This window comes from Prauserella muralis, from assembly GCF_003202285.1.
Classification (GTDB): domain Bacteria; phylum Actinomycetota; class Actinomycetes; order Mycobacteriales; family Pseudonocardiaceae; genus Prauserella_B; species Prauserella_B muralis.
This window is the reverse complement of record NZ_MASW01000001.1, coordinates 780,146-836,249: the sequence shown is the minus strand read 5'-3', so window position 1 is coordinate 836,249 and position 56,104 is coordinate 780,146. Positions and strand designations below refer to the sequence as shown.

Below are 56,104 nucleotides of genomic sequence, written 5' to 3'. Positions count from 1 at the left end.
CAGTGGAGACCCGGCTCTGGCACCCGTTCGCCAACATGGCGGAGGTCAAGGACAAGCCGTTCCTGGTGGACCGCGCGGAGGGCGTGTGGATCTACGACACCGACGGCACCCGCTACCTGGACGGCACCGCGGGGCTCTGGTACTGCAACGCGGGCCACGGCAGGGCCGAGATCGTCGACGCCACCGCCGCGCAGATGCGCCGCCTGGACAGCTACTTCACCTTCGGCGACTTCAGCAACGAGCCCGCCGAGCGGCTCGCGACGCGGCTGTCGGAGCTGGCGCCGATGGAGCAGGCGCGGATCTTCTTCACCACGGGCGGCGGCGAGTCGGTGGACACCGCGGCCAAGCTGGCGCGGCTGTACTGGGCGCGGCGGGGTGAGCCGCAGCGCGTGCACATCGTCAGCAGGCGGCACTCCTACCACGGCACCAACGGCTTCGGCACCAGCCTGGCCGGCATCGAGGTGAACCGCGACGGCTTCGGGCCACTGCTGTCCGACGCCACGCGCGTCGCCCACGACGACGCCGAGGACCTGAGGGCGGCGATCGAGCGGATCGGCGCCGAGAACATCGCGGCGTTCTTCGCCGAGCCCGTGATCGGCGCGGGCGGCGCCCGGCCGCCGGAACCCGGCTACCTGGAGGCAGCCGCGAAGATCTGTGCCGAACACGGCATTCTCTTCGTCGCCGACTCGGTGATCTGCGGGTTCGGCCGGGTCGGCGGCTGGTTCGGCGTCGAACGCTGGGGCCTGCGGCCCGACCTCATCACCTTCGCCAAGGGCGTCACCAGCGGCTACCTGCCGCTGGGCGGAGTGGCCGCCGCCGGGCACGTCGCCGACGTCTTCTGGGAGGCGCCCGGCAGCCTCGTCGCGCACGGGCCCACCTACTCGGGACACCCGACGGTCGCGGCGGCGGCGCTGGCCAACCTCGACATCCTCGAACGCGAGGACCTGCCCGGGCGGGCGGTGGAGCTGGAGCGGCCGCTGCTGGAGGCGCTGCTGCCGCTGCGCGAGCATCCCGCGGTGGCCGACGTCCGTGGTGGCGTCGGCCTGATCGCCGCCGTCGAACTGGACGGCGAGCTGCTGGCCGAGCACAAGGGCATCGCCGCGCGCATGCAGCTGGCCATCCGCGAGCGCGGGCTGATCGTGCGCGTGCTCGGCGGCTCCACGCTCGTGGTCTCGCCGCCGCTGATCATCACCGAGGACGAGATCGGTGTGCTCGGCAAGACGATGGCCGAGGGCATCGACGCCGTCCTCGCCGGCTGAGCGGGCAGCGGGCGCCGCGACCGGGTGGCCGCGGCGCCCGCTGTGCCCGTTGTGCCCATCGTGTCCGCTGTGCCCGCCGCGGCCTACGGGTTGGCCTTGGTGAACTCGAAGGCCTGCGCCGCATCGGAGCTGAAGTTGTACTTCAGCGTGGCCAGCCCGAACGGCTTGCCGGGGTCGACGCGGAACAGCGTGGTCGAACGCGGCGGGTTGCGCTTGTCGGCGGGCCCGTAGGTGTAGTCGCCGGTCAGCCCGTCGAACGACACCGTGCCCAGCTCCTGGCTCGCCTGCAGGATGCCCTCGCGGGAGAGGTCGCCGCGCTCGACGGCCTTCTCCAGCAACGCCGTCATCGCGCGCGCCTGGTTGTAGCCGAACGCGAAGTAGTAGTCCGGCTGCTGCTGCGGCGCGTACTTCTCCACGCGCTCGATCATGTCGCGCATGCCGGGCACGGAGTCGTCGCCCCACTCGGTGCCCTCGGACGCGATCGTGACGTACTGGCGCATGTACGGCGCGACCGCCGACTGTGCCAGGGCCCCCACGTAGCTCGGTGACTGCGCGTACCACTGGGGCGCGAACCGCGCCTGCGCGGCGGTGCCCCAGATCTTGCCCGCGTCGGTGGGCGTCGCGGTGAGGAACACCATCTCGCAGCCCGCCCCGGCGAGCGCGCCGATCTGGCCGGAGTAGTTCTCGGTGCCCACCTTGAACTTCTGGGTGCTGGCGACGGTGAAGCCCATCCGCTCGGCGGCGAAGTCGATGCCCTGCTGGCCCGCCTCGCCGTACACGTCGTCCTGGATCATCGTGCAGATCCTCGACCGCGGGGAGCCGCCACCCTCGCCGAGATAGTGGTCCATCGCGTTGATCGCCTGGATCTGGTACGGCGCGCCCACGGGCAGCAGGTTCTGCTCCCGCACCCAGAACGCGTCGAGCGACGCGGGCGCGGCGACCATCTTGTCCGACTTCAGCAGCGGCAGCACCGCGAGCGTCGGCGCCGTGCCCAGGATCTGCGTGAACGCCACGACGTCGTTCTTGACCTTGTTGTACTGCTGCACCGTGACATCGGGCTGGTACTGGGTGTCCTCCTGGACGAGTTCCACCTTGTACTTGCCGGCGACGCCGCCCTGCGAGTTCAGGTGGTCGAACCACACCTTGTTGCCCTCGGTGAGCGGCTGCCCGATCACCGCGATGGGCCCGGACAGCGGGCTCAGCACGCCAAGCCGGATGGTGGTGCCGTCGAAGCCGGCGCTGCTGGCCGGTGCGCCCGCCTCGCCGCCGCCCGAGCCGGCCTCGTCGCCCGCGCCGCCGCACGCCGCGGCGAGTAACACCGTCGCGGCGAGTGCCGCGCCGAATCTGAACCGCCTGCCATTCATGACGACGCTCCCTTGCGTTAGTAGGAGAATGGCCACGCCTTGAAGTAGGCCTTGACCCGCAGCCAGATCCCGGCGAGCCCACGCGGCTCGAACACCAGGAACAGCACGATGAGCACCCCGAACAGGGCCTGGTTGAGCGCGAAAACGCTGATGAACCCTTCGCTGCCGACACCGGTGCGCACCCCGGGGATGGCATCGCTGTAGCGGTCGATCAGCGCGGGCAGCGCGCCCACGAAGATCGCGCCGAGCACGGAGCCGAAGATCGTGCCGAGCCCGCCGACGATCACGATCGCGATGTACTGGATCGACAGCAGCAGGTTCCACTCGTCGGGGCTGACGAACTGCTGGTAGGCACCGAACAGCGCGCCCGCCGTGGCCGCGATGGCACTGGAGAGCATGAACGCGCCGATCTTGTACCGGCCCGCGCGCACGCCGATCACCTCGGCGGCCTGGTCGCGGTCGCGCACCGCCTGCAGCGCCCGGCCCGGCCGCGTGCGCACCAGGTTCTTCGCCAGCAGCGCGACGAGCGCCACCAGGCCCCACACGAGCCAGAACCAGCCCTGGTTGCGGGAGTAGACCTCGCCGAAGAGGTTCAGCGCACCGAAGTCCACCGGGCCGAGCGACGCGCCCGCCGTGACAGGCGTGCCCGAGTTGCCGCCGGTGATCCCGGTGAGGTTGCGCCAGAGATGTTCGCCGATGAACACCAGCCCGAGCGTGACGATCGCGAGGTAATGGCCGCGCAGCCGCAACGCGAACGGCCCGACCAGCCCGCCGAGCGCCGCGCCGAGCACCGCCGCGGCCAGCAGCCACACCGGCAGCGGAAGGCCCAGCTCTCCTCCGATGCGCGCCGCCACGTACGCTCCCGCGCCGATGAAGAACGCGTGCCCCAGCGAGATCTGTCCACAGTAGCCGGTGAGCAGGTTCAGGCCGATCGCGCCGAACGCCGTGATGCCCACGTAGATGAGCACCGAGAGCCAGAAGTCGTCCTGCACCACCGTGGGCAGCACGAGAAACACCACGACCATCGCGACGAGCCCGGCGCGGGCGGCCGGGGTGCCGAACAGCCGGAGCTCGTCGGCGTAGCCGCGGACGACGTTGCGGTGCGCTCCCATCAGACCCGCCTCACTTCCTTCGTGCCCAGCAGCCCGTAGGGGCGGATCAGCAGGATGAGGATCATCAGCAGGTACGGCACGATCACCGACACGTTGTCCCCGGCCCACGAGAACAGCTCGTCCTGGTAGCCGCGGGCCAGCGCCTCGGCGAGACCGATCACCAGCCCGCCGAGCACGGCGCCCGCCGGAGAGTCCATGCCGCCGAGGATCATCGCGGGAAACGCGGCGAGCGCGATGAACCCGATCGACGGCGTCAGCCCGCCCGGACCCGCCGCCATGAGGATGCCCGCCAGCGCGGCGAGCGCGGCGGCGATGGCCCACGACGTCGCGTACACCCTGCGGGCGCTGATGCCCTGCGCCAGCGCGGCCTCCGGGTCGAACGCGGTCACCCGCATCGCCAGACCCAGCGACGAGTACCGGAAGAACAGGAAGAAGGCGAGCACGACCGCCGCGGTGAGCCCGATCGTCCACAGGTCCCGCACGCCGAAGACGAGCCCGCCCGCCTCGACGGTGCGGATGTTCCACGGGTTGTTCACCTGCTTGTGCTCGAACCCCCAGATGGCGGTGACGAGCGGTTCGAGGACGAACAGCAGGCCGATGGTGATCATGATGACCGCGAACGGCGGCTGCCCCACCATGCGGCGCAGCACGATGCGCTCGAAGGTCGCGCCCACCAGCGCCGCCGACACGCAGCACAGCAGCACGGCGACGCCGAACGCGACGGCGAGGTTGTTGGAGAACGTGTAGCCGAGGTAGGCGCCGAGCGCGAGCAGCCCGCCCTGCGCGAAGTTGATGACGCCGGTCGACTTGTAGATCACCACGAAGCCCAGTGCCACGAGCGCGTAGGTGGAGCCGAGCGAGAGGCCGGCGAAGCAGTTCTGCAGGAACGCTGTCATCTCGCCGCCTCCGCGGGAAGAAGTACGTCGGCGGTCATCTCGCCGCCTCCGCGGGAAGAAGTACGTCGGCGGTCATCTCGCCGCCTCCGCGGGAAGAAGTACGTCGGCGGTCACCGGTACATCGCCTCGATCTCCGGCTCGAAGCTGCGCTCGATGGCCCTGCGCTTGACCTTCTGCGTCGCCGTGAGCTCGCCGCCCTCGTGGTCGAGCTCCTTGCCGATCAGGGTGAACCGCTTGATCTGCTCCACGGCGGCGAGCCGGTGGTTGGCCTCGGCCACCACGGTCTCCACGAGCGCCCGCACCTCGGGCTTGGCGGACAGGTCGGCGTAGGTCGTGTAGGCGACGCCGCGCCGCCGTGCCCAGTCGCCCACCGTGTCGTACTCGATGCCGATCAGCGCCGTGAGGTACCTGCGCCGGTCGCCGACCACCACGGCCTCCCGGATGTACGGCGAGACCTTGAGCAGGTTCTCGATCTCCGACGGCGAGACGTTCTTGCCGCCGGCCGTGATGATGATGTCCTTCTTGCGGTCGGTGATGCGCAGGAAGCCGTCCTCGTCCAGCTCGCCGACGTCGCCGGTGTGCAGCCAGCCGTCCGGGTCCACGGTGGCGGCCGTCGCCTCGGGGTTGTGCAGGTAGCCGAGGAACACACCCGCCGAGCGGGTGAGGATCTCGCCGTCCTCGGCGATGCGCAGTTCCACGCCGGGCAGCGCGGTGCCGACCGAGCCGAGCCGCACGTCGCCGTGCGGGGTGAGCGTGCAGATGGCGGTGTTCTCCGTCTGGCCGTAGCCCTCCCGTACCGCGACACCGATGGCCCACAGGAACTCCAGCACCTGCGGCGCGATGGGCGCCGCGCCCGACAACGCCACCCGCACGCGCACCAGGCCCAGCTTCTCGCGCAGCGGCCGGAACATCAGCACCTCGCACAGCGCGAGCACGAGCCGGTCGGCGAGCGTGGTGGTGCCGCGCATCCGGCGGGGCGCGATCCGCCTGCCCTGCCGCAGGCACGCCCGGTAGAGCCTGCGCTTGAGCCGCGACGCGTCGGACATCCGCAGCTCGACGCCGGCGAGCATCTTCTCCCACACCCTTGGCACGCCGAGGAACACCGTGGGCTGGATGTCGCGCATGTCGTGGGCGAACGACGGCCCGCCCTCGCCGAAGTTGACCACCGACCCCGCCCACACCGAGTCGATCACCGACGTCAGCCGCTCGGCGATGTGGCACAGCGGCAGGTAGCTGAGCACCTCGTCGTCGGCGGTGCCGCCGAGCGCGCCGGTGAACGTGCGTGCCGAGGCCACCAGGTTGGCGTGCGACAGCAACGCGCCCTTCGGCGGGCCGGTGGTGCCGGAGGTGTAGACGATGATCGCGGGCGCCGAGGAGTCGAGCGCGGCCACCGACTCGGCGAACGCCCCCAGCGGGTCACCCTGCTGCGCGCCACGTCGTTCCAGCTCGGCGAAGGTCAGCACGTCCTCGCGCCGCACGCCGCGCGGGTCGATGAGCACGATGTGCTCCAGCCCGGGCAGCCGATCGCGGACGGCGAGCGCCTTGTCGAGCTGTTCCTCGTCCTCGGCGACGAGCACGCGGGCCGCGCAGTGGCCGAGCAGGTACTCCACCTCGGCGGCGGGTGAGGTCGGGTAGACGCCGACGCACTGCCCGCCGAGGCCCTGCACGGCCAGGTCGGCGACGACCCACTCCGGCCGGTTCTCGGCGTGGATCGCCACGCGGACCCCTGGCCCGACGCCGAGCTCGCGCAGCCCGGCTGCCACGGCTGCGACCCGGCCGGCGTACTCGGCCCACGTCCACTGCCGCCACAGCCCTCTGTGCTTCTCGCGCATGGCGGTGGCGGCGGGACGCTCACGGGCGTTGTCCAGCAGCTTGCCGGGCAGGGTCGCACCGGTGCTCGTCACCGGGTCGGCGACGGCGCTGCGGCCGGGTGCGCTGCTCACGCCGCACCTCCCAGGTAGGCCTCGACGACGCGCGGGTCGTCCTGGATCTCGCTGGGCTCGCCGGTGGCGATGACGACGCCGAAGTCGAGCACCACCACCCGGTCGGCCAGATCCATCACCAGGCTCATGTCGTGCTCGACGAGGATCATCGCCAGCCCCAGCTCGCGGCGGACCTCCAGCAGGTAGCGCGCGGTGTCCTCGGTCTCCTCCAGGTTCATGCCCGCCACCGGCTCGTCGAGCAGCAGCAGCCGTGGCTCCATCGCGAGCGCCCTGCCGAGCTCGGCGCGCTTGGCCACGCCGTAGGGCAGCATCCCGGCAGGCATGCGCCGGTAGGGCTCCAGCTCCAGCAGCTCGATGATCTCCTCCACCGCCGCGCGGTGCGTGATCTCCTCGCGCTTGGCCCTGCCCCACCAGAACATCCCCGAGAAGAACCCCGTACGCATGAGGTGATGGCGGCCCAGCAGCAGGTTCTCCACCAGCGTCAGGTGGCCGAACAGGCCGAGGTTCTGGAACGTCCTGGCCACGCCGCGCGCGGCGATGGCGGCGGGCTGGCGGCCGAGCAGCGGCTCGCCGTCGAGCGTGGCCGTGCCCCGCTGCGGCCGGTACACCCCGCACAGGCAGTTGAAGATCGACGTCTTGCCCGCGCCGTTGGGGCCGATCACCGCCAGCAGTTCGCCGGGGCCGACCTCGAAGCCGACCGCGTCGAGCGCGGTGACGCCGCCGAAGCGCAGCGTCAGGTCCCGCACCTCCAGCAGCGGCGTGCTGCTCACGCGCTCCATCGCTTCTTCCTCCGGTACGTCTTGACCTCGGTGAAGGAGCGCCGTTGCCCGCCTGCCGCCCCGAGGTAGAACTCGCGGATGTCGGCGTCGGCGAGCAGATCCGCCGCGGGGCCGTCCTTGACGACCTTCCCGGTCTCCAGCACGTAGCCGTATCCGGCGATCGACAGCGCCATCGCGGCGTTCTGCTCCACCAGCAGCACGCTGGTGCCCTGCTGGTTGATCTGGGCGATGATGTCGCGCACCTGCTCGACCAGCCGCGGCGCCAGCCCCAGCGACGGCTCGTCGAGCAGCAGCAGCCGGGGCCGCGCCATGAGCGCTCTGCCGATGGCGAGCATCTGCTGCTCGCCGCCCGAGAGGTAACCGGCCACCGACTTCCGCCGCTGGGCCAGCACCGGGAACAGGTCGAGCACGCGCGCGTAGGACTCGCGGACCTCGGTGCGGGAGCGGCGCGTGTAGCCGCCCGCGCGCAGGTTCTCGTCGACGGTGATCTCGGCGAAGATCCGCCTGCCCTCCATCACCTGCGCGATGCCCCTGCGCACCACGTCGGCGGCGTCGGCGCCGGTGATGTCCTCGCCGTCGACGTGCACGGTGCCCTTGGTGATCCGGCCCCGGTGTGGCACGAGCAGGCCGGTGACCGCGCGCAGCAACGTCGTCTTGCCCGCGCCGTTGGCGCCGAGCAGCGCGACGATGCCTCCCGCGGGAACCTCCAGGCTCAGCCCGCGGAGCACGAGCACCACGTCGTCGTAGACGACCTCGAGGTTGCTCACGGACAGCATCGGTTGTGGCAACGATCCACCCCTCGCCAGTGAAGTGATGTGGATCACAGTGAATACGGACGTTATGCGCCTACTGAGCGCTCGCACAAGGCCCGAGCCGAACTGTGACCTTCGGCCGCCGGGGTGTGGCGCGGTGGCAGGATGGCCGTGTGGAACAGCGAACCGTGAGCGACACCGTCCAGCAGGTCTGGCAGGCCGACATCCTGCCCAGCCTGTCCCGTCTCGTGGAGATCCCCGCCCTCTCGCCCGCCTTCGACCGGGACTGGGCGAAGACCGGCCAGCTCGACGCCGCCGTCGACCACGTGCGCGCGTGGCTGGCCGCCCGGCGGCTGCCCGGGGCAGGCGTCGAGGTCGTGCGGCTCGAAGGCCGCAGCCCCGTGCTGCTGCTCGACGTGCCCGCCACCCCCGGCGCCGAGGACAGGGGCACGGTGCTGCTCTACGGCCACCTCGACAAGCAGCCTCCGGTCGGCGGCTGGTCCGACGGCCTCGGCCCGTGGAAGCCGGTGATCGAGGACGGCAGGCTCTACGGCCGCGGCTCCGCCGACGACGGCTACGCCGGATACGCCGCCACCGCCGCACTCGAAGCGGTCCGCACCGCCGGTGGCGCCCACGCCCGCGCCGTGGTGCTGCTGGAGACCGGCGAGGAGTCCGGAAGCCCCGACCTGCCCGCCTACCTGGAACACCTGTCGGAACGCCTCGGCGAGGTGACGTTCGTGGTGTGCCTCGACTCGGGCGGCAACGACTACGAGCGGCTCTGGCTGACCACCAGCCTGCGCGGCCTCGCCCAGGTCCACGTCACCGCGCGCGTGCTCGACTCCGCGCAGCACTCCGGCCTGGCCACCGGCATCGTGCCGAGCACGGTCCGCGTGCTGCGGCGCCTGCTCGAGCGCATCGAGGACTCCGCGACCGGCAAGATCCTGCTCGCCGAGTGCAACGTCGAGATCCCCGCCAACCGCGTCGCCGAGGCCAGGGCCACCGCCGAGGTGGCGCCCGGCGCGTCGGCCGGGGCGTACCCGCTGCACGGCGCGACCACGCCCGTCTCCGGCGACGAGGTGGAGCTGCTGCTGAACAACAGCTGGCGGCCGACGCTGGAGGTCATCGGCGCCTCCGGCTTCCCCGAGCCCGCCGAGGCGGGCAACGTGCTGCGTGACGCCACGACGCTGGCGCTGAGCTTCCGGCTCCCGCCCACCGCCGACTCCGCCGCCGCGCTGAACGCCATCGAGAAGGCGCTCACCACCGACGTGCCGTACTCGGCGACCATCGAGATCACCGGCACCGAAGCCGCCGACGGCTGGAACGCGCCGGACCTGGCGCCCTGGCTGTCCGGCGCGCTGGAAACGGTCAGCGACGGCGTGTTCGGCAAGCCGTGGCGCGGCGTCGGGCTCGGCGGGTCCATCCCGTTCATGGGACTGCTCGGCCAGAAGTACCCGCGCGCGCAGTTCCTCGTCACCGGCGCGCTCGGGCCGGACTCGAACGCCCACGTGCCCGACGAGTGGCTGCACCTCGGCCACGCCCAGCGGGTGACCGAGGCGGTCGCACACATCCTGGACGCCCACGCCAGGGGCTGAGCCCGTCCGGCCGCCCGCGGGTCACTCGCCGCGGGCGGCCAGCGCCTCGCCCAGCTCGTCGGCGTGCCGCAGGGTCCGTACCAGCAGCGGCACCGCGAACGCCGTCACCGAGCGGGACGCGCCCCTGGCCTTCGCGGCCTCGCGCACCTCGCCCGCGATGCCCGAAAGGACCGCGACGGCCTGGACCGTCAGCCCGACGAGCAGGCCGACACGCTCCGGCCGCACGCCCACGCGGCGCAGCGGCCGCAGGCCGCGTTCCACCGCGGAGACGACGTCGCTCACCCGCGTGGTGAGCGTGAACAGGTTCGCGGCGGCCAGCGCGGCCACCAGCCGCAGGCACATCACCACCGCGCCGGTGAGCCCGAGCAGCCACCACTGCAGCAGAAAGACGAACACCACCAGCACGAGCAGCGCCCTGGCGAGCTGCCCGCAGCGCCGGGCGGGGATGCGCGCGAGCACGTAGCCGAGTGCGACGGCGACGCACAGCGCGCCGAGCGGCGCAGGAGTCCGCAGCACGAACACGGCCGTGGCGAGTGCCAGCAGCCCGAGGAACTTCCACCCGGCGGGCAACCGGTGCAGCACGCTCGTGCCGGGCTGGTACAGGCCGAGGGGGTTCATCCGGCCAGCTTCCGGTAGTACGCCAGCGCGGGCTCCGGCTCGTCGTCGGCCACGACGCGGCCCTCGTCGAGCACCACGACGCGGTCGAACCCGCCCAGCAGGTCCAGATCGTGGGTCACCAGCAGCACCTGCTGGTCCAGTCGCCCGAGCAGCTCGACGAACCGGCGTTTGTTGCGCAGGTCCAGCAGTGTCGTCGGCTCGTCGCACACGAGCACGTCCGGCTTTAGCACGAGCATCGCGCACAGCGCGAGCAGCTGCTTCTGGCCCCCCGAGAGCTGGTGCGCGGGATGCTCGGCGTAGCCGCCGAGCCCGTACTCGGCGAGCACCTCCTCCGCGCGCCGGGCACGCTCGCGTGTGGACAGTCCGCTGCGGCGAAGCGAGAACGCCACGTCCTCGCCCGCCGTGGGCATCACGATCTGGCTGTCCGGGTTGGTGAACACGAAGCCCACCCTGCGGCGCACCGCGTTGCCCTGCTTCGCCGGGTCGAGCCCCAGCACCCGCACGCGGCCCTCGGCGGGCAGCACGAGCCCGTTGACCATGCGGGCGAGCGTGGACTTGCCGGAGCCGTTGGCCCCGACGAACGCGACCCTGCGCTCGGCGAGCGTGAGGTCCACATCGGACAGCACGGTGCGGTCGCCGTAGTGGTGGCCGACGCCCTCGAACTCGATCACCGCACCGCCTCCCACAGCGCCGCCACACCCACGCCGCCGCCGGAGGACAGCGCCGCGAGCCCCGTGCCTCCGGTGCCCGAGCGCACGAGCCGGGAGAACAGGCGCACCACCAGCACCGCGCCCGAGGCACCCCACGGGTGGCCGAGCGCGATCGCGCCGCCGTCCGGGCTCGCCGTGTGCTCGTCGAGGCCTGCCGCGTCCAGGCACGCCAGCGCCTGGCCCGCGAAGGCCTCGGTGAACTCCACGACGTCGGGCGTGCGGTCGAGCACCCGCTTCATCGCGGGCACCGCCCCGAGCCCGAGCCGGTTCGGGTCGACCGCCGCCGTCGCCGAGGCGACCAGCCGCAGCCCGGCCAGCCCGCGCTCCCGCCGCCACCGCTCGCTCACCACGAGCACCGCGGCGGCACCGTCGTTGACGCCGCACGAGTTCGCGGCCGTCGCCGTGCCGCCGGGGGTGAACGCGGGCCGGAACCGGGCCAGCCGTTCGACGGTGAAGCCGGGCCGGGGCCGTTCGTCGGCGGCGACGCCGCCCAGCGGCACCAGTTCGGCGGCGAAGCGCCCCTCCCGCTGCGCCGCCACCGCACGGGCGTGGCTGCGCGCGGCGAAGGCGTCCTGCCGCTCCCGCGAGATCCCCGCCTCGGCGGCGACCACGTCGGCGGCCGGGCCCATGTCCGGGTCGCCGATCTCGGGCGGGGCGAACGGTGCCCGCGTGTACCAGGAGGGCGGCTCGCTCCGCCATGCCCGGTACGGCGCGGTGGACGCGCTCTCCACGCCGCCCGCGAGGTAGGCCTCGCCCTCTCCCGCCCTGACCAGCGCGGCGGCCGTGACGATGGCGGCGAGCCCGCTCGCGCACTGCCGGTCGACGGTCATGCCCGGCACCGTGTCGCCCAGCCCGGCGCGCAACGCGGCCACCCGGGCCGGGTTGCCGCCGGGGCCGAACACGTTGCCGAGCACCACATCGTCCACAGTGTCCACCCCGGCGTCGCCGAGCGCCGCGCGCAGCACGGGCGCGGCCAGCTCGTCGGCGGCGTACCGGCGCAGGGTGCCACCGGCCGTGCCGATCGGCGTGCGCCGTGCGGCGACGACCACCGGGGTGCGCTCGGGCGCGGTCACGGCAGCGGCTCCGCGTCCAGGGTGCCCTCCCGCAGCCGCTCGGCGACCTCGGCCCGTGCGGGCTTGCCGGACGGCGTGCGCGGCAGCCGCTTGGTGTGCAGCCAGCGCCGTGGCCGTTTCGCCGGGGCCAGCCCGGCGCGGGCGGCGCTGCGCAGCGTGGCGAGCGGCGGCGGGTCCTCGGCCTGCACCACGGCGGTGACCACGGCACCGAGCGTGGCGTGCGGGGTGCCCGCCACCAGCACGTCCTCCACGCCGGGCACCGCCCGCACCACGGCCTCCACCTCCTCGGCGGGCACGAGCGCGCCGCCGCTGGAGATGGTCGCGGAGTCCCTGCCGTGCACGGTCAGCGCCCCCGAGGCCGACAGCGCGGCCCGGTCGCCGACGCTCGACCAGCCCGAGACCCGCCGCAGCTCACCGTCGCGCAGGTAGCCGGAGAAGGCCAGCGGCGAGCGGACCCAGAGCACACCGTCACGCACGTCCACCTCGACGCCGGGAACGGGCCGCAGGTCACCGTCGCCGCGCCGGATCGCGATCAGCGAGTGCTCGGCGGAGCCGTAGTACTCCACCAGCCGGGCCCGCGGCAGCAGGCGGGCGAAGCGGGCCCGCAGCTCCGGGCCGACGTGCGCGCCGCCGCACACGACCGTCCGCAGCGCGCACGGTCCGGGACTGCGTTCCAGGTCGGCGAGCAGCGTGGCCAGCATCGCGGGCACCAGATGCACGGTCGCGGCCCCGCGCGCGTCCTGCGGTCGCCAGCGGCCCGGCAGCACCGGATCCGCGCCGCACCACAGTGCGTGCAGCGCGCCGAAGAGGAACAGCGACGAGCTGAGCGGACCCGGAACGAGCACGGGTCCCGGCAGCGGGCCGAGCGCGGCGAAGCTGTCCAGCCAGGAGGCGCGGCTGCGGGCGAGCACCTTCGGCCGCCCGCTGCTGCCCGAGGTGGTGGGCAGGTAGAAGAACTGTCCGGTGGCGGGTGCCACGCCCGCTCCGGTGACGCCGGGGCCGCCGGTCATGACGACGGCGGGGGCGGCGTCGGCCAGCACGGCGTCGCGCTCGCGCGGCGACCACGACGGCTCCACCACGAGCGTGGCCGCGCCGAGCAGGTCGGCTCCGAGCAGCCAGGCGAGCACGTCCGCGGGGTCGCCGCTGTCGACGGCGACGCGGGAGTGCGGTCCGGCACCCCGGGCGGCGAGGTCGCGGGCCGCGCCGTGGGCACGGGCGAGCAGACCCGCGGGCGGTGTCGCGGTGCCGAGGACGGGCGGTGCCGCGAACGTCACTCGCTGCGTACCGCCGGGCCCGTGGCCGTGCCGGGCAGCGCCCGGTGCACGAGCGCGGCCACCACGGCGGCGGCCACCACCTTGCCCGCGTCGCCGGGCACGAACACCAACGACTGCACGGCGGCCGCGCCGAGGTCGCCGGTGTAGGCGCCGAGGAACGGGATGCCGATGGCGTAGTCGACGAGCAGCCCGGCCGTGGTGGCGAGCAGCAGGGTCGGCAGGCCAGGCCGCTCGGCACGCTGCACGATCAGGCCCGCGACGAGCGCGGAGAGGATCCAGCCGAGCAGGAAGCCGCCGCTGGGCCCCGCGAACGGCGCGAGGCCGCCTCTGCCGCCGGACAGCAGCGGAAGGCCGATCGCGGTCAGCGCGAGGAGCAGCACGACCGAGGCCGTGCCCCTGCGCGCGCCCAGGATCGCGCCCGCGAGCAGCGGGCCCATGTTCTGGAGAACGATGGGCACGCCCGAGCCGCCGACGTAGAAGCCGGGGAAGATCCCGAGCACGGCGATGAACGCCGCGAACACGACGATCCGCGCCAGATCGGCGGTGGGTAGCGAGGCACGTGGTGCTGACACGCGTCGCACGGTAACCCTCCTCACCCGCGAACGGGCAAGACGTACGTCACACGGTGCGCAGCGACGACCCGAGCCGGTCGAGCTGTTCGGTGGCCGCCTCGTAGTAGAACGGCGTCTCCGGGTTCCACGCGAACACGTTGCCCGCCCGCACGGCGGGCAGTTGCCGCCACGTCGGGTAGGAGGCCTTGAGCTGCTCGGACTGCAGGTTCCCGTGCCGGTTGTCCAGCAGGATGATGTCCGAGCGGTACTTGCCCGCGTTCTCCCAGCTCAGCTGCTCCCAGTAGTTGCCGTCGCCGGGCGCCTTGGGCTCGAGGAACGTCAGCCCCGCCTCCGCCATCTGCTTGCTGGAGGGAAAGCCCTGCGCGTTGCCCGCCCACATGCCCTCCTTGGTGGCCGAGACCAGCAGCGCCGTCTTGCCGTTCACCGTCTTGGCCGCGTCGGCGAAGTTCTGCCCCGCGCGCTCGAAGGTGGCCTTGGCCTCGTTGATCCGCGGGGTGTTCACGTCCGCACCGAGCGCCTTGGCCAGCGTGCGGAACTTCTCGATCCCGTCCGGCATCGACACGCCCGCGAGGTCGACGCCCAGTGTCGGCGCGGCCTTCTCCACCGCCTCGGCCTGCTCGGCGGGCACGTACCACAGCTCGTCGCGCAGGTACATGACGCTGATCAGCAGGTCCGGTTCGAGCGAGACGTACCGGTCGTAGTTGAACTCGCCCCACACGTTGCCCAGCGACTGCACCTTGCCGAGGTCGATGGGGCCCGCGAGCGGGTCCTTCTCGCCGTTGGGCAGCTTCGAGGGGCCGAAGATGCCGACGGGCCGGATGCCGAACTCCCACAGCGCCGCCGCCGCGGTCACCTGCGCGACGATGCGCTTCGGCCGGTCGCCGCCGAGCTTGCGTCCGCGGTCGTCGGTGTAGGACCATGCCTGGCTCGTGCCGGAGCCGCCGGTGTCCTCCTGGTAGCCGCACGCCGCCAGCGTCGCCGTGGCGCCGAGGGCGAGTGCGCCGCCGAGGAACCGCCTCCGGGAAAGATCACTGCGTATCTGCACGCGATGAGGTTAGCCTTCCCTTAGCCTTATGGCCATGGTGACGACCGTCTCGGCCAGGGAAACCGGCCGCCCGGCCAGAGTGCTCGCGCTGGCCGGGGTACTCGCCGCGCTGGCCGTCGTGGTCGTGCTGTCGATCGCGCTCGGGTCCAACCAGCTCTCCGTGGGGCAGGTGCTGCACGCCCTGTTCGCCTACGACGGCACCTACGCCGACGTGGTGGTGCGCGACACCCGGCTGCCGAGGACGGTGCTCGGCATCGCCGCCGGGATGGCCCTCGGGCTGGCCGGGGCGCTGCTGCAGTCGGTCACGCGCAACCCCATCGCCGACCCCGGCCTGCTCGGCATCAACCACGGCGCCGCGGTGATGATCGTGTTCGCCTCGGCCGTCTTCGGCGTGACCAGCCCGGCGGTGGCGGTGTGGTTCGCCTTCGCGGGCTCACTGGGCGCGACGGCGCTGGTGTACGCGATCGGCGGCGGCCGTGGCGCCGCCAGCCCGATGCGGCTGGCCCTGGCGGGCATCGCCGTGCAGGCGACGTTCGTCGGGCTCAACCAGGCGATGCAGGTGATCGACACCCACGCGCTCGACCAGATGCGGTTCTGGCTGGTCGGCTCGCTCGCCAACCGCGACCTCGGCACGCTCACCGGGCTGGTGCCGTTCTTCGTCGCCGGCGTCGTCATGGCGCTGCTGCTGGGGCGGGCGCTCAACGCGATCGCGCTCGGCGACGACGCCGCGCACGGTCTCGGCGCCAACCCCGCCCTGATCCGGCTGGCCAGCGTCGTCGCGGTGGGGCTGCTGGCGGGCTCGGCGACGGCCGCGTGCGGGCCCATCGCGTTCGTCGGGCTGATGGTGCCGCACCTGGTGCGGTTCGTCGCCGGTCAGGACGAGCGCTGGGTGCTGGGCCTGTCGGTGCTGGCCGCGCCGGTGGTGCTGCTCGGCTGCGACGTGCTCGGCAGGCTGCTGGCCAGCCCGGCCGAGCTGCAGGTCGGCATCGTCACCGACGTGATCGGCGGCATCGTGTTCGTGCTGCTGATCCGCAGCCTGAAGGCGGTGAGCAAGTGACGAGACGTGTCGTCGCCGTCGTGGCGTGCCTGGTGCTGGTGGCGTTCGGGTTCGCGGTCCTGTCGATCGGCACGGGCGACTACGCGCTGGCGCCCGGCGAGGTGCTGGCCACGCTGGCCGGGCAGGGCAGCAAGGCCGACTACCTGATCGTCACCGAGCAGCGCCTGCCGCGCGTGCTGGTGGCGGCGCTGGTCGGCGTGGCGCTGGCGCTGTCCGGTGCGGTGTTCCAGACGCTGAGCCGCAATCCACTGGGCAGCCCCGACATCATCGGCTTCACGGCGGGGTCGGCGACCGGCGGCGTCGCGACGATCATCGTCTTCGGCGCGGGCACGGTGACCGTCGCGCTCGGTGCCGTGGTCGGTGGCCTGCTCACGGCACTGCTGGTGGCGGCGCTGTGCGGGCCAAGGGGCCTGCGCAGCGACCGGCTCGTGCTCATCGGCGTCGGCGTGGGCACCGTGCTCGTCGGCGTCAACTCCTACCTGCTGACGCGCTCGACGCTGGAGGCCGCGTCGCAGGCGGTGACGTGGCAGGTCGGCAGTCTCGCCGGGCGCGACTGGGGCTATGTGTGGCCGGTCGCCGCCGTGGTCTGCCTGCTCGCCCCGGTGCTGTTCGGCTACGCGCGGCCGCTGCGGATGCTGGAGATGGGCGACGAGACAGCCATCGGCATCGGGGTGGACGTCGACCGGGTACGGCGGGTGCTGTTCGTGCTGGCGGTGGCGCTGACCGCGGTGGCGGTGGCCGCCGCGGGGCCGATCCCGTTCGTGGCGCTCGCGGCCCCGCAACTGGTGAAGCGGCTGACCCGCCAGCCCGGGCCCAACCTGCTGGCCTCGGCGGTGATGGGGGCGCTGCTGGTGCTGGCCGCCGACTACCTCGGCCAGCGCCTGCTGGACGCGTCCCTGCTGCCGGTCGGCGTGGTCACCTCCGCGCTCGGCGGCGCCTACCTGGCGTGGTTCCTGCTCCTCGGCCGCCGCAGGCCCGCCGCGCTCGCGAGCCGGTGAGCCCCTGGACCCGGTCCGCGACCTCGGAACCGGCGCCGACCAGCGCAGAGCGGCAGGTCAACGGGCGGGTGGTGGAGGCGGGTCCTCGGCGGCTCGGCTGTCGAAACTGGTCCGTAACGTGTCCGGTGCTGCGCACTGGCTCCAAAGAGTGGCAGGATGCGCTCTACTCGACCAGTAGGAACTACTAGGAGTGAACATCGTGGCGCGTCGACTCAACCTCAGAGCGCTCGTTCTGCTGCCCGCGCTGGCCCTGGCCGCCACCGTGGCGGGGTGCGCGGAGGAGGTCAACCCCGGCAGTGACTCGCAGGCCGGCGGGGAGATCCAGCTCGTCAAGGAGGGGCAGCTGACGACCTGCACCCACCTGCCCTACCCGCCGTTCCAGTTCACCCAGAACGGCAAGACGGTGGGCTTCGACGTCGACCTCGTGGACCTCGTGGCCGAGGACATGGGCGTCAAGCAGGAGATCTTCGACACCTCCTTCGAGGGCATCGAGTCGGGCCAGTCCTTCGAGACCGGCCAGTGCGACCTCGCCGCCGCCGCCATCACCATCAACGACAAGCGCGATCGGGTGATGGACTTCTCGGACGGCTACTTCGACGCCAACCAGGCGCTGCTGGTCAAGAAGGGCTCCGGGATCGACGGGCTGGAGAAGCTGCGCGGCAAGACGCTGGGCGTGCAGCTGAGCACCACCGGCGAGGACTACGCCGAGGAGAACAAGGACAAGTACGGCTACAAGGTCCGCCAGTTCGAGGACCTGGCCCTGCTGCAGACCGCGGTCAAGACCGGCCAGGTCCAGGCCGCGATCAACGACAACTCGGTGCTTTACGACTTCGTCAAGAAGAACCCCGACACCGAGGTGACGGCGGAGTTCGAGACCGGCGAGGAGTACGGCATCGCCGTGGCCAGCGGCAACGGCGCGCTTCGCTCGAAGATCAACGAGGTGCTCGCGGCGGCCAAGCAGGACGGCCGCTACGACGCCATCTACGAGAAGTGGTTCGGCAAGAAGCCGGAGAGCAAGTAACCACCCAGCCGTCGTGAGTGCCCGGCAGGGACGTCTACCCTGCCGGGCACTCATGAGTCCTGTCTCGAGGAGTTCTTCCATGGCGATGTCGCGTCGTCAGCGCGCGCGAGCCGTCCGCGGCGTCCAGTACGCCGTCCTCGTGGTCGCCGTCGTGCTGCTGGTGGTGCTCGCCGACTGGGGCACCATCCGGCACGCGTTCTTCAACATGGAGGCCGCGTCCACGCAGTTCCCCGAGGTGTTCACCTCGGCACTGGTCAACACCGTCATCTACACGGCACTGGGCTTCGGGCTCGGCCTCGGCATCGGCCTGGTGCTGGCACTGATGAAGCTGTCCTCCGTCGGCCCGTACCGCTGGCTGGCGACGCTCTACATCGAGTTCTTCCGGGGCATCCCGGCGCTGCTCGTGTTCATCGCGCTCGGCTTCGGCGTGCCGCTCGCGTTCAACCTGCGGTTCGACATCTACTCCACCGCCGCGATCGCGCTCGGCCTCGTCGGCTCCGCCTACATCGCGGAGACGCTGCGGGCGGGCATCCAGGCGGTGCCGCCCGGCCAGATCGAGGCCGCGCGGTCGCTCGGGATGTCGCAGACCCGCACGACGATCACCGTGGTGATCCCGCAGGCGTTCCGGATCATCCTGCCGCCGCTGACCAACGAGCTGATCCTGCTCACCAAGGACTCGTCGCTGATATATCTGCTCGGCCTCACCCGCGACGAGTTCGAGCTGGCCAAGTTCGGCCGCGAGGGACTCAACACCACCAACTCGCTGACCCCGATCCTGCTCGCCGGGCTGGCCTACCTGATCATCACGGTGCCGCTCGGCTACCTGTCGCGTTACCTGGAACGCAGGACCGGGCGCAAGCAGGACGAAGGGCTCAAGGTGACGGCGTGAGTGACGTGATCGTCGAGGTGACCGGGATGCACAAGGCGTTCGGCAGTCTCGAGGTGCTCAAGGGCATCGACCTCAGCGTGCGGCGCGGCGAGGTGGTCTGCATCATCGGACCCTCCGGCTCGGGCAAGTCCACGCTGCTGCGCTGCGTGAACCTGCTCGAGGAGCCCAACGCCGGGAAGGTCGTGGTCAACGGCTTCGAGCTGACCGATCCGGACGTCGACATCGACAAGGCGCGGCGCACGATCGGGATGGTGTTCCAGAGCTTCAACCTGTTCGGCCACCTTTCGGTGCTGGAGAACCTCACCGTCGCCCAGCGCAAGGTGCTCAAGCGCGACGCGGCCGAGGCCGACCGCATCGCGAGGGACAACCTGAAGCGGGTCGGCCTCCTGGACAAGGTCGCCGCGATGCCCTCGCAGCTCTCCGGCGGGCAGCAGCAGCGGGCCGCCATCGCGCGGGCACTGTCCATGCAGCCTGCCGTGATGCTGTTCGACGAGCCGACGTCCGCGCTCGACCCGGAGCTGGTCGGCGACGTGCTGGCCGTCATGCGGCAGCTCGCCGACGAGGGCATGACCATGCTCGTCGTGACGCACGAGATGCAGTTCGCCCGCGAGGTGGCCGATCGCGTGCTGTTCATGGACGACGGCACGGTGGTCGAGGAGGGCCCCGCCGCCAACGTGATCGGGCAGCCCCGGCACGAGCGCACCCGCAGCTTCCTGCATCGCGTCCTCAACCCCGTGCACGCCACCGAGGCCTGAGGCGGCCGGAACCGGCCACGTCCCTGGCGGCGTCCGAATACGCGGAGTACTCCATTGAGCCGATTGCGTAACACGCTCATGATCAGCTTCGCTGAGGCTCTGGGGCGGACACGAGCACGAGGAGGCGGGGATGCCGGGCTTTCGCCGGATCGGGACGCGGGAGCCCGGTGAGCCGGAGGAGGCCTCGCAGGACAACGCCGAGCCGGCGCGCCCCCGGCTGAACCCGTTCGATCCCGACCCCGGCAAGGAGTACGAGGTCAAGGCCGCCGACCTGCTGCGGCCGTTCATCGAGCCGGGCAACGGTGGCCTGCTGCGCTGGCGCAAGCAGGCCACCAACGCCCCGATCGTGCAGGTCGAGGACGCCTACATCACGGGAAAGCTCGACCTGCGCGCCGCCGACCTGCAGTACCTGTTCCGCTTCGAGCGGTGCCGGTTCGAGCAGCCACCCGACGTGCGCGAGGCCAACCTGCTCGGCCTGGTGTTCCGGCGGTGCTGGCTGCCCGGGCTCAAGGCCCGCAACCTCCGCAGCCGCAACGACGTGCGCCTCATCCGCAGCGTGGTGGAGGTCGACTCGGGCAGCGCCGACAGCGAGACCACCGTGCGCAGGGCCGAGGACGCCGAGCGCGGCGTGCCCGACGCGGCGGTGAACCTCACCGACGCGGTGATCGAGGGCTCGGTGGTGCTCACCCGCAGCAGCCTCAAGCATCCGCGCGGCAAGGCAATGCAGGCCGACCGGCTCGTCATCACCGGTGCGTTGCTCGCCTACCGGCTGGAGGCCAGCGGCGAGGTGCGCGTGCCCGGTCTGCGCACCGGCGGCAACGTGAACTTCTCCGGCGCCACCCTCAACAACCCCGACGGCTTCGCGCTCAACGGCAACGGCCTGCAGGTCGGCGGCAGCCTGCTGTGCGAGGTGGACAGCTACGGGCCGCGCACCGAGCGCCGCCGCTTCAGCGCCAACGGCATGCTGTTCATGCCCAGTCTGAAGGTGTCGGGCGACATCGTCTTCCGGGGCGCGAAGCTGGCCGTCGACCAGACCGGCGACATCGTCGTCGACGCGTGGAAGACCGGCGACTGGTACGTCGATCCACGGCCGGCGCTCATCGCCGACCGCATGCACGTCGACGGCAACGTGGAGCTGTCCGACCAGCTCGACGTCACCGGCACCATCCGCATGGTCAACGCGCACCTCGGCGGCTCGCTGCGGCTGGCGGGCGCGCGCGTGCACGTGCTGCGCGGGCAGACCCCGCCGTTCCACGACCGTGCGGTGCACCTCGACGGCAGCGAGATCAACGGCGACATCGACGCCACCGGCCTGTGGTCGGAGGGCCAGGTCCGGCTCGCCGACGTCGCCGTGCGCGGCAACCTGTTCGTCCGCGCCGCCACGTTCTTCCATCCCGAGCGCGACGTGTTCTCCGCCCGGCGCAGCACCGTCTCCGGCAACCTGCTGCTCGCCGACTGCGCCGTGGCGGGCACGGTCCGGCTGCAGGGCATGACCGTCGGCGGCAGCATCGACCTGCGCGGCACCGAGCTCACCCAGCCCGAGGTCAGCGAGGCGAGCAGCTGGTCGCTGGATCTGCGCTCGGTGGACGTGGCCCGCAGCGTCCTGCTCACCGCCAACCGCGACCGGCCGTTCCGGGCGGGCGGCGGCGTCACGATGGACGGCGCCGTCGTCAAGCGCAAGATCGACCTCACCGGAGCCGAGCTGCGCTCGACGCCACGGGACAAGGTGGCGCTCGACGCGGGCGACGCCGTCGCCGACGAGTTCGTGCTGGCCCTGCCCGCGCCACCCGAGGGCGGGGTCGTGCTGCGTCGTGCCCGCTGCGGCACGCTCAGCGACACGCCCGAGCTGTGGCAGGCCACCGGCGGCCTGGAGCTGGAGGACTTCCGGTACGACGCGCTGGACACGCCGATCGCGCTGCGCGACGACGCCACGGTGGCGCGACGGCTGGCGATGCTGCACGACGCCATGGGCGGCTACCGGCCTGGACCCTACGACCAGTTCGCCGCGATGCTGCGCTCCAGCGGCAACGAGGAACACGCCGACACCGTGCTGCTCAAGAAGCAGCAGTACCGCTACGAGTCGCTGGCCCGCGGTTACCGCTACCTCGGCGCGAGCGTGCGGCTGTGGAGCTGGCTGCAACGCTGGATGGTCGGCTACGGCTACCGCCCGGTCCGCGCGCTGGGCTGGCTGCTGATGCTGCTCGTCGCGGGCAGCCTGTGGTTCGGCCTGCGCGGCGACGACTGCACCACCAACACCCAGCGGTTCGAGGTCGTGGGCGAGCGGTGCGTGATCAACAGGGACGACACCGGCCTCGAGTGGAATCCCGTGCTCTACACCGTGGACCTGCTGGTGCCCATTGCCGACTTCGGCAACAAGAACCGCTGGTACATGGCCGACGAGGACAAGTGGGTGGCCACGGGGTTCACCGCGATGGGCTGGGTGCTGGCCACCACGGTCGCCGCGGGCATGACCAGGACCCTGCGGCGCAACGGCGGCTAGGATCTGCGCGCATGCCGACAGAGCCGTCCCCGTCCTCCCCGTCCACCGCGCCCACGGCCAGTGGTGAGATCGAGATCGATGCGCCCGCCGAGCGGGTCTACGCGCTGGTGAGCGACCCGGGCGTGCTCGCCGAGCTGGCCGGGGAGTACGCGGGCCACCGCTGGCTCGGCGGCGCCACCGCCGCGCGCCCCGGCGCCCGGTTCCGGGGCCGCAACCGCAACGGGCTGCGGCGGTGGAGCACGGTCGCCACCATCACCGAGGCCGAGGAGGGCAGGCGGTTCGCCTTCGACGTGACGTTCGGGCCGATCCCGGTGTCGCGCTGGCAGTACGACCTCGAGCCGTCCGGCGACGGCTGCCGTGTCCGCGAGGTCACCTGGAACCGCTCGCCACGCTGGTTCCGGGTGCTGACGTCTCCGTTCGTCGGCGTACGGCCCGACGGCAGGGACGAGCGCAACCAGCGCAACATCGCCGCGACGCTGGAGCGCCTCAAGGCTCGCGCAGAGCGGTAACGCGACGCCGCTGGGTGACGATGCAGGAATGTCGTCACATCCCCGACCGAATTCAGGCATCCGAGATGCGCGTTGTCGCCGCGATCGTCGCCGCGCTCGCCGTCGCCGCACTGACGGCGAGCTGCGCGGAGAAACCACAACCGCAGAACACCTCCACGGCCAAGCTGTGGCAGACCGGGACGCGGGCGCCCACCGTGACCCTCACCGAGCCGGCGGGAGGTCCTGCCAAGGGCTGAACACCGTCGCCGTGACATCGCCCTCACGGGGGGATTCCGGGCCCCGCGCGGAAGCCGCGCCCGGCGCGTCGCGTTCACTACAGGTGTGAGTGCAACGAATCGAGGCAGGCATGTGCGCGCGCCGGAGCTGACCGGCGACAGGTGGCTGAACACGGGCGGCAAGCGGCTGTCGCTGGCCGGGCTGCGCGGCAAGATCGTGTTGCTCGACTTCTGGACGTCCGGCTGCGTCAACTGCCTGCACGTGCTCGACGAGCTCCGGCCGCTGGAGCGGGAGTTCGCCGACGTCCTCGTCACGATCGGTGTCCACTCGCCCAAGTTCCTGCACGAGGGCGAGGCCGCGGCCATCGAGGCCGCCGTCGAGCGCTACGGCGTGCACCACCCGGTGCTCAACGACCCGGACCTGAGGACCTGGAGCGCCTACGCGGTCAAGGCGTGGCCGACGCTCGTGGTGGTCGACCCCGAGGGCTACGTGGTGCACGTCGCCGCGGGTGAGGGGCACGCCGAGGCCCTGCGGAGGGTGCTCACCGAGGTCGTCGCCACCCACGAGGAGAAGGGGACGCTGCGCCAGGGCGGCAGCGTGTACGTGGCTCCCGAGGTCGAGGAGACGGAGCTGCGGTTTCCGAGCAAGGCCGTCGTCACCGCCGAGGGCAGGGTGCTCGTCGCCGACACCGGCAACCACTCGATCGCCGAGTTCGCCTCCGACGCCGAGACCCTCGTCCGGCGGTTCGGCCGGGGCGAGCGCGGCCGTGCGGACGGCGCGTTCGACGTCGCGACCTTCGCCGAGCCGTCCGGGCTCGCCCTGCTGCCCGACCGGGTCGCCGAGCAGGTCGGCTACCACCTCGTCGTCGCCGACACCGCCAACCACCTGCTGCGCGGTGTCGACCTGCGCACCGGCGGCGTCACCACCGTCGCGGGCACCGGGCGCCAGTGGCGCGACGGCGAGCCGGGGGGCAAGGCGCTCGACGTGGACCTGACCAGCCCGTGGGACGTGCGCTGGTGGGATGCGGTCGAGGGCGTGGTCGTCGCCATGGCAGGCAACCACACGCTCAGCGTGTTCGACCCGGTGGAGGGCACCGTCCGGCGGCTCGCGGGCACCACCGTGGAGGGGCTGCGCGACGGCCCCGCGGGCGAGGCGTTCTTCGCGCAGACCTCGGGGCTGGCCGTGGGCAGGGACCGGCTGTGGCTCGTGGACGCCGAGACGTCCTCGCTGCGCTGGATCGAGCCCGCCGGCGACGGCTTCACCGTCTACACCGCCGTGGGCACGGACCTGTTCTCCTTCGGCCACCGCGACGGCAAGGCCGCGTCCGCGCTGCTGCAGCACCCGCTCGGGGTGAGCGTGCTCGGCGACGGCACGCTGGCCGTGGCCGACACCTACAACGGCGCCATCCGCCGGTACGACCCGGCGACCGGCGAGGTGTCCACGCTCGCGACCGGCCTTGCCGAGCCGTCCGGGCTGGTGCGCACCGACACCGACGTCCTGGTCGTGGAGTCGGCCGCCCACCGGCTGCGTCCGCTCGACAGCCGGACCGAACCGGACCGCGTCGAGGGCGAGGCGCACGCCGTGCGCAGGCCGCCGACCGTGCTCGCGCCGGGCAGGCTGGACTTCGCCGTCGCGTTCGTCCCCCCGCCTGGAGAGAAGCTCGACGACCGGTTCGGCCCGTCCACCAGGCTGGAGGTCAGCGCGTCCCCGCCGGGCCTGCTCGCCGAGGGCGCGGGTAGCGGCACGGACCTGACCCGCACGCTGCAGCTCGCCGACGACTACGCCGAGGGCGTGCTGCAGATCGTGGCGCAGGCCGCGAGCTGTGACACCGACGCCGAGCACCCGGCGTGCCGCGTCACCCGGCAGGACTGGGGCGTGCCGGTGCGGATCGACCGGAACGGCGAGGCGACCCTCCGCCTTGTCATGGCGGGAGATCCGGCGTGACGGCCACGTAGCATGAGGCGCGTGTCAGACCGCAACAGCTCACTCGACCCGGACGCGAAGCTCGAGATCCAGATGCTCCACGACCGGGTACTCGTCCGGGTCCCCGCCGAGGACGGAGAGCGCCGCAGCAGCAGCGGCATCGTGATTCCGGCGACGGCTCAGGTGGCGCGCCGCCTCACCTGGGGCAATGTACTGGGAGTGGGCAATAATGTACGCAACGTGAAGGTCGGCGACCGCGTGCTGTTCAACCCGGAGGACCAGCTGGAGGTCGAGATCCAGGGCGACGCCTACCGCGTGATGCGCGAGCGTGACATCCACGCGGTGGCCAGCGAGCGTACGGAGCACGGCACGGGCCTGTACTTGTAGGCGGAACCGGTGGAGGGGCCGAATGCGGGAGGAACACTACTGGCCGGAGTGGGACTCCGACCCCGCTGAGCGCAAGGCCGCCCCGCAGGCCTTCTCCGCCTTCCCGCGCACCGACGACGACGAGCTGGTCGACGAGCTGCTGCGACCCGACGTCGTCCGGACCCCGCCGCCGACGTCCTCCACGCGGATGCGCCGTGGCATCGGCAGGGCGTTCCTGCTCGCCGGAGTGGCCGCCGTGCTGTTCGTGGTGCTCTACGTGACCGACCTGATGGTCAGCCTCGGCGACGTGCCCCGTGGCGTCTCCGTGGCCGGGGTCGAGGTCGGCGGTCTTTCGCACAGCGAGGCCGAGTCGAGGCTGCGCGCCGAGCTCGGCCCGCGCCTTTCCGAGCCGATCGCGGTGCGCGCGGGTGACGTGCGGGCCCAGCTGTCTCCGGAGGACGCCGGTCTCGGTCTCGACTGGGACGGCACGCTGGCGCAGGCAGGCAACCAGCCACTGAACCCGCTCACCAGGGTGACGTCGTTCTTCACCAGCCGGGAGGTCGGTGTGGTGACCACCAGCGACGACCAGCAGTTGCGGGAGACGCTGACCGGCCTCGCCGACGACGAGATCAACCACGACGTGACCGAGGGCGACATCGGCTTCCACACGCTGGCGGGCAGCGGCGGCACCGTGCGCCCGTACGCGGTGCAGCCGAGGCAGGGCCAGCGGCTCACCGATCTCGACGCGGCGATGGCGATCGTCAAGGACGGCTGGCTGGGCAACGGCGCGCTCGAGCTGCCGGTGGACGTCACCCCCGCCAGGGCAACCGCCGAGGGCGTGCGCCGCACGCTGGAGGGCACCGTGCGGCCGATGGTGTCCGGCCCCATCCAGGTTCGCGGCAAGGACAGGGACGTGGTGCTGCGTCCGGCCGACATCGCCGACGCGCTGCGGTTCACCCCGCGTGACGACGGCGCACTGCGGGTGACGCTGGAGCGCGGCCGGCTGCAGGACGTGCTGCGGCCCGCGCTGTCGAGCACGGAGCAGGATCCGGTCAGCGCGCGGATCACGTTCGCAGGAGGCAGGCCCTCGATCGAGCCGTCCAAGCCGGGAAGGCAGATCGACTGGGAACGCACGTTCGCGCCGTTCGTGGAGATCGCCGGCCGCACGGAGGACCGCGAACTGCCGGTCGTGTACAGCACGCGAACACCGGACGTCACCACGAAACAGGCGCGCGACCTCGGCATCAGGGAGGTCATCGGCGAGTTCACCACGGGCGGGCTCTCCGGGGCCGCGGCGCACAACGTGGCCACGATGGCCGCCGCCGTCAACGGCGCGCTCGTCAGGCCGGGCGAGACGTTCAGCCTCGACGGCCACACGGGCGCCCGCACGTCGTCGCAGGGGTACGTGGAGGCGCCGGTCGGCGAGGACGGCAGCGGGCGCTCCGTGATCGGCGGCGGGGTCTCGCAGTTCACCACGACGCTGTACAACGCCGCCTACTTCGCCGGGCTGAAGGACGCCGGGCACACTCCGCACCGGCACTACGTGGACCGCTACCCGCTCGGCCGGGACGCCATCTCGCTGCGCGAGGACGGCTCCAGCGTCGACCTGGCCTTCACCAACGACCTGCCCAAGGGCGTCGCCGTGCAGGCGAGCGCCGAGGGTTCCACGGTGACGGTGCGGATCTGGGGCACGAAGCGCTACCGCGTGGAGAGCAGCACGGGCAGGCGGTCGGACCTGCGCCCGGCGCCGGTCGAGCTGGAGCGGGGACCGGGCTGCACACCGTCGCAGGGTGCGCTCGGCTTCACGGTCGCCGACACCAGGACGCTCTACGACGTCCGCACGGGCAGGCAGGTGCGCACCGAGACGCGCGAGGTGACCTACGAACCCAGGCCGGCGGTTCTCTGCAGGCCAGGGCCACCCCGAGACTGACGCCCCACGCTGCCCGACGGGCTCCCTGACGGAACGAATGCGGCATTCGATCCAGCCAGTGGAACGAATGCCGCATTCGGGAGATCGGGTCGGCTAGAGCTTCAGACGCTTACGGCTCTTCGGGTAGGTACCCGCCACGAGCGAGACACCGAGGGCCGCGACGCCGAGCTGGGTCAGGAACTCCAGCCAGTCCCACCCTGAGGTGTCGGCGTAGCCGATGCCACGCGCGATGGCCGTGCCGATGAACGCGGCGACGATCCCGACCAGGATGGTCAGCCAGACCGGGATGTTCTGCTTGCCCGGCAACACCAGCCTTGCCAGCACGCCGAGCACGAGTCCCACCAGTATCGCGGAGATGATTCCGGATACAGCCATGGTCTTCGCTCCTGTTCTGAGTCAACAAAATGACTCGAAAGAGTTACCCGCACCGGCCGGTTTCCAACCGCACGAAACCCCCACGGCCGCGCGGGCCGTGGGGGTTCCGTGGCGAAAAGCGCAGGTCAGAAGGCTGCTTCCGGAACCTCCATGAGGTCGTTGTCGGCAGCCTCGACGATCGCGCGGCGCGCCGTCAGCTCGGGCAGCACCGTCTTGGCGAAGAACGAGGCGACCGCCACCTTGCCCTGGTAGAAGGCGGCGTCCTTGCCCGCGGCGTCACCGTCGAGCTTGCCGAGCGCGATCTCGGCCTGCTTCAGCAGCTGCCAGCCGACCAGCAGGTCGCCCGCCGACATCAGCAACCGCACGGTGTGCTGGCCGACCTTGTAGCTGTTCCTCGGATCCTCCTGGGAGGCCGTCAGGTTGCCGATCATCGCGCCGAGCATGCCCTGCACGTCGTCGAGCGCCTGCTTGAGCAGCGCGCGCTCGTTCTTGAGCCTGCCGTTGCCCGCCTCGGACTCGATGAACCTGGTGATCTCGCCCGCGATGTGGGTCAGCGCCTTGCCCTTGTCCCGGACGATCTTGCGGAAGAAGAAGTCCATGGACTGGATGGCGGTGGTGCCCTCGTACAGCGAGTCGATCTTGGCGTCGCGGATGTACTGCTCGATCGGGTAGTCCTGCAGGAAGCCGGACCCGCCGAGGGTCTGCAGCGACTGCACGAGCTGCTCGGTGGCCCGCTCGGAGCCGACGCCCTTGACGATGGGCAGCAGCAGGTCGTTGACGCGCTCGGCGAGGTCGAGCGCGTCGGCGTCGCCGTCCTGGCACCAGATCTGGTCCTGGTACGACGCCGTGTACAGGTACACCGCACGCAGGCCTTCCGCGTAGGCCTTCTGCAGCATCAGCGACCGGCGCACGTCCGGGTGGTGCGTGATGGTGACGCGGGGCGCGGTCTTGTCGAGCATCTGCGTCAGGTCCGGGCCCTGCACGCGCTCCTTGGCGTACTCGAGCGCGTTGAGGTAGCCGGTGGACAGCGTCGCGATGGCCTTGGTGCCGACCATCATGCGGGCGTACTCGATGACCTGGAACATCTGGGCGATGCCGTCGTGGACCTCGCCGAGCAGCCAGCCCTTGGCGGGCGTGCCGTGCTGGCCGAAGGTCAGCTCGCAGGTCGTGGAGACCTTGAGACCCATCTTGTGCTCGACGCCGGTCACGAAGGCGCCGTTGCGCTCGCCAAGCTCACCGGTGTTGGTGTCGAAGTGGTACTTGGGCACCAGGAACAGCGACAGGCCCTTGGTGCCGGGCTTGGCCTCGATGCCGGGGCCCTCGGGACGGGCCAGCACCAGGTGCATGATGTTCTCGGTCATGTCCTGGTCGCCCGAGGTGATGAAGCGCTTCACGCCCTCGAGGTGCCAGGAGCCGTCCTCCTGCAGCACGGCCTTCGTCCGCCCCGCGCCGACGTCGGAGCCTGCGTCCGGCTCGGTGAGCACCATCGTGGCGCCCCACGCGCGCTCGATCATGATGCGCGCCCAGCGCTTCTGCTCCTCGGTGCCGTTCTTGTCGACGATCATCGCGAAGTTCGGCCCCGCCATGTACATGAACAGCGCGGGGTTCGCGCCGAGGATGAGCTCGGAGGCGGCCCACTGCACGGTCGGGGGCAGGCCGAAGCCGCCGAGGTCGTTGGTGAGGCCGATGCGCCACCACTCGCCGTCCCACAGTGCCTGGTAGCTCTTCTTGAACGACTCGGGCAGCGTGGCGGAGAAGGTCTTCGGGTCGTAGACCGGCGGGTTGCGGTCGGCGTCGGCGAAGGACTCGGCGAGTGGGCCGACGGCGAGGTTGTTCAGCTCGGTCAGCACACCCCGCGCGGTCTCCTCGTCCGACTCCTCCAGGACGCCCTTGCCGAGGCGCTCTTGGACGCCGAGGACCTCGAAGAGGTTGAACTCCAGGTCTCGGACGTTGCTCTTGTAGTGGCCCATGTCGTCTCTCCGTACGGGTTGTTCGGTTTCCGGCTGGGCACTCCTGGGTCGGACATCGCTGCCCTACTCGCCGGTAACTTCAGGATATTACCTGCTGGTAACCGACGGCAAGGACGACGCCCCGTTTGTGAGGAAGAGATCGCCCGGACAGGCCTCAGCCGAGGCCGTCCTGGCCGCCGGGCGGAGCCGCGTCGGGCTGCTTGGCCGCGGAGTCGTCGGGCCTGGCGATGAGGATGCCGGTGCGGAAGGCGGTGGTCACCGCGTGGGTGCGGTCGCGGGCCGACAGCTTGCGCAGGATGCTCTTGACGTGGGTGCGCACCGTCTCGACGGAGAGGAAAAGCACCTTCGCGATGGCCGAGTTCTCCAGCCCCTCGGCCACCAGCTGCAGCACCTGGTACTCGCGCCGGGACAGTGGCAGCTGCGGGCGGTAGCCGGAGCCGGAGGCGGCGACCTGGCCGTTGGCGGTCTGCCGCTTCGGCCGCGCGGTGAGCCCGGCGAGCGCGGGGTCGGTGTAGCGGCGGTCGACGTGTGCCCTGCGGATGGCCTCCGCGAGCCGCCTCGGGTCGGCGGTCCTCGGCACCATGCCGTGCGCTCCCGCCGCCACCGCGGTGGCGAGGAACCGGGCGGTGCGCTGGGCGTCGCGGACCAGCACCACGACAACGAGGGTCGGGTCGCCGTCGCACAGCAGGCGGACGAGGTGGCCGTTCGGGTCGAACCCGGAGTCGACGATGACGATGTTGGGCCGCAACTGCTCGCACAGCTGCAGCGACGCATGGTGGGTCGCGGCGTGGCCGACCCAGCGCAGGCCGGGGGTACGGCTGATGAGCGCGTTGAGCCCCTCACGGTAGATCGGCACCGGATCCAGCGCCGCGACGGTGAGAGCCCGCGTGCCCGCCGCGCCGAGTCCGGGTGCCGCCCGGCCCTTGTCCATGCTGTGCGTCATTCGTTCTCCGTCTCCCACCGTCCTGCTCGCAGGACGCGTTCGCTCGCCGCTGCACACGGCCCCCCATGTGCGAGGCCGGCTCCCGGTCCCTCCCCTGCTGGGACTCGCGACATCGGGCCTCGTGACGCTTTGGACGAGCATTCATTTAATCCATGACGGAGAGTCCCCCGGGAGGGGGGCCGCATTGCGGTTGAGCTGCGATTATGTGGCGTAGCCGCAGTGACACCGTGTGCTACGACGCGGCCTCGCGCAGCGCCGCGAACTCGGCGGCGAGCTGGTCGGGCGTCCAGTGCGCGTTGAGTCCGCTGGGGTTCGGCAGTAGCCACACGTCGACGCCGCTGACCTGCTCGTCCTGCGGTCCGACCGCGGCCCTTGGCCTGCCGAAGGCCGCGCGGAACGCGGTGATCCCGACCATCGCGAGCCAGCGCGGGCGGTACTCGGCGAGCTTGCGGGTGAGATTCCGGCCACCCTCGCGCAGTTCGTCGGCCGTGAGCTCGTCGGCACGTGCGGTGGTCCTCGCCACAAGGTTGGTGATGCCGAGCCCGTAGTCCAGGAGTTCGTGCTGCTCGCTGGGCGCGAGCCTGCGCGGAGTGAATCCGCTGCGGTGCAGGGCCGGCCAGAACCGGTTGCCCGGATGGGCGAAGTGGTGGCCGGTCGCTCCGGATCGGACGCCGGGGTTGATCCCGCAGAACAGCACACGCAACCCGGGTGCGATCACGTCCTCGACGTCCTGCCCGCCCATGACTGCCCAGTGTGCCTGCTGCCGGCGTGGTATGCAGAGTGCATGACCGCACATGTGCTCGCCGTCGCCGTCGACTGTGCCGATCCGGAGCGGCTCGCCTCCTTCTGGCGGGAGGTGCTCGGCTGTCCGGAGCCCCGGCGCTGGCACGACGCCGACGGTGCCTGCTACGTCGAACTCGACGGTGAGCCGTCGCTGGTGTTTCAGCCGGTTCCGGAGGCGAAGGCATGCAAGAACCGGCTGCATCTGGATCTCGCGCCCGTCGGCGGTGACCAGTACGCGGAGGTCGGCCGGCTGGTCGGCCTCGGCGCGCGGGTCCTCTCGGACGAGCAGCGGCATCCGTGGGTGGTGCTCGCGGATCCGGAGGGCAACGAGTTCTGCGTCCTGCCCCCGCGCTGACGAGCCGGGCGGGGTGGCGGGACCGTGGTCGTATCCCCTACGCTTTTGTGATCTGCCACACAAGCCGGCATCAAGGGGGATGCGTGGAACTGGCCCTGGTCGTCGCCCTCGCCTCGCTGCTCCTCATCGCTGCCGCGCTGACGGTCCTGCTCGAAGACCGGCGTGCGGCGCGACGGGACGCCCGGCAAAGGCAGGCCCGGCTGGCACGGCTGGGCGAGGCCGACCCACTGGCACCGGCACGGTTGCAGGCTCGGCTGGAGCAGCAGCCACGGCGCTAGCCCTGCGCAGTGCCACGAACAGGGCCGCGACGACCCAGCCGAGCAGTGCGCCCGCGGTGTTGTTCAGCAGGTCGTCGACGTCGAAGATCCGGTAGACGAACGGCGCGGTGCCGAAGTTGGCGGTGACCTGCGTGATCTCGATCGCCAGCGACGCGCCGAAGCCGAGCAGCACCGTCCCGGCGAGCCCGCGCCGCCACAGCAGGCGGGCGAACAGGCCCAGCGGGACGAACAGCAGCACGTTCATCGCCACCTGCTGGAAGGCCAGCGTGAACAGCGCGTGCGAGGAGGGCTCGCCGTGCCGGGCGAGCTCGGTGCCGACGTCGCTGACCCACTGCAACGGCACCAGCTGGACCGTCTGGGAGAGCCGGTTCGTGCCGGGCCCCGGCAGCGGAAGCAGCACCACGGCCACGGCGAGGCAGCCGTAGAGCGTCACCGCCGCGGTGGCGGCGACCCGCCTTCCCAGCACGCGGCCGAACCGGGCGTAGTGGCTGATCAGCTGCGGGACGAGCACGATGCCCCACACCACGCAGAACCCGAGCAGCCCGTAGACCAGTGCTGTTTGCTGTGCCGTCGTCATGATCTCGACGCTAGGACCGGCGAGGGTGCGCTGACCTCGGTCGAAGGGCCGCGAGCGCGCACGCGCATCGGCCGGACGGCCGATGGCCGGATGGTTCCCATTTCGCCAAGACCGGCGGGCTCGCAGGCGGGAGAATGGCGCCATGCCGACATGGGAGGACGTGGTGGCGATCGCCGCGGAGCTGCCGGAGGTCGAGGAGTCGACCTGGTTCCGGAGCCCGTCGCTGAAGGTCGCGGGCAAGGGCTTCGCCCGGCTGCGCACGGAGGCCGAGGGAGGGCTCGTGCTCATGTGCGGGCTGGACGAGAAGGCGGCGCTGCTGGACTCGGGCGATCCGGCGTTCTACACGACGCCGCACTACGACGGCTACGGGGCGATCCTGCTGAACCTCGACCTCGTCGACCGCGAGCAGCTGGCGGAGCTGATCGAGGAGGCGTGGCGGATCAAGGCGCCCGCCCGGCTCCGCAAGGCGGTGGACGGCTGAGGGGCGGGGCGTTGGGTCAGAGCCGGCGGCCGAGCCGTTGCCGGCGGGCGAACCACGCCACCCAGGCCCGTTGCCAGGGCAGCTCGGCGGCGTGGCGGTGGTAGTTGCGGCGGGCCCAGCGCAAGGCGTCCCGGGGTGGCAGTCCCGCGAGCGTGACGAGGCAGGCCAGCGCGGTGCCGGTGCGTCCGACTCCGCCGTGGCAGGCCAGCTCGACGCGCTCGCCAGCCCTGGCTCGCTCGCGCAGGCGGACGATGGCGTCCGCTGCCGCCTCCCAGTCCGAGGGCACCCAGCCGTCGGGCCAGTGCACCCACTCGTGCGGCCAGTCCAGCGACGGCTCGTGGCGGCGATGCAGGATGGCGGCGCCGAGGTAGAGCCCGAAGTCGGGCCGCGGCTCGCCCGGATCGGGCCTGCGCAGGCCCCGGCCGCGTACCCAGGTGCCGTCGGGCAGCTCGATCGCGCCGGGCAGCGCCGCGTCGGTCATGTCGCCGATTATCCGGAGCACCGGCGCCAGACGCGTGCGCGCCGAAGCGCTCGCCGAAATCGAGGTGATCGCCGTCACGTGGATGCGGTAGGAACGATGGTGATGTCCGAGCGGCTTACCGACGACGCGCTCGCGGCCAAACTGGTGGGCGGCCTGCGGCCCACCCGGGTCGAGCTGCGCGAATACGACCCGGCCTGGCCTGCCCGCTACGAGGCGTGTGCTGCCCAACTGCGCACGATTCTGGGTGATCGGGCGAGACTTATCGAGCACATCGGTTCCACCTCCGTGCCCGGCCTGGTGGCCAAACCGGTGATCGACATCGTCGCCGGAATCGACGCCCCGGATGACGAGCCCGCCTACGTGCCAGAGCTGGAGGCCGCGGGCTACGTCGTGCGCGTGCGGGAGCCGGAGCACAGGTGCCTTCGCCTCGAACGGACGGACGGGCCGGTGAACCTGCACTGCTACCCACCGGATCACCTGGAGGTGCGCCGCTACCTGGTGTTCCGTGATCGGCTGCGAGCCGATGCTGCCGATCGCGCCCGCTACGCCGCGGTGAAGCGCGAGCTGGCGCGTCACGAGTGGCGGGACATCAACTACTACGCCGAGGCGAAGTGGCCGGTGATTCGCGAGATCCTCGGCAACGCGGGCTGGACGGAGTGATGCGGGACTCCGGACGCGACCTCGACTGGCCGCGCTGCTACAACGTCCGCGATCTCGGCGGCCTGCCCACAGTGGACGGCTGCGCGACGTGCCCGCGTGCCGTGGTCCGCGCGGATTCCGTCGACCGGTTGATCGCGGAGGGCTGGGCGGCCCTCGGCTCGTACGGATCCGGACGGTGGTGGATCTTCGCAGTCCGGACGAGCGCGGTGATGGCGGCGCGAGACGTCCGGCCGAGCTGGCGACCGTGCACATCCCTCTGGACGATCCGGCCGACACCGAGTTCTGGGATCAATGGGGCGGCGGGCTGGACTGCACGCCGCTGTACTACGGCGCTTTCCTGCACCGGTTTCCGGCAACGGTGGCGCGCGTGATCGGTGCGGTGGCCGACGCCCGTCCCGGCGGGGTGCTGGTGCACTGCTCCGGCGGGAGAGACCGCACGGGCCTGGTCACCATGTTGTTGCTCGCGCTGGCCGGTGTGCCCGGCGAAACCATCGCTGACGACTACCTACGCAGCGCGCAGCGGTTGGCGCCGGCCTGGAAGGAGCTGGGTTTCGGTGACCAGAACGGCAGGATCGACGCGCTTGTCGCTTCCCACGGCACGTCTGTCCGCGACTCGGTACTCGCCACACTCGCGGCCGTGGAGACCGGCAGCTACCTGCGCCGGGCCGGGGTCACCGAGCGGCAACTCGCCGCACTCCGCGGCAGGTTGCTCGGCCGGTCGGGTGGAGCGGCTGCCTAGACTCGGCGGTCGTGACGATCGTGGACGAGCAGGGCCGTGCGGAGCCGCCCGTGGCTTCCGGGGAGACCGACACGTTGCTGGGCTTCCTGGAGTTCCACCGGGCCACGCTGGAGTGGAAATGCGCCGGGCTGGACGCGGATAGCCTGCGGGCGACGGTTGGCGCATCCTCGATGACGCTGGGCGGGATGCTCAAGCATCTGGCCTATGTGGAGGCCCACTGGTTCTCGCGAGCACTGCACGACCGAGGGCTCGGTGATCCGTGGGACGCGGTCGACTGGAAGTCCGATCCGGACTGGGACTGGCACTCGGCCGCGCGTGACAGCCCTGACGAGTTGTTCCGCGTGTGGCGGGATGCGGTGTTGCGTTCCCGGGAGCTCACCAGCGAAGCGCTGGCCGACGGCGGTCTGGACCGGCTGGCCACGCGAGGCTGGCCGGACGGGCGGAGGCCCAGCCTGCGATGGATCGTGGTGCACATGATCGAGGAGTACGCGCGCCACAACGGGCATGCCGATCTCATCCGGGAGTCGATCGACGGCGTCACCGGGGAGTAGCCACGGCGCCGGACACACTCAGCCGAGTAGGGAGTCGAGCCGGGCGGCCCTGGCCGCCAGGTCGTTGACGGCGATGGGGGTCGGCCAGGTCCGGCGCCGGCCACGGTCGCTGGAACCCCCTCGCCCGCCGACGATCGTCCAGCCACCAGCACGCGTCGCACGCGGCTGCCGGCAGCCAGGCCATCCGCGATCCGCTCGCCCATGTCGCCGGTGCCAACGATCAGTACCGCGGTCACCGGGCGAGCCCCAGCCACCTGGCCGGGGCGACTGGGAGAGGACTCAGTGGCCGAAGTCGTCTGACCATAGGCCACCCGATCGTGTACGAACATGTGTTCGAGTATCGCGCTACCATGATGGGGTGTTCGAGACATCGACTACCTCCAGCGACAGCGCCGCCTCGGTTGAGGGGTGGCGTGTGTCCGATGGGGAGCTGGCGGCGGCCTTGGTCGGGCAGGAGGTGGTGCTGCGGCAGGCCTATGCCGAGATGCTCGGGTTGTTGGGTGAGGCGCGGCGGCGGGGGTTGTCGGGTGGGTATGCCGATGTGCGGGGGTTTCTGGCCGAGGAGCTGCGCCTGTCGGCCCGGGAGATCCAGGCCCGGCTGGCGGATGCGACGGCCACCCAGGATGGGGTGACGCTGCGGGGAGACACCGTACCGGCGCCGTTGGCGGCGACCGGTGCCGCGCTGGCCGCCGGGCGGGTTGGGGTGGAGCAGGCGCGGGAGATCGGGCGGGTGTTCACCCGCTGCCCGGAATCCCTGTCGCACCAGGAGCGGGTCGAGGCGGAGCGGATTCTGCTGGAGCTGGCGGTGCAGGCGCGGCCGGAGGCGGTCCGGGCCGCGGGGCGGAGGCTGATCGCCTGCTGGCAGACCGACGATCGGCCGCCGGCCGATCCGCCGGAGCCGCAGCGGGCGTTTCGCTACCGCCGCAACCGCCGCGGGGAGATGGTGTTCTCCGGCTTCCTCGACCCGGAGACCGCCACCACCCTGGAGGGGCTGTTCGGGCCGCTCGCGACACCCCGCCCGGCCGATGCCGAGGGCCACCCGGACTGGCGCACCCGCGAACAACGCCAAGGCGACGCCCTGGCGGAGGTGATCGACTCCGCCGCGCGCGCGGACGAGCTGACGGTGCAGGGCGGACAGCGGGCGGTGCTGACCGTGACCATCCCCCTGACCGAGCTCGAATCCCGGGTCAACCGGCGCCTGCTGGACATACCCGGCTGCACCAGCCTCGACCAACTCCGCCGCCTGGCGTGTGAGGCGGAGGTGGTGCCCGCGATCTTCGGCCACCCCGGCCAGCCGCTGTACCTGGGACGGGGGGAACGCCACGCCAGCAAGGCCCAACGGCGGGCGCTGGCGCTGCGGGACCGTGGCTGCGCCTTCCCCGGCTGCGACCGGCCACCCAAGTGGACCGTGCCCCACCACATCCGGTACTGGATCAACCACGGTGGTACCGACATCGACAACCTGGTGCTGGTCTGCACCCGCCACCACCGGATCCTGCACCACACCGAGTGGGAGGTGCGGATCAACCCGGCCGACCGGCTGCCGGAGTTCCTGCCCCCCGCCCGGCTCGACCCCCCACGAAGACCCCTGCGCAACAGCGCCCACGGGGTGGTCGGGGCATGGCAGCACCGCGACCGGCCCCCACCCCCGCCCTCACCCTGGCGCGACGCCGGGAAACTGCGGTGTGAGCGACCGAGGGACCCTTCCGTCAACTCGCTGTGAGTTGAACGCCAAGGGGCGGGAGGTGTTTGCTCGCGCCGTGACGGCTCTGCTTGGCTGCGTGCTGTGTCGAGGTTCGAGGATCCGGCCAGCTATGGCGAGGCTTGGGCGTCGGTGTACGACGATCTGTTCGACGGGTCGGACGTATCGCCCGCGATCGAGCTACTGGCGGGCCTGGCCCACGACGGGCGGGCGCTGGAACTGGCGATCGGAACGGGCCGCGTGGCCCTGCCGCTCGCCGAGCGCGGCGTCGAGGTTGTGGGCATCGACTCGTCCGAGTCGATGGTGGCCCGGCTGCGCGAGAAGGCGGGAGGGCAGAGCATTCCCGTCACCATCGGCGACATGGCCGACGTCGCCGTCGAAGGGCCGTTCGACCTCGTTTACCTGGTCGCCAACAGCTTCTTCGCGTTGCTCACGCAGGCCAGGCAGGTCGATTGCTTCCGTGCGGTCGCAGGTGCCCTGGCGCCCGGCGGGTCGTTCGTCCTCGAATGTTTCGTCCCCGACCCCGGGCGCTTCGATCGCCGAGTTCAGACGCTTGCCGTGGGCGAAGACTCGGCCACCTACGAGGTCGCACTGCACGATGCCGTGCACCAGCGAGTCGATGCTCAGCACATCACCGTGGACAGCGAAGGGCACCGGCTCCGGCCCGTGGCCCTCCGCTACGCTTGGCCGGCCGAACTCGACCTGATGGCACAACTGGCCGGGCTCCAGCTGGGAGAACGATACGGAGACTGGGACCGCCGACCGTTCGACGCCACGAGCACGAAACACGTGTCGGTGTACCACTCGGCCGACAAGTGAACCTCGGGTCCACATCAGACGGTTGTGAATCGGGTCCGCGTGCCAACCTGGGATCTACAGGCAGCGATCGCAGCCACCGATTGGTCCGCGCTCGATGTCTGAGGCTGCTGCCCCGCCACGACGACATGCGGGGCCGCGTTGAGCTTCCAGCGGCCACGAGTGAGGCGGTCCGGATGGTCGCGACCGGGCTCTCGGGCCTGGTGGACAAGCACCGTTCCGGGCAGCTGCACGGCGCCGTAACGGCCGAATGATGTTGCCGGCGGGTTGGTGGAAGTGATCAACACAAGCGGAAGGCCCGCTTCCCAGGATCGGGAGGCGGGCCTTCTGATCTGCGGAAACAAGTCTGGAGCGGATGACGGGAATCGAACCCGCGTTCTCAGCTTGGGAACCAGCGTGATCACGCTGGAAAGTGGCCCTGACCTGCGGACGAGTATGTGCGCGGGGTGCCGCTGTTGGCCGTGGTTGACCGCCCTGAATGGCCCGCTAATGGCCCGTTCTAGACGGCTGCTGCTGCACTTAGTACTGTCGGTGCGGCCGTCAAGATCGAGCCAACGCCCACCATGAGCAGTCCTACGATCTGGAGGCGAACGCTGCTCGTTGCGAGTGATGCGATGCGGGTGTCGACCGAGCGATCAACACGCTGGACCTCAGCATTGAGGTCAGCCTTAACCTTGGATGTCTCGTCGCGAACTCTCCTTAGGTCGTTATCTAGGCGCCTTCGGTCCTCGACTACTTCTTCCTCGATGGTGGTGATACGCCTAACGAGTAACCGGAGCTGCTCTTCTACCGGTGCGTCTTCTGGGATAGGCAAGCCGAAACGGGTACCGCTAGCCGAAGCACTCAAGTTGATCGCGATTGTTGCGCTCGCGGAGTGCACGCGGACATCTCGGGGACGACGCAGAATGTGTTGGCGGATCCAGGCTGCTGATCTGGTGAGTGCTGGCCACAATGGCTCCTTTGAATGGTCTCTGAACTAAATTGCGTACGCCCGCCAAGCACAGCCAATGCCGACCAGGGTGAAAAGCACGCCGACGCTTGTGACGATCAGGGTCCACATGCGTGAAGTGTCGGTCACCTCGTCTTCGGTCAGCTTCGGTACCCCGCCCACAGCCTCCCCGTTCCCTTCGCCCCTGCCGATCCGTTGCGCCGTGGTGGTCGGGTCAAGGGTGAGCGCAGCTCATCGCGTCAGCGACGCCGGAGGCGCCCTTGATGCGGCCAGTGCGGCGTAAGACGATCACCGGGCGAGAAGGGGGCTCCGCAGGGTGCCGCGCGGCTGCCGTGTCGCCTCGTGCAGGAAAGCGCGGATCGCAACGCGAGCGCAGGGCCGCCCGGCCGGAGCGCCAGCGAGAGGCCGGGGCGTGCCCGGCGGCGGTGCGCGGAGCGCGCCGCTCTTGACCAGCGGGCCACGAGCGATGCCGACGAGCGGATCGCCGACCGGTTGTCGGAACTGGTGGACAAGCATCGCCAGGGCGCGGACGCGTCCACCTCGCAGGACGATGACGACCCGGACGATGGTGCGGCTGGCGCGCCAGTGCCGGTTCGCTAATGGCCCATTAATGGCCCAGCCGACGAGTTGATCTCGAAAGCAGAAACCCCCAGGTCCACATTCGACGGTGTGTGACCTGGGGGTTTCGGTCTGGAGCGGATGACGGGAATCGAACCCGCGTTCTCAGCTTGGGAAGCTGATGTTCTACCATTGAACTACATCCGCAGCGCCCCAGAGCATACACGGTGCTGATCTGTCCCCCGCACGCGGGTTTCCCCCAGGAGTCCCTTCTTGACGGCGCCGCCCTGAAGTGACAACACTTGTTGTCTACGTGGTGTACGGGCAGGTGAGCGCGATGGGCGACGACGAGCGGTTGCCGGATCCGGACCTCCTGCGGCAGGGCGGCTTCCGGCTCGCGGTCCGGCTGTTCGCGCCGGGCGACCTGCGTGCGACCGAGCGCCAGGTCCGGCGGCTGCGCGCGTTCGCACAGGCCGAGGATCCGCCGGCCGACGCGCTCGCCGCCGCGATGCGCGCCCGCGGCTCCGGCGAGCTGCGAGCGGGGTTCGAGCGGGCGCTGCAGCACGGCATCGACGCGGTCGAGGATCCGCCCGCCGAGCTGGCCGACTTCTTCCGCGCCGTCGAGGCGACGCCGTACTGGGTCGACACGGCCCGGCTCGAGCGCGGTGCCCGCGCCATCGCCCGCACCGGCATCCTCGGCCTCTTCCCGCTCGGCGACATGTCCCTCATGGGCGGGTATCTCGCATCGCGCGCCACGAAATCCCTGGTCGGCACCGGGGCCATCGAGCAGGCCGCCAGCCGCAGGCTCGTCGAGACGGCCGTGTGGTGGATCGACGTGACCACCCCCGGGGCGCTGCGCATCGGCGGCCACGGCTATGCCTCCGCCTTGCGCGTACGGCTCGTGCACGCGCACGTCCGCGCCGCGATGAACCGCCGCGCCGACTGGGACTACGCCGCATGGGACCGGCCGGTCAACCAGGTCCAGACGGTCGGCACACTGCTGCTCTTCTCCCTGGTCTACGTACTCGGCATGCAGCTGCTCGGCGTCCGCTACACCGACCGTGAGCGCGCCGACATGCTGCACCTGTGGCGCTACGTCGGCTGGCTGATGGGCATCCCGGAGCAACTGCTGCCCGCCACCGAGGACGACGCGTGGCGGCTGCTGTGGCTGCTCGCCACCACCGAGTTCGTCCCCGACGACGACTCGCGGCGCCTGGCGGCCGCGCTGCTGAGGTCGCACGCCGACGTCGGCCGGGGCCGCGGAGCCGTCGGCAAGGTGCTCTCCCACGTCTCCGTGCGCGTCCATTCCTCGATCAGCAGGCTCGTCCTCGGCAAGACCAACGCCGACTTCCTCGGCCTGCCCAACGACCCCGTCGCGCAGGGCCTCGTCGTGGCCGCGGCGGCCGCCAACTTCGCCGCCGAGACCGTCCGCCAGTGGGTGCCCGGCGCGACGCTGCTGCAGGAGCGCCTCGGGGACCTCGGCAGACGCCAGTACGCCCGCAGGCTCGGCGCCCTCTTCCGCACCGACCCCACCTACGCGCGCCACACACCCACCGAGGACCAGCCCGCCGCATGATCCCCGCTAGGGTGTGCGGGTGCTACTGAGTGACCGTGACCTCCGCAAGGAGCTCGATGCCGGGCGGCTCGGGGTCGACCCGTTCACCCCGCAGATGCTGCAGCCGTCCAGCATCGACGTGCGTCTCGATCGCTTCTTCCGCGTCTTCGACAACACGAAGTACACCCACATCGACCCGGCGCTGCAGCAGGACGAGCTCACCTCCCTCGTGGAGAAGGACGGCGAGGACCCGTTCGTGCTGCACCCCGGCGAGTTCGTGCTCGGCTCCACCTACGAGATCTTCACCCTGCCCGACGACCTCGCCGGGCGGCTGGAGGGCAAGTCGTCGCTGGGCAGGCTGGGCCTGCTGACCCACTCCACGGCCGGGTTCATCGACCCCGGCTTCACGGGGCACATCACCCTCGAACTCTCGAATGTGGCGAATCTCCCCATCACCCTGTGGCCGGGGATGAAGATCGGCCAGCTATGCCTGTTCCGGCTCACCAGCGCCGCCGAGCACCCCTACGGTTCGGCCCAGGCAGGCTCCCGCTACCAGGGACAACGCGGCCCGACGCCGAGCAAGGCGTACCGCAACTTCGATCGCATCGACACCCGCCGCTGACGCAGCGTGATAAACAAAAAGTAACGGTTCAATAACTCACGCTTTGGTGGTAGCTTCCGCTCTTGTGTCTGCCCCGAACTCGCGAATTCGCTCACTGTTAGTGATGTTCAGTGTGCTTGTGGGTGTCGCGGCGGCGGCCGGCGGGCACCTGCTCTGGCTGAACCCGCCGGGCCCCGACACCACCGTCGCCCTGCCTGACGACGCGGATGGCACCACCTACGACACCCCGCTCCGGCGCGCGGAGCCCGGCTCCGCCTCGCCGTCGGCCAGCACTGCCGCATCCCCGACCGCCAGCTCCCCGCCCCCCGAACGCACCACCACCGGCGGCGCCGCTCCCCCCGAACCGGCGCCCACCAGCAGCACCGAGTCCACCGAGACGACCACCGAGCGCACCACCACCGGCACCAGCTCGCGCCACCCCGGACCCACGAGCGAGCGCCCCGGCAACACCGCAAGGTCGGAAACCAGCGCCCCCACCAGCACCAGTGGCGGCCCGCTGACCACGCAGGTCGTCACGCTCGTCAACGCCGAGCGCGCCGATGCGGGCTGCGCACCCGTCACGGTCGACAGCAGGCTCACCACCGCCGCGCAGGCGCACAGCGACGACATGGCCCGCCGCGGCTACCTGGAGCACACCACGCCCGAGGGCGTGACGTTCGACCAGCGCATCCGCCGGGCCGGCTACCCGCGTCCCGCGGCCGAGAACATCGCGATGGGCCTGTCGAGCGCCGACGCGGTCATGGACGCGTGGATGTCGTCCGAAGGGCACCGCCGCAACATCCTCAACTGCGACATCTCGGCCATCGGCGTGGGCGTGAACTCGTCGGGCTGGTACTGGACGCAGAACTTCGGCTACTGAGGTCCCTGCTCGAAGCGGCCGTGGCGCCCGGCTCCCGAGGCGAACCGCTGGGCGCCCGCGAGCGCGTCGGCGCCCAGCGACGCCAGCCCGTGCCGCAGCTCGGCGGCCAGCGCTTCGGGCTCGGGGAGGCCCTCCTGCTCCAGCATGGAGAGCCGGTCCTCGCGCAGGCACGTCTGCGGGAACGCGGCGATCTCGGCGGCCAGCCGCTCGGCGGCCTCGCGCGCCGTCCCGGTCGGCACGACCCGGTTGACCAGCCCCATCGACAGCGCCTCGTCCGCCTGCACGCCCCTCCCGGTCAGCACCAGGTCCATCGCCCGGCTCTGCCCGATCAGCCGGGGCAGCCGCACGGTGCCGCCGTCGATCAGCGGCACGCCCCAGCGGCGGCAGAACACGCCCAGCACCGCGTCCTCCTCGGCCACCCGCAGGTCACACCACAGCGCGAGCTCAAGCCCACCGGCCACGGCGTAACCGGACACGGCCGCGATCACCGGCTTGGAGAGCCGCAGCCGGGTGGGTCCCATCGGCCCGTCCCCGTCCTCGGCGACCCGGTTGCCGTTCTCGGTCCCGATGGCCTTGAGGTCGGCGCCCGCGCAGAAGGTGCCGCCCTCGCCCCACAGCACGGCGACGCTCGCGTCGTCGTCGGCATCGAACGCGCGGAACGCGTCGGCCAGCGCCGCCGCGGTCGGCCCGTCGACGGCGTTGCGCTGCGCCGGGCGGCTCAACACCACCGTGGTGACCGGGCCGCGCCGTTCCACTCGCACCGGCAGATCCGCCCCCTGCGACGTGCTCACGGCAGGATCCTTCCCGTGATGGCGCCGGTGTCGACGCCGGTGGGCAGGGTGCCGAAGGCGACGCCCCAGTCGCCGCCGAGCCGCGAGGCGCAGAACGCGTCGGCGACGGCCTTGTCGCCGTAGCGCACCAGCAGCGACCCCTGCAGCACCAGCGCCAGCAGCTCCACCAGCCTGCGTGCGCGGAACTCGATGTCGGCGAGGTCGGCAAGCTCCTTGCGCACGCGGGCGATGGCGTCGTCGAGCCTGGCGTCGGCGCCCGCCGCCCGCTCGACCTCGGTGAAGAACGCCTCGACCGCATCGGGTTGCCTGCCCATCGCCCGCAGCGTGTCCAGGGCGGCGACGTTGCCGGAGCCCTCCCAGATCGACGACAGCGGGGACTCCCGGAACAGGCGCGGCATGCCCGACTCCTCCACGTAGCCGTTGCCGCCGAGGCATTCCAGCGCCTCCGCCGCGTGGGCGGGCGCCCGTTTGCACACCCAGTACTTGGTCACCGCGAGGCCCAGCCTCCGAAACGCCGCCTCAGCGGCATCGCCCGCGACGGCACGGTCACTGGCTCCCGCCAGCCGCAGCGCGACGACGGTGGCGGCCTCGGCCTCCACGGCCAGATCGGCGAGCACGTTGGCCATGAGCGGCTGCCGCTCCAGTGGCGCGCCGAACGCCGAGCGGTGCCGCGCGTGGTGCGCGGCCCGCAGCGCGCCGTAGTGCATCCCGGCCGCGCCGCCGATCACGCAGTCGAGCCGCGTGTTGTTGACCATCTCGATGATCGTGCGGACTCCGCGCCCCTCCTCGCCGACCAGCCAGCCGACGGCCTGGTCGTACTCGATCTCGGCGGAGGCGTTGGAGCGGTTGCCCAGCTTGTCCTTGAGCCGCTGCAGCAGGATGCGGTTGCGGGTGCCGTCCGGCAGTACGCGGGGCAGCAGGAAGCACGACAGCCCGCCCGGCGCCTGCGCCAGGGTCAGAAACATGTCGGACATGGGTGCCGAGGTGAACCACTTGTGCCCGACCAGCACGTAGCTGCCGTCGCCCGCGGGCGTGGCCCGGGTGGTGTTGGCCCGCACGTCCGAGCCGCCCTGCTTCTCGGTCATCGACATGCCGGCGATGAGGCCGCGCTTGGTGCCCGGCTCGCGCAGGCCGTAGTCGTAGTCCCGGGCGGCCAGCAGCGGCTCGTAGGCACTCGCGAGCCCGGCGTTGTGCCGGAGCGCGGGCACGGCCGAGTAGGTCATCGAGATCGGGCAGGTGTGCCCGGCCTCCACCTGGCTCCAGACGTAGAACTTGGCGGCGCGGGCCACGTGGGCACCGGGTCGCTCGTCCTGCCACGGCGTCGCGTGCAGGCCATGGGACACGGCCACGTCCATCAGGTCGTGCCAGTGCGGGTGGAACTCGACCTCGTCGATGCGGGTGCCGACCCGGTCGTGGGTCCGCAGCTTCGGCGGGTTCTCGTTGACGAGCCTGCCCCATTCCTGCGCCTGCTCACCGCCCGCGAGCCTGCCCAGTTCGCGCAGCTCGTCCTCGGCCCAGGCCGCGCCCTCGCGGCGAAGGCCCTCCAGCAGCGCGGGGTCCTCGGCGGCGTCGTACCCGGCGAGCGGCGGCACCTGGTTGGTCACGTCATGGGTGGGTGGCATCGTGGGCTCCTAACGCACGGAGGGTGAAGGTGGAGAGTTCGCCGACGGCGCCGGGGTCCTGCGAGGTGAGCGGTCCGATCATCACCTCGGCGACGGCCCCGACGATGGCGGCGGCGGTGAGCTGGGCATCCTGCGGTGGCAGCACCCCGGCGCGGATGCCCTCGCCCACCCAGCGTGCGACGACGTCCCGGAACGCCCTGCGGAACACCAGCCGCTCGGCCTCCACGGGCGCGTCGACGGGTTCGGCGAGCAGGGCGTAGGCCAGCCGGGGAGTCTTGAGGGCGCGGCTCGCGAACGTCTCGACGACGGCGACCACGCGTTCGGCGACGTCGCCGGGCTCGTTCGCCGCCCGCTCCACCGCGCCGACCTCGCGGGTGACGAGCAGCCCGAACAGCTCGGCGACCAGTTCGGCCTTGCCGGGGAAGTGCCGGTACACGCTGCCGGTGGCCACGCCGGCCTTGGCGGCGACGGCGGCCATCGAGCAGCCCGCGTAGCCGGAGTCGGCCAGCACTTCCACGGCGGCGTCGAGAATCGCGGCCCGTTGCGAGTCCATGCGGGCCTGGATCTTGGGGGTGCGGCGGTACACCACCCAAGAAGTGAAGCACTGATTCACTTCTTCAGGCAAGCCTCAGAGCCGGTGCAGCCCCTCCAGCACCCGCTGCATGAGCACGTAGTCGGGCCTGCCGCCCTCGGTGGCCATGCTGCTGTGGACGTGCACGTAACCAGCCTCGGCGAGGTCGCTGATGAGCACCCTCGCCACGCCGAGCGGGACCGAGAGCAGGGCGGCGACCTCGGCCACCGACCGGGGTTGCCTGCACAGCCTGCCGACCGCCATGTACTCCGAGCTCAGCTGCTCCCGGTTCCACGGAGCCTGCTGGTCGGTGGAGATCAGCGTCTCGACGTGCAGGTCGTCCCTGGCCCGCGTGCGGCCCTTGGTCAGCACGTACGGGCGCACCCGCAGCCGATGCTGCTCCGCGGCGTCGTCCTCGGCATCCGCGTGCCGGTCGGCTGCGGCGAGCACCCGCTCCGTGCGGGGCGGAGGATCACCCGTCCGTGCGGGCGGGGCCGGCTCCGGGTCGGGATCCGGGGGCAGTGCGGCCTGCTCCTCCGGCTCCAGGCGTTCCAGCTGCCGCGCGGAGGGAAACCGGGCGCCGGACCGGCCCACGCGGCGCTGGCGGGGCCCGTCGTCCGGCGGCAGGGACTGGTCCTCCTGGGCCTCGGGCTGCTGCTCCTCGTAGCCCAGCCGCTCCCGCTGTCTGGCGGAGGGAAAGCGCGCACCAGAACGGCCGACGGGTCGCCCGTCCGCCCGTTTGCGCTGCTCATCCGAGGTGCCCACGCTTCGTCCGCCTCGCCTGGTGCTGACCTGACCCCGCGGGCTGCGTTGACTGCGAGGATGGACCATGTTACCCGGTCTGTCCAGCTCCCGCCCGGTCTACAATGGACCGCCGAGTTCCTCCCTTCGAACCGGTTTCCCATGCGTGCGCAGCGGCAACCCGCATAGCTCACCCGGATCACGAAGGAAGGTGACTGCGATGGCCGGCTTCGCAGCGCTCGGTGACCTGCCCTCCCGCACCTACGTCGTCGTGCTCGCCGCCGGGGACCCGGCGATGAGCACGCTCCGCTCGTTCGCGAACCAGCAGCGGCTCCAGGCCGCGTCACTGACCGCCATCGGCGGTTTCAGCCAGGCCACGCTGGCCTTCTTCGACGTGGAGGAGAAGCAGTACCAGGACATCCCTGTCGACGAGCAGGCCGAGGTGCTGTCGCTGGTCGGCGACATCGTGCGGGCCCCGGACGGCGACTGGCAGGTGCACGCCCACGCCGTGCTCGGCCTGCGGGACGGCAGCACGCGGGGCGGGCACCTCAGGGAGGCCACCGTCCGGCCCACGCTGGAGGTGACGATCACCGAGACACCGGCCCAGCTGACGCGCCGCTACGACGACGAGACCGGCCTCGCGCTGATCGACGTCGCCGAGCGCGAGCCGCTCACGCCCACGGACCCGCTCGAGCACGGGCTGTCGCCCTGAGTCCTACTTGTCCTCCTCGGCCTGCGCGGTGCCGGTGGGCGCCTCGTCGGTCGGGACATCGGCCTTGCCGTCGGGCTCGGCCTCACCGCCGGAGCTGGCGGCGCCGACCGGCACCGGCTTGCGCTCCTCGCCGCGGCGCACCGCCGACAGCAGCAGCTGGGCGACGTCGACGACCTCGACCTGCTCGCCCGCCTTGCCGTCGTTCTGCCGTGACGTGACACCGTCGGTGAGCATCACCCGGCAGAACGGGCACCCGGTGGCGATCTTCGACGGCGCGGTGCCGAGGGCCTCGTCGACGCGCTCGACGTTGATCCGCTTGCCGATGCGCTCCTCCATCCACATGCGCGCGCCGCCCGCGCCGCAGCACATGGACCGGTCGGCGTGCCGCGGCATCTCGCGCAGGGCCGCACCGGAGGCGCCGACCAGCTCCCGCGGCGCCTCGTACACCTTGTTGTGCCTGCCCAGGTAGCACGGGTCGTGGTAGGTGACGTCCTCGGCGATGGGGGCCACCGGCGTGAGCCGCTTCTCGCGCACCAGGCGGTTGAGCAGCTGGGTGTGGTGCACGACCTCGTAGTCGCCGCCCAGTTCCGGGTACTCGTTGGCGAGCGTGTTGAAGCAGTGCGCGCAGGTCACGACGATCTTGCGCCTGGCCTGCTCGGTGTCCTCGAACACCGAGTTGAGCACCTCGACGTTCTGCTGGGCGAGCATCTGGAAGACGAACTCGTTGCCCGCGCGGCGGGCCGGGTCGCCGGTGCAGGTCTCCTCGGGGCCCAGCACGACGTACTTGACACCCGCGATGTGCAGCAGCTCGGCCACGGCCCGCGTGGTCTTCTTCGCCCGGTCCTCGAACGCACCCGCGCAGCCGACCCAGAACAGGTACTCGGCGTCTCCGAACTCACCGTCGAACACGGGCACCTCGAAGTCGAGGTCGTCGGCCCACGCCAGCCGGTCCTTGGCGTTCTGGCCCCACGGGTTGCCCTTGTTCTCCAGGTTCTTGAACATCGTGTTCAGCTCGGTCGGGAAGTTCGACTCGATCATGACCTGGTACCGGCGCATGTCGACGATGTGGTCGACGTGCTCGATGTCCACGGGGCACTGCTCGACGCACGCGCCGCAGGTGGTGCACGACCAGAGCACCTCGGGGTCGATGACGCCGCCGTCGTCCCCGACGAGCGCGCGGTCGGCCTCGGCGAGGGCCAGCACGTCGATGCCCTCGTACGGGTTGTCGCCGGTGAGCCCGACCTCCTCGCCGGTCATGTCCTTGCGGCCACCCGCGAGCAGGTACGGCGCCTTGGCGTAGGCGTGGTCGCGCAGCTGCGTGATGACCAGCTTGGGCGACAGCGGCTTGCCGGTGTTCCACGCCGGGCACTGCGACTGGCAGCGGCCGCACTCGGTGCAGGTCGAGAAGTCGAGCCAGCCCTTCCAGCTGAAGTCCTCGACCTTGCCCGCGCCGAAGACGTCCTTCTCCGGGTCGGCCTCCTCGAAGTCGAGCGGCTTGCCGCCGCTCATCATCGGCTTCAGTGCGCCGAGGGCGACGCCACCGTCGTCCTCGCGCTTGAAGTAGATGTTGAAGAACGCGCTGAACCGGTGCCAGGCGATGCCCATCGTCAGCGTGGTGCCGACGACGTAGAGCCAGATCATGCCGGAGAGCAGCTTGACGAGCGCCATGATCGACACGGCGGCGGTGCTCGTCGGCAGCAGCTCGGCCAGCGGCTGCGTGACGAAGCTCGACCACAGTGCGGGATCCTCGATGCCGCTGGAGATCTTGAATGCCTTGACGCCGAGGATGCCGATGCCCTCGATGATCACCACGGCCTCGACGAAGTACGCCTGGGCGAAGTTGGAGCCCGCGAAACGCGACTGCCGGTCGGCGCGGCGCGGGTGGTTGAGCTGCCGGATGATCGCCAGCGCCACGCCGCCGAGCACGGTGCCGAGGCCGAGCAGTTCGAGCAGCAGCTGCCACGGCTCCCAGTGGCCGATGATCGGCCAGGCGAAGTGCGGCACGAAGGTCTCGCCGTAGGCCTCGAACAGCGCGAGCGAGCCGAGCAGGAAGCCCCACATGACGAGCCAGTGCCAGGGCCCGACGTGGCGGAACTTGTTCATTCTCGTATGCGCCACGAACTCCGTGATCAGGGTTCGCATCCGCGGAACGAACGGGCCGTTGCGTGTGGCGTCCGGCTGGCCGAGCCGGATGATGCGTATCTGGCGCAGGACACCTGCGACGAACACACCCCAGGCGACAACGCTGACGGCAACGCCGATCACGCCGAGCGTGATCTGCAGTGCACCCATGATCGGGCCTTTCGGTTCGGGACTTCGCGTGGTGGGTTCCGGGAGCCTAACGCTTCTTACCGATCAGTAACCCATTGCGGGGCCGGAAGTCCCACTGATGTGGTGCAAAACTCGCGGTTATTGGGACGATCGTTCAGGTAGTCTCGGTGGCATGGGTGCGTACTTGCTGATCGCCGGGGCGATCCTGGCCGAGGTCACCGCCACGGTGTCGCTGAAACTGTCCGAGGGTTTCAGCAAACCGGTCCCGTCGATCGTCGTCGTGGTCGGCTACGGCATCGCCTTCGTGCTCCTGTCGCGGGCGCTCAAGGCCGGGATGCCGGTGGGCGTCGCCTACGCCATCTGGTCGGCCATCGGCGTCGCGCTCGTGGCCATCGTCGGCGCGGCCTTCCTCAACGAGAGCATGAACCTGACCATGGTGGGCGGGCTCGCGCTGCTGATCGGCGGGGTGGTGCTGCTCGAACTCGGCAGGGCCGCCCAGTGAGGCGCCAGGTCGACGGCCGCAAGCTGCGCGGCGAGAAGCGCCGGGGCGAGATCATCGAGGCCACGCTGCGCGTCATCGAACGCGACGGCGTCGCCGGGGTCACCCACCGCACGGTCGCCAAGGAGGCCGGGGTGCCGACCACCTCGACCACCTACCACTTCGCGGGCCTCAACGACCTGCTCATCGCCACTCTCATGGAGTGCGCCCGCGACATGGCCACCGAGGTCTACTGGATGATCGACCGGGCCCGCTCGCGGGGCAGCAGGGGCGCGGAGGAGGTCGCCAACCTGCTCGCCGAGGCACTCGGCCCGCGCCGTGGGCGCACGATGGCCGAGTACGAGCTGTACCTGCTGGCGGCGCGGCGCCCCGAGCTGCGGACCGCCGCGCGACGCTGGCTCGACGTGCTCACCTCGATGGTGCGGCACGACGACGAGGTGGCCTTCCGGGTCTTCCTCGCGGGGATCGACGGGCTGCTGATCCAGGGCCTCATCGACGACGAGCCGCCGACGGCAGAGGAACTGCGGCCGGTCGTCGACTACCTGCTCAAACCGCGCTGAGTCCCTGCGCCGAGGCGCGGCGGGGCACACGCGGTGCGCCCCGCCTGCGCGGGCCTTCAGCCCTTGTTCTCGAAGATCGGAGTCAGGGTCGCCCTGGCGAGCGTGTGGCCGAACATGTTGAAGCCGAGGAAGGCCGGGCTCGCCGACTCCCCAACGTCCAGCGACTCCACGTCGAGGGCGTGCACGGCGAAGATGTAGCGGTGCGGGCCGTGGCCGGGAGGCGGGGCCGCGCCGAGGTACTGCCGGACACCACCGTCACCCACGAGCGTCCGGGCGCCCGAGGGCAGGCCGGAACCCTGCGCGTCGCCCGCGCCGGAGGGCAGTTCGGTGACCGAGGCGGGGATGTTGAACACGGCCCAGTGCCAGAAGCCACTGCCGGTGGGCGCGTCCGGGTCGAAGCAGGTGACGGCGAAGCTCTTGGTCTCCGGCGGGAAGCCCTCCCAGGCCAGGTGCGGCGAGCGGTCCTCGCCGCCGGGGACGCCGAAGATGCCGCTGCGGTGCGGTTCGGCCAGCGTCTGTCCCTCCGCCACGTCGTCGCTGCGCAGCGTGAACGACGGCACGGACGGCAGCGACTCGTACGGGTTCTGCGCTCGGGTCATGCGTTCCTCCTCCGGTGATCGGTTCCGGGGCCAAGGCTAGTTCGAGGGTGGGGACAACCTCAGGGTGGAATCGGGGGCCGACCCGGATGTGCCCGGGGTTCCGTGCGCCCTACCTTGAGCTGCGCAGGGAAGTTGAGGCGGGAGGACTCATCATGGGGCGTGCGGGGCTGGCGGTCGGGGGCGTGGCGCTGATCGGCGTCGGGGTGGCGGTGGCGTTCGGCTGGCTGTGGCCGTCCACGGCCGAGGCCACTGCCGAGCTGGACCAGCCCGTCAGCACGGTGCGGGTGGCCGGCGACAGCGGGGACGTGACGATCCGGGCGGCCGACGTCGACGCGGCGACGGTGCGCCAGGTCTTCCGGTACCGGTGGGACCGGCCCGGCGACGCCTACTCCGTCGAGGGCACGACACTCGTCCTCGGCGCGTGCGAGGACTGGAGCTGCTCGGTCGACTACGAGGTGCTCGTGCCGAGCGGCACGACGGTCACCGGGAACGTCGACTCGGGAGAACTGACGATCGAGGGCGTCGCGAGCGCCGACGTCGAGGCCGACTCCGGCGACATCGACGTCCGCGACGTGGCCGGGCCCGTCACCGTCCGGCTCGACTCGGGCAGCTTCACCGGCGAGGGCCTCAGCGGGACCGTCGAGGCGGACCTCAGCTCCGGCGACGTCGACGTGACGCTGTCCGAGCCCGGCGACGTGCGGGTGAGCGTGGACAGCGGGGACGTGCGGGTAGCCGTGCCGGAGGGCGACTACCGGGTGGACGGCGACTCGGACAGCGGAGACCGCGACATCGAGATCACGCAGGACCCGTCGGCGGGCAACGTGCTCGACCTCGGCACCGACAGCGGCGACGTCACCGTCACCCGGGCCTGAGACCCGGCGGGAACAATGCCGCGAGCCCGCTCGTTGGGCCTGGCAGGAAGGTTGAGCGAACCTCACTCAAGTCCGGTTTGACGCCTGGGGTAGCCACCGGATACAACTTGAGTGAACCCCACTCAACGTGGAAGCGACAGCGCTGGTCAGACAGCGGCGTAAGTAGCAGGAGGGAACACACATGGCGCGAGCGGTCGGCATCGACCTTGGCACGACCAACTCGGTCGTCGCCGTCCTGGAAGGCGGCGAGCCGACGGTCATCGCCAACTCCGAGGGTTCGCGGACGACCCCGTCCGTCGTCGCCTTCGCCAAGAACGGCGAGGTGCTGACCGGGCAGCCCGCGAAGAACCAGGCGGTCACCAACGTGGACCGCACCATCCGGTCGGTCAAGCGGCACATGGGCTCCGACTGGAAGACCGAGATCGACGGCAAGGCCTACACCCCGCAGGAGATCAGCGCGCGCGTGCTGATGAAGCTCAAGCGCGATGCCGAGTCCTACCTCGGTGAGGAGATCACCGACGCGGTCATCACCGTGCCCGCCTACTTCGAGGACGCCCAGCGGCAGGCCACCAAGGAGGCCGGGCAGATCGCGGGCCTCAACGTGCTGCGCATCGTCAACGAGCCCACCGCGGCCGCACTGGCCTACGGGCTGGACAAGGGCGAGAAGGAGCAGACCATCCTGGTCTTCGACCTCGGTGGCGGCACGTTCGACGTCTCGCTGCTCGAGATCGGCGAGGGCGTCGTGGAGGTGCGTGCCACCAGCGGTGACAACCACCTCGGTGGGGACGACTGGGACGAGCGCATCGTCAACTGGCTGGTCGACAAGTTCAAGGCCTCGCAGGGCATCGACCTGACCAAGGACCGCATGGCGATGCAGCGCATCAAGGAGGCCGCGGAGAAGGCGAAGATCGAGCTCTCCAGCTCCTCCAGCGCGAACATCAACCTGCCCTACATCACGGTCGACGCGGACAAGAACCCGCTGTTCCTCGACGAGACCCTGTCGCGGGCCGAGTTCCAGCGGATCACCAACGACCTGCTGGAGCGCACCCGGCAGCCGTTCAACAACGTCGTGCGGGACGCGGGCATCTCCGTCGGCGAGATCGACCACGTGGTGCTCGTCGGTGGCTCGACCCGCATGCCGGCGGTGAGCGACCTGGTCAAGGAGCTGACCGGCGGCCAGGAGCCGAACAAGGGCGTCAACCCGGACGAGGTCGTCGCGGTCGGCGCCGCGCTGCAGGCCGGCGTGCTCAAGGGCGAGGTGAAGGACGTCCTGCTGCTGGACGTCACCCCGCTGTCGCTGGGCATCGAGACCAAGGGCGGCGTGTTCACCAAGCTCATCGAGCGCAACACGACGATCCCGACCAAGCGCTCGGAGATCTTCTCGACCGCCGACGACAACCAGCCGTCCGTGCAGATCCAGGTGTTCCAGGGTGAGCGCGAGATCGCGGCGCAGAACAAGAAGCTCGGCATGTTCGAGCTGACCGGCATCCCGCCCGCCCCCAGGGGCGTGCCGCAGATCGAGGTCACCTTCGACATCGACGCCAACGGCATCGTCCACGTCACCGCGAAGGACCTCGGCACCGGCAACGAGCAGTCGATCCGGATCACCGGCGGCTCCGCGCTGGCGCAGGAGGAGATCGACCGGATGGTCAAGGACGCCGAGGCCCACGCGGAGGAGGACCGGAAGCGCCGCGAGGAGGCGGAGACCCGCAACCAGGCGGAGACGCTGGTCTACCAGACCGAGAAGTTCCTCAAGGACAACGACGAGAAGCTGCCCGAGGACCTCAAGGGCAAGGTGAAGACCGCGATCGACGACGCCAACGAGGCGCTCAAGGGCACCGACACCGGCAAGATCAAGGACTCCATGGAGAAGCTGAACTCGGCCTCCCAGGAGCTGGCCACCGCGCTCTACTCCAACACGGGCGCGCAGGCGGGCGGTGCCGAGGGCGCCGCGGGCGCGGCCGGTGGTGCCGGTGACGCCTCCGGCTCGGCCAAGGCCGACGACGTCGTGGACGCCGAGATCGTGGACGAGTCTGCCGAGGACGACAAGAAGTGACCGAACGCCACGAGGACACGGAGCGAGCGGAAGCACAGGAGCCAGTCGTCGTGCGGGATCGCCGGAAGATCGACCCGGAGACCGGTGAGCTCCGGCAGCAGCCGGGGCAGGACGAGGCCCAGGAGGTGCCCGCCGCGGCGGACACCCCTGGGCCCCCGGCCGGCGAGGCCACGGTGGACCAGTCCGTGGCACCGGCCTCGGACCTGGAGAAGCAGCTGGAGGAGCGCACCGCCGACCTCCAGCGGGTCCAGGCCGAGTACGCCAACTACCGCAGGCGGGTCGAACGCGACCGGGAGGCGATGACGGTGGCGGGCAAGGCGTCCGTGGTGGGCGACCTGCTCCCGCTGCTCGACGACCTGGAGCGGGCCGAGGCGCACGGTGACCTGACCGGTGCGTTCAAGTCGGTCGCCGACAAGCTCGTCGGCGCGCTGGAGAAGGCCGGCCTCGAGTCGTTCGGCAAGGAGGGCGAGCCCTTCGACCCGAGCGTCCACGAGGCCGTGCAGCACACCACGTCGCCCGACGTGGACGGCCCGACGGTCACCACGGTGCTGCGCCGCGGCTACCGGTTCTCCGACCGGGTGCTGCGGGCGGCGCTGGTCGGGGTCACCGACCACGAGCCCTCCGAGCCCTCCTCGGAGCAGGCTCAGGCCCCGGCCCCCGGCGAGCCCATCGATCCGCCGGTGGGTGGCGAACTGCCTGTCGACGCCGATGAGAACGCACGCTGACAACGACGACCCGAAGAAGGGAGGGGGCGCCCGATGAGCGCGAGGGAGTGGATCGGCAAGGACTTCTACCGTGAACTGGGCGTCTCCTCCGACGCCTCGCAGGAGGAGATCAAGAAGGCCTACCGGAAGCTGGCGCGGGAGAACCACCCCGACGCCAACCCGGGCAACACCGAGGCGGAGCAGAAGTTCAAGGCCGTCTCGGAGGCCTACGGAGTGCTCTCCGACCCGGAGAAGCGCAAGGAGTACGACGAGGCCAGGAGGCTGTTCGGCACCGGTGGCGCCGGGGGCTTCGGCTTCCCCGGCGGTGGTGGCACCGGCGGCGCGGGCGGCTTCGACCTCGGCGACATCTTCGGCCAGGGCGCCGCGAGCGGCGGCTTCGGCGGGCTCGGCGACATGCTGGGCAACCTGTTCGGCCGCAGGGGCGGCGGTGGAGCCACCGCCGCCCGCGGCCAGCGGGGCGCCGACGTCGAGACCGATGTGCGGATCGGCTTCGCGGAGGCCGTCAAGGGCGCGACGCTGCCGCTGCGGCTGTCCAGCCCGGCCACGTGCGGCACGTGCGGCGGCAACGGGGCCCGGCCGGGCACCCAGCCCCGGGTGTGCCCGACGTGTGCGGGCGTGGGCCTCGTCAACCGCAGCCAGGGCGCGTTCTCGTTCTCCGAGCCGTGCCAGGACTGCCGGGGCCGGGGCTCGATCATCGACGACCCCTGCCCGGAGTGCCTCGGCGAGGGCGTGAGCACGCGGACGAGGACCCTGACCGTGCGGATTCCCGCCGGCGTCGACGACGGCCAGCGCATCCGGCTGGCCGGGCAGGGCGAGCCGGGCCGGGGCGGCGCCACGGCGGGTGACCTGTACGTGCGGGTGCACGTCAACCCGGATCCGGTGTTCGGGCGGTCGGGCAACGACCTGACCATCACCGTGCCCGTCGAGTTCAGCGAACTCGCGCTCGGCACCACGATCACCGTGCCGACACTGGAGTCGAAGGTGTCGCTGCGCGTGCCCGCGGGCACCGCCAACGGGCGGGTGCTGCGGGTGCGCGGAAAGGGCATCGTCAAAAGGGACGGGACACAGGGTGACTTGCTGGTTACCCTGCAGGTGGCCATCCCGGCCAAGCTGGACGGCAAGGCCAAGGCCGCACTGGAGAAGTACGCCGACACGGTCGCCAAGCACGACCCGCGGCCGGAGATCACCGCGCTGTTGCGAGACAGGGGGGCCTGATGTTCGGTTCCGGATCCGCGTTTCCCGGTGGGCTGCCGCACGGCGCGACCGAGGACACGCCCGTGTTCGTGATCTCGGTCGCGGCGCAGCTCTCCGGCCTGCACGCCCAGACGCTGCGCTCCTACGACCGGCTGGGACTGGTGTCGCCGGGCCGCACGCCCGGCGGCGGGCGCCGGTACTCGATGCGCGACATCGCCCAGCTGCGGGAGGTGCAGCGGCTCTCCCAGGAGGAGGGCGTCAACCTCGCGGGCATCAAGCGGATCATCGAGCTCGAGAACCACGTCGAGGCCCTGCAGCACCGGGTGCAGGAGCTGACCGAGGAGCTCGCCTCCGCCTACGCGGCCGCCGAGCAGGCCGCCGCTGCGGTGCACGCCTCGTACCGCAGGGACCTGGTGCCGGTCCGCACGGAGAACGCGCTGGTGGTATGGCGCCCCCGGCGCCGCTGACCGCGAGTCCTGCGCTC

Annotated in this window: 54 protein-coding genes, 1 tRNA gene and 1 pseudogene; 31 read left to right on the top strand and 25 right to left on the bottom strand. The window is 71.3% G+C overall.

All coding sequences use genetic code 11. The features are described from left to right. Positions 1-2: 2 nt before the first annotated feature. Complete coding sequence (locus BAY60_RS04925; RefSeq protein WP_245992329.1) at positions 3-1,259, top strand: aminotransferase family protein; 1,257 nt, start codon at positions 3-5, stop codon at positions 1,257-1,259. A gap of 83 nt (positions 1,260-1,342) precedes the next feature. On the opposite strand, the gene BAY60_RS04920 is transcribed toward BAY60_RS04925, so the two are convergent. From BAY60_RS04920 to BAY60_RS04895, 6 genes are all read right to left on the bottom strand, one after another. Beyond that, entirely contained in the window at positions 1,343-2,623 is a 1,281-nt protein-coding gene (locus BAY60_RS04920) for an ABC transporter substrate-binding protein (protein WP_112279597.1), read from the bottom strand. Positions 2,624-2,640: 17 nt separating this feature from the next. After that, positions 2,641-3,735, bottom strand: a complete 1,095-nt coding sequence (locus BAY60_RS04915; RefSeq protein ID WP_245992328.1) for a branched-chain amino acid ABC transporter permease — start codon at positions 3,733-3,735, stop codon at positions 2,641-2,643. Continuing rightward, positions 3,735-4,631, bottom strand: coding sequence for a branched-chain amino acid ABC transporter permease (locus BAY60_RS04910; RefSeq protein ID WP_112279596.1), 897 nt, complete (start codon positions 4,629-4,631; stop codon positions 3,735-3,737). The genes BAY60_RS04915 and BAY60_RS04910 overlap by 1 nt, the downstream gene beginning before the upstream one ends. 110 nt (positions 4,632-4,741) lie before the next feature. Beyond that, positions 4,742-6,574, bottom strand: a complete 1,833-nt coding sequence (locus BAY60_RS04905) for an AMP-dependent synthetase/ligase (protein ID WP_245992327.1) — start codon at positions 6,572-6,574, stop codon at positions 4,742-4,744. Beyond that, entirely contained in the window at positions 6,571-7,353 is a 783-nt protein-coding gene (locus BAY60_RS04900; RefSeq protein ID WP_112279595.1) for an ABC transporter ATP-binding protein, read from the bottom strand. The genes BAY60_RS04905 and BAY60_RS04900 overlap by 4 nt, the downstream gene beginning before the upstream one ends. Continuing rightward, the gene (locus BAY60_RS04895; protein ID WP_112279594.1) at positions 7,341-8,129 is read right to left on the bottom strand and encodes an ABC transporter ATP-binding protein; all 789 of its coding nucleotides are present in this window, start codon (positions 8,127-8,129) and stop codon (positions 7,341-7,343) included. The genes BAY60_RS04900 and BAY60_RS04895 overlap by 13 nt, the downstream gene beginning before the upstream one ends. Before the next feature lie 149 nt (positions 8,130-8,278). On the opposite strand from BAY60_RS04895, the gene BAY60_RS04890 reads away from it, so the two are divergent. Beyond that, a complete protein-coding gene (locus BAY60_RS04890) occupies positions 8,279-9,697 on the top strand; it encodes a M20/M25/M40 family metallo-hydrolase (protein WP_211330185.1) in 1,419 nt (472 codons plus the stop codon). 21 nt (positions 9,698-9,718) lie between these two features. Here the strand turns inward: BAY60_RS04890 and BAY60_RS04885 are convergent, their stop codons facing one another. From BAY60_RS04885 to BAY60_RS04860, 6 genes are read right to left on the bottom strand one after another with little or no spacing between them, the layout of a single operon-like run. Further along, positions 9,719-10,315 carry an energy-coupling factor transporter transmembrane component T family protein gene (locus BAY60_RS04885; protein ID WP_112279593.1) on the bottom strand — a complete coding sequence of 199 codons (597 nt, stop codon included), beginning with the start codon at positions 10,313-10,315 and terminating at the stop codon, positions 9,719-9,721. After that, positions 10,312-10,986, bottom strand: coding sequence for an energy-coupling factor ABC transporter ATP-binding protein (locus BAY60_RS04880; protein WP_112280720.1), 675 nt, complete (start codon positions 10,984-10,986; stop codon positions 10,312-10,314). Before BAY60_RS04880 ends, BAY60_RS04885 begins: the two co-directional genes overlap by 4 nt. Beyond that, positions 10,983-12,098, bottom strand: coding sequence for a thiolase family protein (locus BAY60_RS04875; protein WP_112279592.1), 1,116 nt, complete (start codon positions 12,096-12,098; stop codon positions 10,983-10,985). The genes BAY60_RS04880 and BAY60_RS04875 overlap by 4 nt, the downstream gene beginning before the upstream one ends. Continuing rightward, the gene (locus tag BAY60_RS04870; protein WP_245992326.1) at positions 12,095-13,372 is read right to left on the bottom strand and encodes a class I adenylate-forming enzyme family protein; all 1,278 of its coding nucleotides are present in this window, start codon (positions 13,370-13,372) and stop codon (positions 12,095-12,097) included. Before BAY60_RS04870 ends, BAY60_RS04875 begins: the two co-directional genes overlap by 4 nt. Further along, positions 13,369-13,944 (bottom strand): biotin transporter BioY, encoded by a 576-nt coding sequence (locus BAY60_RS04865; protein WP_245992325.1) that lies wholly within the window; start codon positions 13,942-13,944, stop codon positions 13,369-13,371. The genes BAY60_RS04870 and BAY60_RS04865 overlap by 4 nt, the downstream gene beginning before the upstream one ends. A 46-nt stretch (positions 13,945-13,990) precedes the next feature. Beyond that, complete coding sequence (locus BAY60_RS04860) at positions 13,991-14,989, bottom strand: ABC transporter substrate-binding protein (RefSeq protein WP_245992324.1); 999 nt, start codon at positions 14,987-14,989, stop codon at positions 13,991-13,993. A 28-nt stretch (positions 14,990-15,017) separates the two neighbouring features. Between BAY60_RS04860 and BAY60_RS04855 the strand changes: the two genes are divergently transcribed. From BAY60_RS04855 to BAY60_RS04810, 11 genes are all read left to right on the top strand, one after another. Beyond that, complete coding sequence (locus BAY60_RS04855) at positions 15,018-16,046, top strand: FecCD family ABC transporter permease (RefSeq protein WP_170160307.1); 1,029 nt, start codon at positions 15,018-15,020, stop codon at positions 16,044-16,046. Further along, a complete protein-coding gene (locus BAY60_RS04850) occupies positions 16,043-17,044 on the top strand; it encodes a FecCD family ABC transporter permease (RefSeq protein WP_112279591.1) in 1,002 nt (333 codons plus the stop codon). Before BAY60_RS04855 ends, BAY60_RS04850 begins: the two co-directional genes overlap by 4 nt. A gap of 199 nt (positions 17,045-17,243) precedes the next feature. Beyond that, positions 17,244-18,065: a transporter substrate-binding domain-containing protein gene (locus tag BAY60_RS04845; protein WP_112280715.1), complete on the top strand. Its 822-nt coding sequence runs from the start codon at positions 17,244-17,246 to the stop codon at positions 18,063-18,065. A 79-nt stretch (positions 18,066-18,144) separates the two neighbouring features. Next, positions 18,145-18,954, top strand: a complete 810-nt coding sequence (locus BAY60_RS04840) for an amino acid ABC transporter permease (RefSeq protein WP_112279590.1) — start codon at positions 18,145-18,147, stop codon at positions 18,952-18,954. After that, positions 18,951-19,709, top strand: a complete 759-nt coding sequence (locus BAY60_RS04835) for an amino acid ABC transporter ATP-binding protein (protein WP_112279589.1) — start codon at positions 18,951-18,953, stop codon at positions 19,707-19,709. Before BAY60_RS04840 ends, BAY60_RS04835 begins: the two co-directional genes overlap by 4 nt. Before the next feature lie 130 nt (positions 19,710-19,839). Then, positions 19,840-22,209: an oxidoreductase gene (locus BAY60_RS04830; protein WP_112279588.1), complete on the top strand. Its 2,370-nt coding sequence runs from the start codon at positions 19,840-19,842 to the stop codon at positions 22,207-22,209. 11 nt (positions 22,210-22,220) lie between these two features. Further along, positions 22,221-22,718 (top strand): SRPBCC family protein, encoded by a 498-nt coding sequence (locus BAY60_RS04825; RefSeq protein ID WP_112279587.1) that lies wholly within the window; start codon positions 22,221-22,223, stop codon positions 22,716-22,718. A 65-nt stretch (positions 22,719-22,783) separates the two neighbouring features. Continuing rightward, entirely contained in the window at positions 22,784-22,954 is a 171-nt protein-coding gene (locus BAY60_RS36990) for a hypothetical protein (RefSeq protein ID WP_170160306.1), read from the top strand. Positions 22,955-23,066: 112 nt separating this feature from the next. After that, positions 23,067-24,878: an NHL domain-containing thioredoxin family protein gene (locus BAY60_RS04820; RefSeq protein WP_112279586.1), complete on the top strand. Its 1,812-nt coding sequence runs from the start codon at positions 23,067-23,069 to the stop codon at positions 24,876-24,878. 12 nt (positions 24,879-24,890) lie between these two features. Further along, on the top strand, positions 24,891-25,244 hold the full coding sequence (locus tag BAY60_RS04815) for a GroES family chaperonin (protein ID WP_112279585.1): 354 nt from the start codon (positions 24,891-24,893) through the stop codon (positions 25,242-25,244). Between the two features lie 22 nt (positions 25,245-25,266). Beyond that, positions 25,267-27,153: a VanW family protein gene (locus BAY60_RS04810; RefSeq protein ID WP_112279584.1), complete on the top strand. Its 1,887-nt coding sequence runs from the start codon at positions 25,267-25,269 to the stop codon at positions 27,151-27,153. Positions 27,154-27,246: 93 nt separating this feature from the next. On the opposite strand, the gene BAY60_RS04805 is transcribed toward BAY60_RS04810, so the two are convergent. From BAY60_RS04805 to mug, 4 genes are all read right to left on the bottom strand, one after another. After that, a complete protein-coding gene (locus BAY60_RS04805; RefSeq protein WP_112279583.1) occupies positions 27,247-27,528 on the bottom strand; it encodes a GlsB/YeaQ/YmgE family stress response membrane protein in 282 nt (93 codons plus the stop codon). A gap of 125 nt (positions 27,529-27,653) precedes the next feature. Continuing rightward, positions 27,654-29,498, bottom strand: coding sequence for an acyl-CoA dehydrogenase (locus tag BAY60_RS04800; protein ID WP_112279582.1), 1,845 nt, complete (start codon positions 29,496-29,498; stop codon positions 27,654-27,656). Between the two features lie 154 nt (positions 29,499-29,652). After that, on the bottom strand, positions 29,653-30,441 hold the full coding sequence (locus BAY60_RS04795) for a LuxR C-terminal-related transcriptional regulator (protein WP_112279581.1): 789 nt from the start codon (positions 30,439-30,441) through the stop codon (positions 29,653-29,655). 232 nt (positions 30,442-30,673) lie between these two features. After that, positions 30,674-31,183 (bottom strand): G/U mismatch-specific DNA glycosylase, encoded by a 510-nt coding sequence (gene mug, locus BAY60_RS04790; protein ID WP_112279580.1) that lies wholly within the window; start codon positions 31,181-31,183, stop codon positions 30,674-30,676. Positions 31,184-31,225: 42 nt separating this feature from the next. On the opposite strand from mug, the gene BAY60_RS04785 reads away from it, so the two are divergent. Beyond that, entirely contained in the window at positions 31,226-31,579 is a 354-nt protein-coding gene (locus BAY60_RS04785; protein ID WP_112279579.1) for a VOC family protein, read from the top strand. Positions 31,580-31,702: 123 nt separating this feature from the next. Here the strand turns inward: BAY60_RS04785 and BAY60_RS04780 are convergent, their stop codons facing one another. Next, complete coding sequence (locus tag BAY60_RS04780; protein WP_112279578.1) at positions 31,703-32,434, bottom strand: VanZ family protein; 732 nt, start codon at positions 32,432-32,434, stop codon at positions 31,703-31,705. 142 nt (positions 32,435-32,576) lie between these two features. Between BAY60_RS04780 and BAY60_RS04775 the strand changes: the two genes are divergently transcribed. Next, positions 32,577-32,915 carry an MmcQ/YjbR family DNA-binding protein gene (locus tag BAY60_RS04775; protein ID WP_112279577.1) on the top strand — a complete coding sequence of 113 codons (339 nt, stop codon included), beginning with the start codon at positions 32,577-32,579 and terminating at the stop codon, positions 32,913-32,915. A 16-nt stretch (positions 32,916-32,931) separates the two neighbouring features. On the opposite strand, the gene BAY60_RS04770 is transcribed toward BAY60_RS04775, so the two are convergent. Then, positions 32,932-33,396: a protein-tyrosine phosphatase family protein gene (locus tag BAY60_RS04770; RefSeq protein WP_112279576.1), complete on the bottom strand. Its 465-nt coding sequence runs from the start codon at positions 33,394-33,396 to the stop codon at positions 32,932-32,934. Between the two features lie 102 nt (positions 33,397-33,498). Here BAY60_RS04770 and BAY60_RS04765 point away from each other — a divergent pair, with 102 nt between their 5' ends. The 5 genes and pseudogenes from BAY60_RS04765 to BAY60_RS04745 all read left to right on the top strand — a co-directional run bounded on the left by BAY60_RS04765 (position 33,499) and on the right by BAY60_RS04745 (position 37,867). After that, positions 33,499-34,056 carry a GrpB family protein gene (locus BAY60_RS04765; RefSeq protein ID WP_112280714.1) on the top strand — a complete coding sequence of 186 codons (558 nt, stop codon included), beginning with the start codon at positions 33,499-33,501 and terminating at the stop codon, positions 34,054-34,056. Next, positions 34,056-34,795, top strand: a pseudogene (locus BAY60_RS04760) (tyrosine-protein phosphatase). The gene BAY60_RS04765 and the pseudogene BAY60_RS04760 overlap by 1 nt, the downstream one beginning before the upstream one ends. Positions 34,796-34,806: 11 nt before the next feature. Next, a complete protein-coding gene (locus tag BAY60_RS04755; RefSeq protein ID WP_112279574.1) occupies positions 34,807-35,346 on the top strand; it encodes a DinB family protein in 540 nt (179 codons plus the stop codon). 415 nt (positions 35,347-35,761) lie between these two features. Beyond that, complete coding sequence (locus BAY60_RS04750; RefSeq protein WP_170160304.1) at positions 35,762-37,069, top strand: HNH endonuclease signature motif containing protein; 1,308 nt, start codon at positions 35,762-35,764, stop codon at positions 37,067-37,069. 63 nt (positions 37,070-37,132) lie between these two features. Beyond that, complete coding sequence (locus tag BAY60_RS04745) at positions 37,133-37,867, top strand: class I SAM-dependent methyltransferase (RefSeq protein WP_112279572.1); 735 nt, start codon at positions 37,133-37,135, stop codon at positions 37,865-37,867. 1,637 nt (positions 37,868-39,504) lie between these two features. Here the strand turns inward: BAY60_RS04745 and BAY60_RS04735 are convergent. Continuing rightward, positions 39,505-39,578, bottom strand: a tRNA-Gly gene (locus BAY60_RS04735). Between the two features lie 130 nt (positions 39,579-39,708). Here BAY60_RS04735 and BAY60_RS04730 point away from each other — a divergent pair. The 3 genes from BAY60_RS04730 (at position 39,709) to BAY60_RS04720 (ending at position 42,407) form a co-directional block, all read left to right on the top strand. Then, the gene (locus BAY60_RS04730; protein ID WP_112279571.1) at positions 39,709-40,947 is read left to right on the top strand and encodes an oxygenase MpaB family protein; all 1,239 of its coding nucleotides are present in this window, start codon (positions 39,709-39,711) and stop codon (positions 40,945-40,947) included. Positions 40,948-40,966: 19 nt separating this feature from the next. Beyond that, positions 40,967-41,548, top strand: coding sequence for a dCTP deaminase (dcd, locus tag BAY60_RS04725; RefSeq protein WP_112280713.1), 582 nt, complete (start codon positions 40,967-40,969; stop codon positions 41,546-41,548). A 103-nt stretch (positions 41,549-41,651) separates the two neighbouring features. Beyond that, positions 41,652-42,407 (top strand): CAP domain-containing protein, encoded by a 756-nt coding sequence (locus BAY60_RS04720; protein ID WP_112279570.1) that lies wholly within the window; start codon positions 41,652-41,654, stop codon positions 42,405-42,407. Here BAY60_RS04720 and BAY60_RS04715 read toward each other — a convergent pair. The 4 genes from BAY60_RS04715 to BAY60_RS04700 are packed head-to-tail and all read right to left on the bottom strand — an operon-like array spanning position 42,401 to position 46,156. Next, positions 42,401-43,198 (bottom strand): crotonase/enoyl-CoA hydratase family protein, encoded by a 798-nt coding sequence (locus tag BAY60_RS04715; RefSeq protein WP_245992323.1) that lies wholly within the window; start codon positions 43,196-43,198, stop codon positions 42,401-42,403. The genes BAY60_RS04720 and BAY60_RS04715 overlap by 7 nt on opposite strands. Then, positions 43,195-44,820 carry an acyl-CoA dehydrogenase family protein gene (locus BAY60_RS04710; RefSeq protein ID WP_112279569.1) on the bottom strand — a complete coding sequence of 542 codons (1,626 nt, stop codon included), beginning with the start codon at positions 44,818-44,820 and terminating at the stop codon, positions 43,195-43,197. The genes BAY60_RS04715 and BAY60_RS04710 overlap by 4 nt, the downstream gene beginning before the upstream one ends. Continuing rightward, positions 44,804-45,409, bottom strand: a complete 606-nt coding sequence (locus tag BAY60_RS04705) for a TetR/AcrR family transcriptional regulator (protein WP_112279568.1) — start codon at positions 45,407-45,409, stop codon at positions 44,804-44,806. Before BAY60_RS04705 ends, BAY60_RS04710 begins: the two co-directional genes overlap by 17 nt. Before the next feature lie 39 nt (positions 45,410-45,448). Continuing rightward, positions 45,449-46,156: a DUF742 domain-containing protein gene (locus BAY60_RS04700; RefSeq protein ID WP_245992322.1), complete on the bottom strand. Its 708-nt coding sequence runs from the start codon at positions 46,154-46,156 to the stop codon at positions 45,449-45,451. A gap of 196 nt (positions 46,157-46,352) precedes the next feature. On the opposite strand from BAY60_RS04700, the gene BAY60_RS04695 reads away from it, so the two are divergent. Next, positions 46,353-46,844, top strand: coding sequence for a PPC domain-containing DNA-binding protein (locus BAY60_RS04695; protein WP_112279566.1), 492 nt, complete (start codon positions 46,353-46,355; stop codon positions 46,842-46,844). 3 nt (positions 46,845-46,847) lie between these two features. On the opposite strand, the gene BAY60_RS04690 is transcribed toward BAY60_RS04695, so the two are convergent. After that, positions 46,848-49,136 (bottom strand): (Fe-S)-binding protein, encoded by a 2,289-nt coding sequence (locus BAY60_RS04690; protein ID WP_112279565.1) that lies wholly within the window; start codon positions 49,134-49,136, stop codon positions 46,848-46,850. Between the two features lie 151 nt (positions 49,137-49,287). Between BAY60_RS04690 and BAY60_RS04685 the strand changes: the two genes are divergently transcribed. Further along, positions 49,288-49,617: a DMT family transporter gene (locus BAY60_RS04685; RefSeq protein WP_112279564.1), complete on the top strand. Its 330-nt coding sequence runs from the start codon at positions 49,288-49,290 to the stop codon at positions 49,615-49,617. Further along, complete coding sequence (locus BAY60_RS04680) at positions 49,614-50,174, top strand: TetR/AcrR family transcriptional regulator (RefSeq protein WP_112279563.1); 561 nt, start codon at positions 49,614-49,616, stop codon at positions 50,172-50,174. Before BAY60_RS04685 ends, BAY60_RS04680 begins: the two co-directional genes overlap by 4 nt. 56 nt (positions 50,175-50,230) lie before the next feature. Here BAY60_RS04680 and BAY60_RS04675 read toward each other — a convergent pair whose 3' ends face one another. Then, entirely contained in the window at positions 50,231-50,773 is a 543-nt protein-coding gene (locus BAY60_RS04675) for a YbhB/YbcL family Raf kinase inhibitor-like protein (RefSeq protein WP_112279562.1), read from the bottom strand. A 152-nt stretch (positions 50,774-50,925) separates the two neighbouring features. On the opposite strand from BAY60_RS04675, the gene BAY60_RS04670 reads away from it, so the two are divergent. The 5 genes from BAY60_RS04670 (at position 50,926) to BAY60_RS04650 (ending at position 56,087) form a co-directional block, all read left to right on the top strand. Next, a complete protein-coding gene (locus tag BAY60_RS04670; protein WP_112279561.1) occupies positions 50,926-51,645 on the top strand; it encodes a DUF4097 family beta strand repeat-containing protein in 720 nt (239 codons plus the stop codon). Between the two features lie 181 nt (positions 51,646-51,826). Continuing rightward, complete coding sequence (gene dnaK, locus BAY60_RS04665) at positions 51,827-53,701, top strand: molecular chaperone DnaK (protein WP_112279560.1); 1,875 nt, start codon at positions 51,827-51,829, stop codon at positions 53,699-53,701. Next, positions 53,698-54,426, top strand: a complete 729-nt coding sequence (grpE, locus tag BAY60_RS04660) for a nucleotide exchange factor GrpE (protein WP_112279559.1) — start codon at positions 53,698-53,700, stop codon at positions 54,424-54,426. Before dnaK ends, grpE begins: the two co-directional genes overlap by 4 nt. A 33-nt stretch (positions 54,427-54,459) precedes the next feature. Further along, on the top strand, positions 54,460-55,641 hold the full coding sequence (gene dnaJ, locus BAY60_RS04655; RefSeq protein WP_112279558.1) for a molecular chaperone DnaJ: 1,182 nt from the start codon (positions 54,460-54,462) through the stop codon (positions 55,639-55,641). Further along, positions 55,641-56,087 (top strand): heat shock protein transcriptional repressor HspR, encoded by a 447-nt coding sequence (locus tag BAY60_RS04650; protein ID WP_112279557.1) that lies wholly within the window; start codon positions 55,641-55,643, stop codon positions 56,085-56,087. The genes dnaJ and BAY60_RS04650 overlap by 1 nt, the downstream gene beginning before the upstream one ends. Positions 56,088-56,104: the final 17 nt, after the last annotated feature.

Bases quoted from the DNA above. Each gene is read 5' to 3' on its own strand.
- BAY60_RS04895 (WP_112279594.1), bottom strand. From the start codon at position 8,129: ATGCTGTCCGTGAGCAACCTCGAGGTCGTCTACGACGACGTGGTGCTC.
- BAY60_RS04920 (WP_112279597.1), bottom strand. From the start codon at position 2,623: ATGAATGGCAGGCGGTTCAGATTCGGCGCGGCACTCGCCGCGACGGTG.
- dnaJ (WP_112279558.1), top strand. From the start codon at position 54,460: ATGAGCGCGAGGGAGTGGATCGGCAAGGACTTCTACCGTGAACTGGGC.
- BAY60_RS04800 (WP_112279582.1), bottom strand. From the start codon at position 29,498: ATGGGCCACTACAAGAGCAACGTCCGAGACCTGGAGTTCAACCTCTTC.
- BAY60_RS04915 (WP_245992328.1), bottom strand. From the start codon at position 3,735: ATGGGAGCGCACCGCAACGTCGTCCGCGGCTACGCCGACGAGCTCCGG.
- BAY60_RS04690 (WP_112279565.1), bottom strand. From the start codon at position 49,136: ATGGGTGCACTGCAGATCACGCTCGGCGTGATCGGCGTTGCCGTCAGC.
- BAY60_RS04830 (WP_112279588.1), top strand. From the start codon at position 19,840: ATGCCGGGCTTTCGCCGGATCGGGACGCGGGAGCCCGGTGAGCCGGAG.
- BAY60_RS04815 (WP_112279585.1), top strand. From the start codon at position 24,891: ATGAGGCGCGTGTCAGACCGCAACAGCTCACTCGACCCGGACGCGAAG.
- BAY60_RS04710 (WP_112279569.1), bottom strand. From the start codon at position 44,820: ATGCCACCCACCCATGACGTGACCAACCAGGTGCCGCCGCTCGCCGGG.
- BAY60_RS04780 (WP_112279578.1), bottom strand. From the start codon at position 32,434: ATGACGACGGCACAGCAAACAGCACTGGTCTACGGGCTGCTCGGGTTC.
- mug (WP_112279580.1), bottom strand. From the start codon at position 31,183: ATGGGCGGGCAGGACGTCGAGGACGTGATCGCACCCGGGTTGCGTGTG.
- dnaK (WP_112279560.1), top strand. From the start codon at position 51,827: ATGGCGCGAGCGGTCGGCATCGACCTTGGCACGACCAACTCGGTCGTC.
- BAY60_RS04795 (WP_112279581.1), bottom strand. From the start codon at position 30,441: ATGACGCACAGCATGGACAAGGGCCGGGCGGCACCCGGACTCGGCGCG.
- BAY60_RS04910 (WP_112279596.1), bottom strand. From the start codon at position 4,631: ATGACAGCGTTCCTGCAGAACTGCTTCGCCGGCCTCTCGCTCGGCTCC.
- BAY60_RS04805 (WP_112279583.1), bottom strand. From the start codon at position 27,528: ATGGCTGTATCCGGAATCATCTCCGCGATACTGGTGGGACTCGTGCTC.
- BAY60_RS04730 (WP_112279571.1), top strand. From the start codon at position 39,709: ATGGGCGACGACGAGCGGTTGCCGGATCCGGACCTCCTGCGGCAGGGC.
- BAY60_RS04855 (WP_170160307.1), top strand. From the start codon at position 15,018: ATGGCCATGGTGACGACCGTCTCGGCCAGGGAAACCGGCCGCCCGGCC.
- BAY60_RS04900 (WP_112279595.1), bottom strand. From the start codon at position 7,353: ATGGAGCGCGTGAGCAGCACGCCGCTGCTGGAGGTGCGGGACCTGACG.
- BAY60_RS04885 (WP_112279593.1), bottom strand. From the start codon at position 10,315: ATGAACCCCCTCGGCCTGTACCAGCCCGGCACGAGCGTGCTGCACCGG.
- BAY60_RS04810 (WP_112279584.1), top strand. From the start codon at position 25,267: ATGCGGGAGGAACACTACTGGCCGGAGTGGGACTCCGACCCCGCTGAG.
- BAY60_RS04695 (WP_112279566.1), top strand. From the start codon at position 46,353: ATGGCCGGCTTCGCAGCGCTCGGTGACCTGCCCTCCCGCACCTACGTC.
- BAY60_RS04650 (WP_112279557.1), top strand. From the start codon at position 55,641: ATGTTCGGTTCCGGATCCGCGTTTCCCGGTGGGCTGCCGCACGGCGCG.
- BAY60_RS04765 (WP_112280714.1), top strand. From the start codon at position 33,499: ATGTCCGAGCGGCTTACCGACGACGCGCTCGCGGCCAAACTGGTGGGC.
- BAY60_RS04825 (WP_112279587.1), top strand. From the start codon at position 22,221: ATGCCGACAGAGCCGTCCCCGTCCTCCCCGTCCACCGCGCCCACGGCC.
- BAY60_RS04840 (WP_112279590.1), top strand. From the start codon at position 18,145: ATGGCGATGTCGCGTCGTCAGCGCGCGCGAGCCGTCCGCGGCGTCCAG.
- BAY60_RS04675 (WP_112279562.1), bottom strand. From the start codon at position 50,773: ATGACCCGAGCGCAGAACCCGTACGAGTCGCTGCCGTCCGTGCCGTCG.
- BAY60_RS04670 (WP_112279561.1), top strand. From the start codon at position 50,926: ATGGGGCGTGCGGGGCTGGCGGTCGGGGGCGTGGCGCTGATCGGCGTC.
- BAY60_RS04720 (WP_112279570.1), top strand. From the start codon at position 41,652: ATGTTCAGTGTGCTTGTGGGTGTCGCGGCGGCGGCCGGCGGGCACCTG.
- BAY60_RS04785 (WP_112279579.1), top strand. From the start codon at position 31,226: ATGACCGCACATGTGCTCGCCGTCGCCGTCGACTGTGCCGATCCGGAG.
- BAY60_RS04770 (WP_112279576.1), bottom strand. From the start codon at position 33,396: ATGACCGACGCGGCGCTGCCCGGCGCGATCGAGCTGCCCGACGGCACC.
- BAY60_RS36990 (WP_170160306.1), top strand. From the start codon at position 22,784: ATGCGCGTTGTCGCCGCGATCGTCGCCGCGCTCGCCGTCGCCGCACTG.
- BAY60_RS04775 (WP_112279577.1), top strand. From the start codon at position 32,577: ATGCCGACATGGGAGGACGTGGTGGCGATCGCCGCGGAGCTGCCGGAG.
- BAY60_RS04685 (WP_112279564.1), top strand. From the start codon at position 49,288: ATGGGTGCGTACTTGCTGATCGCCGGGGCGATCCTGGCCGAGGTCACC.